This is a genomic window from Prescottella defluvii (assembly GCF_000738775.1).
Lineage (GTDB): Bacteria > Actinomycetota > Actinomycetes > Mycobacteriales > Mycobacteriaceae > Prescottella > Prescottella defluvii.
Map to the genome: position 1 here is coordinate 1 of NZ_JPOC01000064.1, position 56,514 is coordinate 56,514.

Here is a 56,514-nt window from a genome sequence, read left to right on the forward strand (position 1 = left end):
GCTGCTGGACCACGGGGTCCTCGCTCTGCCGGGTCGCCTTGGCCGCCGCGTCCTCGCCCGCCCCGGCACCCGAGCCCGGTTCACCCGAGGCGGCGGCGGCCGAGATCGCGGCGGCCAAGGCGACCCGGCAGAGCGAGGACCCCGTGGTCCAGCAGCAGGCCATGGCGACGCTCGACTGCTCGGCGCCCGACCCGTTGCAGGGCAACGACGATCCGGCGCTGCCGCTCGTCGCCTGCTCGACCGACGGCACCACCGTCTACCTGCTGGCACCCAGCATCATCGACGGTCAGGAGATCTCCGACGCGTCGTCCGGCTTCAACAGCCAGCAGTCGCGCTACGAGGTGAGCCTGAGCTTCAAGTCGAGCGGTAGCACCACGTGGGCGCAGTTCACTTCGGCGAACATCGGCAAGCAGGCCGCCTTCACGCTCGACTCGAAGGTCGTCAGTGCGCCCGTCGTGCAGGGCGCGACCCCGGTCGGCAGTTCGACGTCGATCACCGGCCAGTTCAACCAGACCCAGGCCCAGGAGCTCGCGAACACGCTCAAGTACGGTTCGTTGCCGCTGTCGTTCGAGGCGTCGGAGGCGGAGACCGTCTCGGCGACCCTCGGCCTGCAGTCGCTCGAGGCGGGTCTGATCGCCGGCGCGGTCGGCCTGGTGCTGGTGCTGCTCTACTGCCTCGTCTACTACCGCATGCTCGGAGTGCTCACGGCGCTCTCGCTCGTGCTGTCGGGGCTCATGGTCTACGCGGTGATGGTCCTGTTGGGCCGGTACATCGGTTTCACGCTGGATCTCGCCGGTATCGCCGGTCTGATCATCGGTATCGGCATGACCGCGGACTCGTTCGTGGTGTTCTTCGAACGCATCAAGGACGAGATGCGTGAGGGACGCAGCTTCCGTTCCGCCGTGCCTCGCGGTTGGGCGCGTGCACGTCGGACGATTCTGTCCGGTAACGCCGTCAGCTTCATCGCTGCCGCGGTGCTGTATGCCCTCGCGGTGGGCCAGGTTCGCGGTTTCGCGTTCACGCTCGGCCTGACGACGATCCTCGACGTGGTCGTGGTGTTCCTGGTGACGTGGCCGCTGGTCTACATGGCCTCGAAGTCGCGTTTCTGGTCCAAGCCGAGCGTCAACGGACTCGGAGCGGTCCAGCAGGTCGCCCGCGAACGCAAGAAGGTCGCCACGTCGACCTCCGCATCGTCCGACATGGAGGCATGAAGCAATGAGTGAGTCGAACACCTCCGCCGTCGACGCGGCCGTCACCGACGAGGGCGCGAATCGGGCGCTGCTCCCGCACCACACCTGGTTGCAGCGTCTGTACACCGGCACCGGCGGCTTCGAGGTCATCGGTCGCCGCAAGTTCTACTACCTGCTCACCGGTGCGATCGTGGGCCTGTCGCTGCTGAGCATCCTGGTCCGGGGTTTCACGCTCGGAATCGAGTTCGAGGGCGGCACCCGCATCCAGTTCCCGGCGCCGGGAGGTGTCACGACCGAGCAGGTCGAGACGGTCTACTCGGACAGCCTGGGTATCGAACCGGTGTCCGTCCAGACGGTCGGATCCGGTGCGAGTTCGTCAATCGAGATTCGTTCCGAGGCGCTCGACGCCGGACAGGTGAACGCGCTGCAGAATGCGTTGTACGACACGTTCCAGCCGCAGGACAGTAGCGGGAACCCGTCGAAGAACGCGATCAGCGTCGCGGATGTCAGCGAGACGTGGGGTGGACAGATCACCCAGAAGGCGCTGATCGCGCTGGTGGTGTTCCTGGTCATCGTCAGCGTCTACATCGCGGTCCGGTTCGAGCGGGACATGGCGATCGCCGCGATCGTCTCGCTGTTCTTCGACATGATCGTCACGGCCGGCGTGTACTCGCTCATCGGTTTCGAGGTGACGCCCGCGACGGTGATCGGTTTGCTCACGATCCTCGGCTTCTCGCTCTACGACACCGTGGTGGTGTTCGACAAGGTCGAGGAGAACACCCGGGGGATCCTGCACCTGAACCGGCGCACGTATGCCGAGCAGGCGAACCTGGCCGTCAACCAGACCCTGATGCGTTCGATCAACACGACGGTCATCTCGGTGCTGCCGGTGATCGCGCTGATGGTCGTCGCGGTGTGGCTCCTCGGGGTCGGCACGCTCAAGGACCTGGCGCTGGTGCAGCTCGTCGGCATCATCGTCGGCGCGTACTCGTCGATCTTCACCGCCACCCCGATGCTGGTCAGCATCAAGGAGCGGTGGGGTCCCGTTGCCGCGCACACCAAGAAGGTGCTGGCGAAGCGGGAGGAGGCGTCCGGCACGCAGACCGCCGCGGCGGGCCGGCCGGAGCCGCGGGTGCGTCCCACGGCGGGTCGCGCTCCCAGCCCGGGTGCCACGCCGACCGGAAAGCGCAACAAGAAGAGGCACTGACATGCCGGATGTGAACCCGTCCCGAACGTCTCCCCGTACCCGTCGCCGCGTCGTCAGGTCGCTGGTCGCCCTGGCGGCCGCGGCGGCGGTCGGTGCAACCGCAGCATGCGGCGAGCCCGCCGATCAGGTGCCGTCACTGGGTTTCGCCATCGACAACGTGGTGACGACCTACAACGGCAACACGGTCGAGGGCTCGGCAACGGGTGCGCGGCAGGCGCTCGGTCGGGTGCTCACCGGCATGAGCTACACCGGACCCACCGGCGGACCGGTCGCGGATACCGATTTCGGCACGTCCAGCGTGCTGCCCGGTGACGTGCTGACCGTGCAGTACCGCCTCAACCCGGCATCGGTGTACTCCGATGGTGTTCCCGTCTCCTGCGACGACTTCGTACTGGCGTGGGCGGCGGGCAGCGGACGGTTCACCCGCACCGGCGAGGGCGGCGCCGCGCCGATGTTCGCGGCGGCCACGCGTGCCGGTTACTCCGACATCGAGCGGGTCGACTGCCAACCCGGATCGAAGGACGCCACCGTGGTGTTCAAGCCGGGGCGCGGCTACCTGGACTGGCGTTCGCTGTTCGGGGCCACCGAGCTGATGCCGGCCCACGTGGCCGCGCAGGCTGCCGGTGTGCCCGATCTGGTCGGCGCGGTCCAGTCGGGTGATGCCGACGCGGTCGGTCGCATCGCCGACTTCTGGAACACGGGTTGGACGCTCACTCCCGGAGAGCTGGAGTCCACGAGACTGCCGTCGTCGGGTCCGTACCGGATCGATTCCTACACCGCCGACGGTGGGCTGGTGCTCGTCGAGAACGAGCGCTGGTGGGGCAACAAGCCCGCGACGTCGCGAATCGTGGTGTGGCCCAAGGGGTCGGATGTGCAGTCCCGCATCGACGACGGTGAGATCGAGGTCGTCGACGTCGGCTCGGGATCGATCGGAGGGCTGGATCTCGGCGACGGCTTCGACGTCGTCGACCGGCCGTCGCGCAGCGTCGAGCAGTTGGTGCTGGCCACCGACGGGACCCTCGGCTCAGTCGACGCCCGTCGCGCGTTGGCGCTGTGCCTGCCGCGTCAGCAGCTGTTCGACACGCTCGGGCATCCCGGTTTCGACGTCGCGACCGGGCCGGGGTCGGGTGTCGTCGACTCGCGGATCACGGCACCTGACACGCTGTTCTACTCGTCGGCGGTCGCGGCCGAGGGCGGGATCTACACCGATCCGGACATCCCCGGTGCGATTGCGGCGCGGGAGGAGGCGGGCCAGTCGAACCTCACGGTGCGGGTCGGCTATCTCGGCCCCGACGAGCGGCGGGCGCAGACCGTGCGCGACATCGCCGCGTCGTGTGCGGGCGCGGGGATCACGGTCGAGGACGCGGGATCGCCCGACTTCCTGCCGACGGCGCTGGGTGCCGGTCAGGTCGACGCCGTGCTCGCCGGAACCGGTTCCGCGGCGGGTGCGGCCGGCGTCAGTTCGACGACCGCCGCGGCCTTCGCGTTGCACTCGGGCAACGGCGACAATTTCGGCGGGTTCTCCAACGGGCGCTTCGACCAGATCGCCGATCAGCTCGCGGTCGACGGCTCGCTGTCGGCGCGGATGGCGCTCGCCGGGGAGGCGGAGGCGATCCTGTGGAACGAGATGCCGACGATTCCGCTGTTCGACCAGCCGCGGACCACAGCGCATTCGAAGGGGATGCACGGGGTGGTGCCGAACCCGACGAGGTCCGGTGCGGGTTGGAACATGGACCGGTGGATACTTCTGAGGTGATTTCTCAGATGGATGCGCCCGAAGCTGCCACGCCGCCGAACCTCACGACCGCGCTGGGGAAGGCCGCCGAGGCGGTGTCACGTCTGACCCGGTGGTGTGACGATTTCCCGACCCCCGGCGTCCGGTTCGCTGATCTCACCCCGGTGTTCGCGGACGGGCCCGGCTACCGGGCGGTGATCGACGGTCTCGCGGCGGCCGGCGCCGGCGCCGATCTCGTGGCGGGTGTCGATGCGCGCGGCTTCCTGCTCGGCGGTGGCGTCGCACTCGAATTGGGTTGCGGTGTGCTGGCGGTGCGCAAGGCCGGCAAGCTGCCGCCTCCGGTGCACTCGGAGAGCTACGCGCTCGAGTACGGTGCGGCGACACTGGAGATTCCGTGCGACGCGCCCGACCTGAAGGGCCGCCGGGTCTTCGTGATCGACGACGTCCTCGCCACCGGTGGGACGCTGTTGGCGGCCGCCGAACTGCTGGCCCGAGCCGGTGCGGAGGTGGTCGGTGTCGCGGTGGTGCTCGAGATCGAGGAGCTCGGTGGCCGGGACCGGTTCGGAAGGTACCCGCTGACGTCGCTCGTCCGCGTCTGAGGACTACAGTTGTGCCTGGTGGTGTAGCAGTGCCGCCGGGTCCCGAGGGACCGCCCGCAGCGCGGTGGCAGGAGGTGACGGCATGACCCAGCATCTTGATCGGTCTCAGAACACAGGTGCGCCCGGTACAGGGGCGACCCCGCCCGCCGAGAAGTCCGCACCCGCGTCCGTCCCGACGTCCGCGTCGCGGCGGGTCCGGGCCCGGCTGGCCCGGCGCATCACCGGTGCGCGTAATGCCCCGGTCCGCCCGGTCCTCGAACCGTTGGTCACGCTGCATCGGGAGCTCTACCCCAAGGCCGATTTCTCGCTGCTGCAGCGGGCCTACGACGTCGCCGAGCAGCGGCATGCGACGCAGTTCCGCAAGTCCGGTGACCCGTACATCACCCACCCGCTGGCCGTCGCGAACATCCTCGCCGAACTCGGCATGGACACCACGACGCTGGTGGCGGCGCTGCTCCACGACACCGTCGAGGACACCGGGTATTCGCTCGAGGAACTGACCGCCGAGTTCGGTGACGAGGTGGCGCACCTCGTCGACGGCGTCACCAAGCTCGACAAGGTGGTGCTGGGATCGGCCGCCGAGGGCGAGACGATCCGCAAGATGATCATCGCGATGGCGCGGGATCCGCGGGTGCTGGTGATCAAGGTCGCCGACCGCCTGCACAACATGCGCACGATGCGTTTCCTGCCGCCGGAGAAGCAGGCCCGCAAGGCTCGCGAGACGCTGGAAGTGATTGCGCCGCTGGCACATCGACTCGGCATGGCGACGGTGAAGTGGGAGCTCGAGGACCTGGCGTTCGCGATCCTCCATCCGAAGAAGTACGACGAGATCGTCCGCCTGGTCGCCGATCGTGCGCCGTCGCGCGACACCTACCTGGCGAAGGTGCGGGCCGAGATCAACGCGACGCTGTCGGCGTCACGGATCACCGCCGCCGTCGAGGGTCGTCCCAAGCACTACTGGTCGATCTATCAGAAGATGATCGTCAAGGGCCGCGACTTCGACGACATCCACGACCTGGTGGGTGTGCGGATCCTGTGCGACGAGATCCGGGACTGCTACGCCGCGGTCGGTGTCGTGCACTCGCTGTGGCAGCCGATGGCGGGCCGGTTCAAGGACTACATCGCGCAGCCACGGTACGGGGTGTACCAGTCGTTGCACACCACGGTGATCGGCCCCGAGGGCAAGCCGCTGGAGGTGCAGATCCGAACACGGGACATGCACCGCACGGCGGAGTTCGGTATCGCTGCGCACTGGCGGTACAAGGAGACCAAGGGGCGTCACTCCAGCGATGTCGCCGAGGTCGACGACATGGCGTGGATGCGCCAGCTGCTCGACTGGCAGCGGGAGGCCGCCGATCCCGGCGAGTTCCTCGAGTCGCTCCGATACGACCTCGCGGTCAAGGAGATCTTCGTCTTCACGCCGAAGGGTGACGTGGTGACGTTGCCGGCCGGTTCCACACCGGTCGACTTCGCGTACGCCGTGCACACCGAGGTCGGGCACCGCTGTATCGGCGCCCGCGTCAACGGTCGACTGGTGGCGCTCGAGCGCACGCTCGAGAACGGTGAGGTCGTCGAGGTCTTCACCTCGAAGGCGGCCAACGCCGGGCCGAGTCGGGACTGGCAGTCGTTCGTGGTGTCGCCGCGCGCGAAGACCAAGATCCGGCAGTGGTTCGCGAAGGAACGCCGCGAGGAAGCGCTCGAAGCCGGCAAGGACGCCATCGCGAAGGAGGTTCGCCGCGGCGGACTTCCCTTGCAGCGCCTGATGAATGCCGAATCGATGACGGCGATCGCGCACGAGTTGAGGTACGCCGACGTCTCCGCGCTCTACACGGCGGTCGGCGAGCACAACGTCTCCGCACAGCACGTCGTGCAGCGACTGGTCGCGCACCTGGGCGGCGTCGGTGCCGTCGAGGAGGAGTTGGCGGAACGGTCGACGCCGTCCACCATCCCCACCAGAACCCGCGGAAGCGGCGACGTGGGCGTGCTCGTGCCCGGCGCGCCGGGCACCGTCGCCAAGCTTGCGAAGTGTTGCACCCCGGTGCCCGGCGACGAGATCCTCGGATTCGTGACCCGTGGCGGGGCGGTCAGCGTGCACCGCACCGACTGCACCAACGCAGGCTCGCTGCGTCAGCAGTCCGAGCGGATCATCGACGTCGAGTGGGCGCCGTCGCCGACGTCGCTGTTCCTGGTGGCCATCCAGATCGAGGCGCTCGACCGGCACCGCCTGCTGTCGGACGTGACGAAGGCACTCGCCGACGAGAAGGTGAACATCCTGTCGGCGTCGGTGACGACATCGGGGGACCGGGTCGCGATCAGCAAGTTCACCTTCGAGATGGGTGACCCGAAGCACCTCGGCCACGTGCTGAACGTGGTGCGCAATGTCGAGGGCGTCTACGACGTCTACCGAGTCACATCGGCCGCATAGGCGCTGGAGCCCCGAACCGCCCCTGTACACCCCTCCGGGATACCACCGGAAACAGCTGAAGGGTCCCTTCGTGCGCTGTGAGCGTACGAAGGGACCCTTCAGCTGTTGCGTGGGGCTGGGTCAGCCGACCTTGGCGGTCTCGATGGTGACCGGGGTGGCCGGGGCGCCGTCGCCGGCTCCGGTGGCACCCTTGACGCCGGCTGCGGCGATGGTGTCGAGGGTCGCGAGGCCCTCGTCGGAGATGGTGCCGACCACCGTGTATTTCGGCGGGAGGAGGGAGTCCTCGAAGACCAGGAAGAACTGGCTGCCGTTGGTGTCGAGTCCGGCGTTGGCCATCGCGAGGGTGCCGCGGGGGTAGACGACGGGGCTGTTCAGGGCGGGATCGTCCGCGGCGTACAGGCTGGTCGGGTACTCGTTCGGGTACTGGTATCCGGGGCCGCCGCTGCCGAGCCCGGACGGGTCACCGCACTGCAGCATGCCGAGGCCGGGAACGGTGGAGATGCGGTGACAGGGGGTGCCGTCGAAGTACGCCTGCTCGGTGAGGTTGACGAAGCTGTTGACCGTGCAGGGTGCCTTCGCGCGATCGAGGGTCAGGCCGATCGGTCCCGCATCGGTGGTGAGGGCGACCGCGACGGTGCCCTCGGTGGAGACGCCCGTCGCGTTGGGGGCCGCGACGTTCTTCGAGGGCGGGCCGGCCGGGGCGTAGCTGCAGTCGACGATGGGTGCGACGGGTACCGCGGCGGCGGGCAGGGCCGCGTACCGGGACATGTCGATGGACGGCGCTGCCGGCGTCGTCCAGGCGGCCGAGGCGCTGGTCGAGGAGTCGGTGGAGTTGTCGTTGTCGGAGGAGCACCCGGTCAAGGCGAGTGTCACGCCCAGTCCGGCTGCGACAAATGCTGTGCGCTTCATCAGTCCAGTCTCACACTCGTGATTTCGATGGGCAGGTTCGGCTTGCCGTCGCCGGGCTGGCTGGACGAGTCGTTTCCGGCCGCGGCGATCTTGTCGAGCGTGGCGAGGCCGGTCTCGTCGATCGTGCCGAACACGGTGTAGTCGGGCGGCAGCTGCGAATCGCCGTAGACCATGAAGAACTGGCTGCCGTTGCTGTCGGGCATGCTGCTGTGCGCCATCGCGAGGGTGCCGCGGGGGTACGACGCGGGTGCGCTCAGTGCGGGATCGCCGGCGGCGTACTGGTCGGTGGGGAACTCGTTGGCGAAGCCGTAGCCGGGCCCGCCCGTTCCGGTTCCGGTGGGATCGCCGCACTGGAGCACCTGCAGGCTGTCGCCGGTGGTGAGGCGGTGGCAGCTGGTGCCGTCGAAGTAGCCCTGCGAGGCGAGGCTGATGAAATTGTTGACGGTGCAGGGTGATTCGGCGTTGTTCAGCGTCAGGCCGACGTTCCCCTGGGAGGTCTCCATGCTCGCGCTGACGGTCGCGACGGTGGTGTCGATGCCCTCGGTGCGCGGCGGGGTGTTGGGCTTGGACGCCTCGCTGCCGTCGGGCGTGTAGGTGCAGTTCACGAGATTCGGGAGTGCCTCGGCGCGTGCGGTCGGCAACGCGCCGGCGGTCTGTGTCTGGGAGGCGGCGGTGTTCTCGGTGGACTTGTCCTCGTCCTTGCCGCTCAGCGTCACCACGACGGCCCCGATCGCGACCACGACCACGACGCCGACGACCGATCCGATGATCGTCATCTGCTTGCGCTTTCGTGCGCGTTCGGCGCGCCGTTCGAGCTGGCGTTCCAGCTTTCTCTTCGCTGCTTCCCGGCGCTGCTGATTGCTCGGCACTGCGGTAGTCCTCCCGTACGTCTCGTTCGGTTTGTTCCGGAATGTCTCGTGGCGCCCGCTGCCGCGTGAGGGCTTCGGGCGAGTCTGTCATTGCAACCTGAGAAGATCCTGGCGTGACGACAGCCTAGGCTGTATGCGGTCCGGATTGGACCCCGTAATCGACCCGTACTTTAGGAGTTGCCGCCGTGCTCGTCACCGGATTCCCGGCCGGGATGTTCCAGACCAACTGTTACATCCTCGCGCAGGACGACTCGACGGAGTGCGTTGTCGTCGATCCCGGCCAGGACGCGGCCGAGCCGTTGGCGCAGTTTCTCGCGCAGTCGGAGCTCGAGCCCCGGGCGGTGCTGCTGACGCACGGGCATCTGGATCACACGTGGTCGGTGCAACCGGTGTGCGAGCGGTACGGCATCCCGGCGTACATCCACCCCGAGGACCGTTACATGCTCAGCGATCCCTCGCGCGGCATCGGTGCCACCATGAACGAGTTCATCGCCGGGATGGAGTTCCGTGAGCCTGCCGAGGTGATCGAGCTCGCCGACGGTGACGAGTTGTCCGTTGCGGGTATCGACTTCGTCGTCGATCACACTCCGGGGCACACCCAGGGGTCGGTGGTCCTCCGCACCGAACTGTCGACCGATCAGGGCCCGCTGCAGGTCGCGCTGACCGGGGACACGCTGTTCCAGGGTTCGATCGGCCGCAGTGATCTTCCCGGCGGCAACCACGAGCAGTTGCTGCGCTCGATCGCGCGCAAGTTGCTCGTGCTCGATGACGCCACCGCGATCCTGCCCGGCCACGGGGGATCGAGTTCGATCGGCCAGGAACGGGCCGCGAACCCGTTCCTCGTTGGACTGAGCGCCTCCCAGTAAGGAAAAGTAAGCACCGTGAGTAAGTCCAGCACCTTCTCGGCCCCCAAGGGCATTCCCGATTACGTCCCGCCGCAGTCCGCGGAGTTCGTCGCCGTGCGCGACGGGTTGACCCGTGCGGCGCGGCTGGCCGGCTACGGCCACATCGAGTTGCCGATCTTCGAGGACACGGGCCTGTTCGCCCGCGGCGTCGGTGAGTCCACCGATGTCGTGTCGAAGGAGATGTACACGTTCGCCGACCGCGGCGACCGCTCGGTGACGCTCCGACCGGAGGGCACCGCCGGTGTGATGCGGGCCGTGATCGAGCACGGCCTCGACCGCGGCCAGCTCCCCGTCAAGCTCAGCTACGCGGGTCCGTTCTTCCGGTACGAGCGACCTCAGGCGGGCCGCTACCGTCAGCTGCAGCAGGTCGGCGTCGAGGCGATCGGCGTGGACGATCCGGCGCTCGACGCCGAGGTCATCGCGATCGCCGACGCCGGTTTCCGCAGCCTGGGCCTCGACGGCTTCCGCCTCGAGATCACCTCGCTCGGCGACGACACGTGCCGGCCGCAGTACCGGGAGCGCCTGCAGGAGTTCCTGTTCGCGCTACCGCTCGACGAGGAGACTCGTCGTCGTGCCGAGATCAACCCGCTGCGCGTGCTCGACGACAAGCGCAAGGAGGTCCGCGAGATGACCGCGGACGCCCCGCTCATGCTCGATCACCTCTCGGAGAGCGCGAAGGCGCACTTCGATCAGGTCCTCGCGCATCTCGATGCCCTCGGGGTGCCCTACGTCGTGAACCCGCGAATGGTGCGCGGCCTCGACTACTACACCAAGACCACGTTCGAGTTCGTCCACGACGGTCTCGGCGCGCAGTCCGGCATCGGCGGTGGTGGCCGCTACGACGGACTCATGGAGCAGCTCGGCGGTCAGCCACTGTCCGGTATCGGCTTCGGAATCGGTGTGGACCGGACAGTCCTGGCGCTCGCCGCCGAGGGCAAGACCGCCGGCAACCCCGCGCGCTGCGAGGTGTTCGGGGTGCCGTTCGGTGACGCCGCGAAGTCCCGGATGGTCACGATCGCGCGGGATCTGCGGGCGGCCGGGATCCGCGTCGACATGGTGTACGGCGACCGTGGTCACAAGGGTGCGATGCGTGCCGCGGACCGTTCGGGGGCGACGCTGGCCCTCGTGCTCGGCGACGACGAACTAGCCGCCGGTACCGTCGCGGTGAAGAACCTGAGTACCGGAGACCAGACCTCGGTTCCGTTGGAAGGTGTTGTCGCGCAGATCGGTTCGATTCTTGCCGACGCCTGACCGGGCCGGCGGGAGCGAGTTCTCCCTCGACCTGATCCCGGCGTCGGTGCTGGCGCCGCGGATGCGCCGGATCGCCATGGTCTCGATCGTCATCGGGATCGTGGTGGGCGCCGTGGTCGCGATCTTCGCGGCGCCGCCGGTGGCGGTCGCGGTCGGTGCGGTGATCGGCCTGCCGACCGCACTGTCCGCGATCCTGGCGACTCGACGTCGAATCTGGCTGGACGGCAACACGATCCACGCATCGAACGGACTGCGTCACCGGCGGGTCGACGTGGCTGCGGCGGTCAGCGTCGAGTTCGTCGTCCGGTCCGGGCGGATCAGTCAGGTTGCGGCGCGGATCGGGGACGGTCGATCCGTGCAGAACGTGCCGCTCGCGCTCTACACGGCCGACGGCGGACGGGAACTCGAGGTGCTCGGGTTGCGCAAGCTCGCCGACGCGCTGTCCGCGAGCGAACTGGCACCCGCGGCCGCCGCGGCCTCGCTGCTCATCGAGCAGTTGCGGGCGGAGGCGCGGGGCGCGGGCCTGGAGGAGCGACCGCTGTACCGCGCGGTCACCATGGTCCGCGACGCGGGACGGGTGCCGCAGACGGTGCTCACCGACCAGGAAGTCGCGGCACTGTCGGACTGACGCCCCTGGGCCGGCGGGGACCGGCGCGGACCCGGCGCGGACCGACCGGGCGGTAACTCCCTGGTTGCGGGTTCGGCCGTTCGCTTCGCTGTGCCGTCGGACAGGATTATCGTTCGAAGCATGGTGGGACTCTGGCCGGTCCTCGATCGTGCGGCGTTTCTCGAGGGCACAGAGGAACTGCTCCGTAACGGCACGACGTGCGGAGTGGTGCTGGTCGGTACCGCCGGAGTCGGCAAGACGACGATGGCCCGGGAACTGGTGGGTTCGCTGACCGGCGATGCCCGATGGATCGTCGGCACCGAGTCCACCCAGTCGATTCCCCTCGGCGCGTTCGCGCCGCACCTGGCCCGCACCACGTCGCGTGACCCCGTGGTCGCGCTGCGTGCGGTGCGCGACCTGCTCGCCGAGGACGGCACCGCTCCCGACGGCGGGCTCGGCATCATCGGGGTGGACGACGCGCATCTGCTCGACGAGTTCTCGGCCGGACTGGTACACCAGCTGGCGGTCGGCCGCGACGCGCGCCTCGTCGTCACCGTGCGCAGCGGTGCTCCGGTGCCGGGCGCGATCGAGGCGCTGTGGAAGGACGGTCTGCTCACCCCGTTCGTGGTCCCGCCGTTCACGCGGCAGGAAATGGACGACGAACTCCACGCCGTCCTCGGTGCCCCGGTGGAACGGTTCAGCGCGGACGAGATCTGGGAGGTGTCCGAGGGCAATCCGCTGTTCCTGCGGCATCTGGTGGAGGGAGCCCTCGACGGCGGCACACTCCGCAAGACGGGGGGAGTGTGGCAGCTGCGGGGCCGGCCCGGGGTGTCCGCGGCCCTCGCGTCGCTGCTCGAATCGCGTTTCGCGCGGACACCGCGCGACGCCCGCGACGTCGTCGACTACCTCGCATTCTGCGAACCACTCGAGCTCGAGGTGCTCAGCGAACTCGTGAGCCGGCGGTCGATCGAGGAGGCCGAACGGATGGACCTCGTGCGGATTCTCAGCGTGGGGAACGCCCATGTCGTGCGCCTGGCGCATCCGCTGTTCGGTGAGGTCATCCGCGATCGAGCCGGTGTGCTCGCCGCGCAACGCATCAAACGGCGACTCGTCGAGGTGCTGCGCGCGTCCCCCGACCCGGGGATGGTGACCTCGATGCGCATCGCCGAGTTGGCGATGGAGTCCGGGATGGATCTCGACCCGGACCTGCTGGTGCGCGGCGCCGAGGATGCGATCGCGATGGCCAGCCTCGAACTGGGCGCGCGACTCGCCGGCGCTGCGGTCCGGAGCGGAGCCGGCTTCGACGCGTCGTTCGCGCTGGGCCGAGCCCTGATGTGGCAGGGCCGGGGTGACGAGGCCGAGGACGTGTTCGCTGCCGTCGACCCGGACGTACTGAGCGAGTACGACGTCGCCCGCTGGCTGCTGACCCGGGTCGCGAGCCTGTATCTGGAGGCCGGTCGCCCGCGGGAGGCGGTCGAGTTGTTCGAACGTGAGCGAGGCCGGATCACCGACCCCATGCTTGCGGTGTCGGTGGTGGCCCTCGACGCGGTCCTGCACCTGTACGACCGCCGGACTGAGGAGGCGATCGCGCTGTCCCGCCAGGTGGAGGCGGCGCCGGAGGCGCACCCGTGGGCGCGGGCGAGCGCCGTGTTCGCCGGAGTCGCGGCGCTGACGGTGTCGGGCCGCGGCTTCGAGGTGGGGGCGCTGGCCTCGTCGGCCTGGGAGGCGATCTCACACGGTGACGGCCTGCTGCGTTTCCACATCGGCTACTTCGAGGTCCAGGCGCTCACCCTCGTCGGGCGACTGTCGGCCGCGCAGCAGACCGCGGCCCGGTACCGCGATCTGGCGGCCGGACAACCGAACAGTGCCGCACTGGCCGACGTCGCGTCCGGTGTCGTGGAACTGACGTGCGGCAGGCTCAACGATGCCGCCGAGCACCTGACGGAGGCCCTCGCCGTGCTCGATCGCGAGACCCGATCGGAATGGATGCTGCTCGCCGCGGTGAGCCTGTGTCAGGTGCGGGCCGCGCAGGGCCGTCCCGACGACGCCGCCGAGGCGCTCGCGATCGCCGAACGCCACTCCGGTCCCGAACTGGCATTCTTCGACCCGCTCATCGACGTCGCCCGGGCGTGGGTCGCGGGCGCAGCGGGGGAGGTGTCCGCCGCGGTCCATGCGGCACGACGCGCGGCGGACCTCGCGGCGCAGTCCGGCCAGTTCGCGCTGGAGGCGCTCGCGCTCGACGTCGCCACGACATTCGGCGACTACTCCACGGTTGCGCGGCTCACCGAACTCGGGTCGGTCGTGGACGGGCCGTTCGCAAAGGTGGCGGCCGCCCGGGCGCGGGCCCTGTCGAAGGCGGACGGGCCCGCCCTCGACGCGCTCGCCGCCGAGTTCGAACAGGTCGGGGCACTGATCGCGGCCGCGGACATGTTCGCGCAGGCCGCCACCGCGTACTCGCGTTCCAACGACCGCCGGGGTGAGTTGTCGGCGGCGGCGAAGGCGCACTGGCTGGCATCGCGGTGTGACGGCGCGACCACGCCCGCCCTGGCGAAGGCCGCGCGCCCGCTCCCGCTCACCGATCGGGAACGTGAGATCGCGGTGCTGGTCGGTCGCGGGCTGTCGAACAAGGACATCGCCGGGCGCCTGGTGTTGTCGGTGCGCACCGTCGAGGGACACATCTACCGGGCGTGCGAGAAGCTGGCACTGAGTCACCGCAGCGACCTCGCCAAGCTCGTCCAGGTGTGACGCCGGCGATCAGAACCGGTCGAACTCGTCGACCCCCAGGTCGGCGGGGTCGATGCCGCCGATGACGGCCGGGGCCACCATCGGGAGGTCGCCGACGATGCCGTCGCCCCGCACCGCATCGACGAGGTATCCCGGTGTGTCGCGATCCACGGAGTCGTCGTAGCCGCTGCGCGCCCCCGACGCCCCGGATGTCATTGCGCCGGGTGCAAAACCGCCCGAGGTGGCGGTGCCGGCAGCCGCTGCGGCCGGTCCGACGGGGCCGGCGGTGGGAGCACCGACGACCGGGGATGGTGCGGACGACGGGCCCCGCGCCGCCGAACCGGCGGCCGCCGCACCTCCGCCGCCGATGCCGCCGAGGAACCCTGACGCCGCCGAACCGAAGGCGCCGCCCGCGCCTGCGCTGCCGCCGGCGCCGAAGGCGGTCGTCGGTGGCGTCGCGGCGGGCGCGAAGTCCCCGCTGATCCCCGCGGCCAGGGTGGGTGCCGCGGCGTAGTCGCCGATCTGTCGGGGGACGTTCCCGGCGACAGGTCTTCCGACGGATTCGAGAAGCGAACCGGCGATCGCGATCGGCGACGGACCGCTCCCGGACATGAGGCCGGCAGCGGGCGCGGGCGCCGCCGGCACCGGGACCTCGGCCCCCAGCGCTGCCATCGCCGACTGATGGCCGGCGAGTTCGGCGCGTGTCTCGGCGACCACGGTCAATGCGCGCTGGAGGTGATCGGCGGCGGCCGCGATGAGCATGGTCTGCCCCGGTGGGGTGAGGGCCACCGGCGCGGCGGAGACGGCGGTCGCGACGAACGACTCGACGACTGCGAGGAGCTTCGCGTTGCCGCGGGCCACCGAACCCGCCGCTTCCTGAGTGACGGCGGCGATCTCGTTTCCGCGCACGCTCAGTTGCTCACCGGCGACGTAGGCCTGCCGGCCACGGGACTGGGCAGCGAGTGCGGCCTGCCCCTCCCAGACCTGATCGAGGGTCTTCAGCGCGGACAGGCCCACCGACAGTGCGGTGTCGATGCTCGACGAGGATTGCTGCAGCATCGCCGTCGGATCGAGACCACCGACCGCGCCTGTGCCGAACGCACCGGCGAGTTCGGAAATCGGCTGCAGCAGTTGATCCAGGCCCGGCAGAGGCGGCAGAGGCGGTAGCGCCGGCATCGGCGGCATCGGCGGTAGTGCGCCGGCCGCGATGTCGGTGAACGGTGTCTCCAACAGCGGCCCGATCGGCGACGCGGCGAGTGCCTCCATCGGGGTACGGGGAACCGGCATGTCGAGCACCGGCGCGACCGGCGATGCCTGCAGGAGATCCAGCACCGTCGGCTGGTCGTTCCCCGGTGCCGTGGGATCCGACGGGATCATGCGTTCCCCCCCAGCGTGTCTCGTGCGGCACCGAGGACTGCGCCGGTGGCGCGATCGGTGGTGTCGTACGCCGCGGCGACGGTGTGCGCGACCGAGCTCGTGCCGGCGTACACGTTCGCCAGGGCCGCAACCGATTTCGCGTGCGTCACCCGTGTTGCGGCGAACGTCGCGAGGAAGTCGGCGCCGATGACACCGAATACCGGCGTCAGCGCCGCGACGTCGGCGGCGGCGTCGAACGCACCCGCCGCTCCGATGTGTGCGGCCGTCTGCGCCGCGATGTCCCCGTATGCGCGGATTTCGTCCGGCGCAGCAGTGAATCCGTCCATGTCGACCCCCCAGTCAATGGTTCCGGTGACACTGTAGCGGAGGAGTCGAGGTGCGCACGCCGTGTCGGTGCGGGGCTGTGGACAACTCCGCAACCGCCTCGGGCCGGGCGGGATCGAGGTGTTCCGGCGTGTTCGGAGCAGGGTGGAATCGCCGGCGGGGCCGCCGATCGTGGGAATCGAGTGGGAATCGATTTGCGTCGGCGTGGTGAATGGGTGTTCACTCGGTGGTGAACGACCATTCACCACGCACTATCGGAGATGATCCATTGTCAGCACGTCCCGCGCCCGCGACGCTCTCGGAAGCTCCGTCACCCACCCGCAGATCCAGCGCACTCATCACCGCGGTCCTGTGCCTGTGCGGCACGGTCGTATCGCTCCAGCAGACGCTCGTCATCCCGTTGCTACCCGATCTCCGGGGCATCCTCGGGGTGAGCGCCGACGACGCGTTCTGGCTCGTCACGATCACGCTCCTGACGGCGGCTGTGGCGACCCCCATCGTCTCGCGCCTGGCGGACATGGTCGGAAAGCGGCGGATGATGCTGGTCGCGATGGGAATGATGGTGTGTGGGTCGGTGATCGCCGCCCTCGGGGGAACCTTCGTCGCGGTGCTGATCGGACGCGGCCTGCAGGGATTCGCGTCGTCGCTGATCGCGGTGGGCATCGGGATCATGCGTGACGAACTTCCCCGGGAGAAGGTGCCGGCAGCGACCGCCCTGATGAGTGCGACGCTGGGCATGGGCAGCGCGCTCGGACTCCCGTTGGCGGGGGTCATCTATGCGAACCTCGGCTGGCATGCGGTCTTCTGGATCGCGGCCGGGGCCGGGACGCTGTTGTTCGTCGCCGTGGTCCTGGTCGTTCCCGAATCGAAGGTGCGGACACCGGGACGCTTCGACTTCCTCGGCGCACTCGTCCTGTCCGTCGCGCTGGCGTCCCTCCTGCTCGGCATCTCCAAGGGCGGATCCTGGGGGTGGGGATCGGGCCGGACGATCGGGTGCTTCGTGCTCGCGGCGGCGGTGCTCGCGGTCTGGGTGCCGTACCAGCTGCGGGTGAAGGATCCGATGGTCAACCTGCGGACCTCCGCGCGCCGTCCGGTCCTGCTTACCAACCTGGCGTCGATGATCGTCGGGTTCGCGATGTTCGCGAACATGCTCTCGACCACGCAGCAGTTGCAGATGCCGGAGGGGACCGGTTACGGCTTCGGACTCAGCGTGTTCACGGCCGGACTGTGCATGGTGCCGGCGGGTCTGTCGATGGTGGTCTTCTCGCCGCTGTCCGCGAAGATCACCACACGATTCGGCGCTCGGATCACGCTCATCACCGGTGCGTTGATCCTCGCTGTCGCCTACGTGTTCCGGGTGCTGTTCAACGGGTCGATCGAGGTGATCGTCCTGGGGTCGATGATGGTCAACATCGGTACCGCGATCACGTACTCCGCGATGCCGATCCTCATCATGCAGTCCGTGCCGATCGCGGAAACCGCTGCCTCCAACGGCCTGAACTCGCTGCTCCGCTCGATCGGCACCTCGACCTCGAGCGCGGTGGTCACCGCGCTGCTCACCGCGATGACGATGGAGGTCGCCGGGGTCCAGTTGCCGACACTCGCGGCCTTCCAGACCGTGTTCGCCGTCGCCTGTGGCATGGCGATCCTCGCGGCCGGCGTCGCATGGTTCATTCCGCGGACGGCACGGAAGGTTCGCATGTCCACGGTCGTGACGGCATCCGCCGAGGCGCGGACCTCGACGCCGACATGACTAGGGTTGTGCGGGTGAGCGGAAAGTCCACGCGAGAGAACATCATCGACGCGGCGCGAGCCCTGTTCGCCGATCGCGGCTACACGGCCACCACGATCAAGGACGTCGCCGAACGCGCCGGGTGCTCGCCCGCGATGGTGATGAAGCTGATGGGGAGCAAAGCCGAGTTGTACTCGGCCGCAGCGCCGTCACTGCCGTCGGCCACCGACGATCCACACGTCTGCGAGAACGAGTCGGTGGGATACCGGATGGTGCGCAACATCGTCGAACGCCGCGACGAGGACGCGTCCGAGCCGTGGGTGATGATGCCCCTGCTGATCCACGAGGCGCCCGATCGCGCTGCCGCGCAGGCGGATGCGCGGGAACGCTACATCCGTGGCATCTCGTCCAAGATCGGCGACACCTCCGCGGATCGACTGCCCACCCAGATGGTCGTCGCGGCGCTCCTCGGTCTCGCCACGGGCCTGCGGACCGTGGGTCTCCTGCCACCCGAGATCCTCGGCAGCGACGAGCTCGTCCGCCGCTACGGTGCCGTGGTCCAGGCGATCATCGACGGGATCGATCCGGGGTAGGACGGCGTCGGCGACCTGCACGATCACCGGTTCCCGATCGCCCGGTCCGTCCGGATCCGGCCCCGCCGTCTTCGGACGAGCTGAAACGAATCGGTCGCCGGATCGCCCAGTCATTGCTACCGTCACCGCACACAAGGAAACCGACAGGACTGGTGCGCGGGGTTGCGCCATCCCGGATGAAAGGCGGACCCGCGCAGATGATGTCGACGTCGTGCCCTCGCTCGGTTCGTCGACTGATTCCCGCGACCGTCGGATTCTGTTCCACCCGTGATCTGACGGGCTCGATTTCTTGTGGTTCAACCGGTCCGATTCGGACCTGATTCGACCTTCGAGAAGGGTGCACGCATGGGAAGCGCGAAGTTGCGGTTGGGATTCCGGCGGTTGGTTGCGGGTGCATTGGCAGGTGCTGGTCTGACGACAGCCCTCGTGATCGGGTCCGCATCGACTGCAGCAGCGCAACCAGCGCTTCCACCCTTACCGGGATCGGCCGACATCGCGCAGTTCCTGAACGACGCCGCCGGCGCGATCAACGACGCCGCCGGCGCGATCAACAACGTCGCGGGCGCGCTCCAGAGCTTCGACCTCGGTTCCAGTTCGGGGCTGCCGTTCGGCAGCCTGGGGAGCCTCGGTGGCGTCGCCAAGCCGGCCTCCGGGCCGATCACCACCCGCTTCGGCGGCGGGCACATGGGCATCGACATCGCCGCCAACATGGGCGCGCCGATCTACGCGGTGGCCGACGGCACCGTCATCAATGCCGGTCCCGCATCGGGATTCGGTCTGTGGGTCCGGATCAGGCACAACGACGGCACGGTCACCACCTACGGCCACAACGACGTCAACTTCGTCTCCGTCGGCCAGCGGGTGTTCACCGGCCAGCGCATCGCCAACGTCGGTAACCGGGGCAACTCGACCGGCCCGCACCTGCACTTCGAGGTCGATCTGCCGGGCGGAATCAAGACCGACCCCATCACCTGGCTGGCGACGCGCGGCGTCCTGATGTTCTGACGGACGCTCGACACGGCCGGGACGCATCGGTCCGCTCGGAACGGTTCGGGCCGCACCGTCGAGGAGTCCTCGACGGTGCGGCCCGTTGCGGCGGCTGTGACGCGCTCAGTCGGTGACGACGGCGTCGGCCTCGATCTCGATCAGCAGGTCGGAGTCGATGAGCGCGCTCACCTCGAGAATGGTGGTGGCCGGGCGGATCTCGCCGAAGACCTCACCGTGGGCGAGGGCGGCCTCCTCCCACTTCGACATGTCCCGCAGGTACATGCGGGTGCGGATCACGTCGTCGAGCGAAGCCCCGGCCTCGGTCAGCGATGCCGCGATCGTCGCGAGCGCTCCGCGCGTCTGCTCCTCGAGGGTGGCGCCGGGGGAGGTGGTGCCGGACACCGCGATCTGGTTCCCGATCCGCACTGCGCGGGAGTAGCCGATCTTGGGCTCCCACTCGGACCCGGAGGAGATGTTCATTCTGGTCATGGTCGGAGATTGTGGCAGTCGAATGTTTCGGGCATGTGGCGGGACTTCACACCGCCGGCATCGAACAGTTCTTCGAAGAATCGGTTGACACGAGTTAGCACGCATGTTCGACTGAGGTCATGAGGTGGCAGGGTCAGACGCTCGACGCGGACGACGGCGCGCTTCCAGGTCTCGAGCGTGCCGGCCTGGTCCGGAGCATTCAGACGCCGGAGTTCGAGGGAATCACCTTTCACGAGGTGCTCTGCAAGAGCGCGCTCAACAGGGTGCCGGAGGGTGCGTCGTTGCCGTTCGACTTCACCGTCAACGCCTTTCGGGGGTGCGCTCACGCGTGCCGCTACTGCTTCGCGCGGCCCACCCACGAGTATCTGGATCTGGATTCGGGGCACGACTTCGATTCCCAGGTCGTGGTGAAGATGAACATCGCCGCGGTGCTCCGGCGCGAGCTGTCCCGGCGCTCGTGGAAACGGGATCACGTCGCGCTCGGCACCAACACCGACCCGTATCAGCGCGCCGAGGGACGCTACCGGCTGATGCCGGGCATCATCGGTGCGCTCACCGAATCACGCACGCCCTTCTCGATTCTGACGAAGGGCACCCTGCTGCGGAGGGATCTTCCACTGCTGCGGCACGCGGCCGAACGGGTGTCGGTCGGCGTAGGGGTGTCGCTCGCGATCCACGATCCCGAGTTGCAGAAGGCCGTCGAGCCGGGGACGCCGTCGCCGCGGGCGCGGCTCGAACTCATCCGAGCCGTCACCGACGCCGGGTTGCCGTGCAACGTCATGGTGGCCCCGGTGATCCCGTACCTGACCGATTCGACCGCGCACCTTGACGGGCTGCTGGCCGCCATCGCCGAGGCCGGGGCGACCGGGGTGACGATCTTCCCGATGCACCTGCGGGGCAGCACCCGGGGGTGGTTCCTGGAGTGGCTCGCGTCCGAACATCCCGCGCTGGTCCGGAGGTACCGGCAACTCTACGGTCGCGGTGCCTACGTCACACCCGAGTACAAGGCCTGGCTCCGGTCGCGGGTGGAGCCGATGGTCGAGAAGTACGGCTTGGGAGGGCATGCGGAGCATCGTGCCGTTGCCGTCCCGGACCGCCGCGAACTTGTCGGTGCCGGAGCAGCGCCCGCGCTGACGTTGTTCTGAGGCGCCGGCCCGTCCCTCGGGATTCGGCCGCTGGGCAGGGCTCGAACCCCGCGTCCAGCGGAACCGCAGTGACCGTGACGGTGGCGAGCACTCACGCCGATACGGGTGCCCACCGGCACGTGCCGCGGCCCCCCCGTACCTCTCTCGGTGCGGGGGCCGGCGCTCACGCAGGCCAGGTGTCCCGCTTGCCCGTTCGGCCACGCGGTCGATCGCCCAGGTGTCGAGGGTGTGGCGATTGTCGTAGGTGGTGTTTTCTCGTGGGTGACTGCGAGCCGGACGATGTCCCGGTGGGACTCGACCGAGAAGGTCGCTACGGACATATGTCAACGGGCAGGCTCAGTCCAGTCGTTCGACGATCAGGACGTTCGCGGTTCCTCCGCCCTCGCACATCGTCTGCAGGCCGAACCGCCCGCCCGTGCGCTCGAGCTCGTGCAGCATCGTCGCGAACAGCTTGGTTCCGGTCGCGCCCAGCGGGTGACCGAGCGCGATCCCGCCGCCGTTGACGTTGACGCGGTTCGGGTCGGCCCCCGTTTCGGCGACCCAGGCCAGCACCACGGATGCGAAGGCCTCGTTGACCTCGATGACGTCGAAGTCGTCGATGTGCATCCCGGTGCGGCGCAACGCGTGTTCGGTGGCCGGGATCGGCGCGGTGAGCATGAAGACCGGGTCGTCGCCGCGGGCGCTCAGGTGATGGATCCTCGCGCGCGGCCGCAGGCCGTGTGCCCGGACGGCCGCCTCGGACGCGACGAGCGTCGCGCTCGCGCCGTCGCAGATCTGGCTCGCCAGCGCGGCGGTCACGCGTCCGCCCGGCCGCAGCGTCGGCAGGGCGGCCATCGCCGCGCGGCTCGTGTTCCGCGGGCACTCGTCCGCCGCGAACGCGCCGACGGGGGCGATCTCGGCGTCGAAGCGGCCCAGTGCTGCGGCCGTGCGGGCGCGCTCGTGACTACGCAGAGCCCACCGCTCCATGTCCTCGCGGCTGATGCCCCACTTCTCGGCGATGAGTTCGGCGGCGCGGAACTGGGAGATTTCCTCGTTGCCGTAGCGCCGATGCCATCCGGCGGAACCGGATTGCGGCTCCTCGAACCCGTATCGGCGGCCGGCCGTCATGGCTGCGGAGATGGGGATACGGCTCATGCTCTGGACGCCGCCCGCGACGACCAGATCGGCGGTCCCGCTCAGCACCGCCTGCGCGGCGAAGTGCAGGGCCTGCTGGCTCGACCCGCACTGCCGATCGACGGTCACCCCGGGAACGTGCTCGGGCAGCCCTGCGGCCAGGCCGGCGGTGCGTGCGATGTTGCCGGCCTGGCCGCCGATCGCGTCGACGCAGCCGAAGACGACGTCGTCGATGGCGGCCGGGTCGATCGGGGTGCGGTCGAGGAGTGAACGGATTGCGCTCGCTCCCAGGTCGATCGGGTGGACGGACGCCAAGGCGCCGTTCTTCTTGCCGACCGGGGTACGGATCGCGTCGATGATGTACGCCTCGCCCATGGGACGCTCCTCGGGATTAAGTAGGTAGATAATTAATCTATATACCGTCCCGGGGTGAACGTCCACCCCCGGAGATCGGGGGGACTTCTGCCGGGGAACCTCCCCGCCGAATCCTGCTGGGACGGGTAGGTTCCCGCGGTAGGGCGGCAATCGGGGCGGAGGGTGCGATGAGCGGCGATGACACGCAAGGCGACTCGCAGGGCGGCTCGGACGGACGCACGTCGATCGGCGACCTCGCTCGCATGGTGAATCTGCGCTCGCTACGGGTGGCGATCGTCTACGTCCTGCTCGCGGTTGCGGCGTACCAGATCGCGGGCTGGATGTTCGTTCACATCCGGGACTTCCTCGGCATACTCTTCCTCGCGTGGCTCGCGAGCGTGACCATCGAACCGGTCGTCGACCGACTGGAACGGGCCGGGCTCCGGCGGGGCGCCGGAACCGGGCTGGTGCTGTTCGGGACGATCCTGTTCGCGATCGGGTTCATCGCGATCTTCGGTGCGTTGCTCGCGGAGCAACTCGCGCAGTTGCTCGGCGCACTGCCCGACGCCCTCACTCACGTCACGGAATGGGCGAACAAGCAGTTCGGCACCGATTTCGCCACGGGCAAGGATTTGATCAACATCACGCCCGAGACCATCCAGAGCCTCGCCGAGAGGTTCACCCCCGGGGTCCTCGGTGTCGTGTCGACACTGGTCGGCGCCGTGTTCCAGGCGGCGACGGTGCTGCTGTTCGTCTTCTACATGTCGGCGCAGGCACCGCAACTACGCAAGACCATTTCGGGTTGGTTCCCGGCGCGCCAGCAGAAGGTGATCGCAACCGTGTGGGAGATCTCCGTCGACAAGGCGGGCGGGTATGTCGTGTCCCGCGTCATCCTCGCGGCATGCAGCGCTGTCGCGACGGGGATCTTCTTCCTGGTGATCGGCGTCCCGTACTGGCTTCCGCTCGCGATCTGGACCGGCGTCGTCTCCCAGTTCATCCCCACCATCGGTACCTACCTCGCGATCGGGCTGCCCGCGATCATCGCGGCGGCAGCGCAACCCCTCGACGCGGTATGGGTGGTGCTGTTCGGGACCGCGTACCAGCAGATCGAGAACTATCTCCTCCACCCGCGGATCACGTCCCGGACCGTCGCGATCCATCCCGCGGTCGCCTTCGGGTCGGTCATCGTCGGGGCCTCACTGTTCGGAGCGGTCGGCGCGCTGGTCTCGGTGCCGGTCGTCGCGGTGATCCAGGCGATCGTCGAAACGTACGGCCGCCGATACGAACTGGTCCAGGAAGTGGGCGCGGAGTCCGGGGCGTCGGAGAATGACGATCGGGATCGCGACGACGGCGACTGACGGTGTCAGTGCGCCGTCCAATACGGAGCCCGCAGGGTGCGTTTGGTGAGCTTTCCCATCGTGGTGCGCCCGAGGTCGTCGCGGAACTCGAACACGCGCGGGACCTTGTAGCCCGCGAGCGACGTGCGACAGTGCTCGACGAGATCGGCCGCCGACGGCGCCTGCCCGCGGGGGACCACCAGCGCCAGCAGGGACTCGCCCATATCGGCGTCCGGCACACCGATCACCGCGACGTCGGCGACGCCCGGGTGGGTGGCGAGCACGGTCTCGATCTCGGCGGGATAGATGTTCACGCCGCCGGAGATGATCATGTCGGTTTCACGGTCGGTGATGAACACGAAGCCCTGATCGTCGACATAGCCGACGTCACCGAGGGTGAACAGGCCGGGACGGATCAGCGCATCGGACGTCTTCTGGTCGGCATTGAGGTAGGCGACCGAACGGCCGTCGCGTTCCTCGAACGCGAGACGGCCCTCGTGCCCGGTGGGCAGTTCGCTTCCGTCGGCGCCGACCGCGACGGCCCGGATGAACGGTGGCCGCACCCGGCCGACGCTGCCCGGGCGGATCAGCCACTCGTCGCTCGTGATGCCGCACAGCGGGCCGGATTCGCTGCCCCCGTAGGAATCGAACAGCACCGGGCCGAACCAGTCGATCATCGCGCGCTTGACGTCCCGTGGACACGGGGCACCGGTGTGCGTGACGAGCCGGAGTGAACTGACGTCGTAGCGGGTGCGGACGTCGTCGGGCAGCGACAGCAGCCGGTGGAAATGTGTGGGCACCATCAGCGTGGTCGTGATGCGGTGCTGTTGGATCGTCGCGAGGACGGTCTCGGCGTCGAACCTCTCGAGGACCGTGACCGGACGTCCGGCCGCGACGAGGCGGACGCCACCGAGCGGGCCGGTGTGGTGCAGCGGGCCGACCACGAGATGTCCGGGCCACTGTGCCAGCGGCAATGCACCCATCGACCGGACGTACCGGTCGACGCTCGCGCCCGGATCGGGGCTCCCGGCGAGGCTGTTGACGCCCTTCGGCCGGCCTGTGGTCCCGGACGTGTAGCTCAGGAAGGGCATCGCCGGAACCTCGGTCGGGGGAGCGGCATCCGACGCCGCAGCCAGCCAGGCGTCCCAGTCGACGACTCTCGCGCCGTCGGACCGCCAGCCCACGACCAGCGGCACCCCGGCCGCCCGGGCCGCCTCCGCACCCACCGCCGCCGTCTCCGCGCCGACGAACAGTGCGTCGGCGCGGGAGTCCTCGAGGATGTAGGCCAGCTCCGAGGCGGTCAGGTGAGCGCTCGCCGGCACCGGCGAGCAGCCTGCGTAGATGATGCCGACGTGCGCGAGGATCGTCTCCGCCGAGTTGCGCGCGAACACCGCGACCCGACGGTCGGGGCCGACGACGTGCTCGCGCAGCGCGTTCGCGACCCGGTTCACGACCGACTCGACGTCGGACCACGACAACTCGGCGCGGCCGTCGCGCAGCGCCACCTCGTCGGGTGCGTCGAGCGCACGCTCACGGTGCACGGTCGTCACGGCGGCCTCCTTCGAACGATCTACTGCGAGTGTCGAAGACAGGCTATGCGGCGGCCTCTCATCGCAGTGCCGGGGGATTGTCCAGGCTGCGGGCCGAGTAGGTGTCGCATGCACTCACCTGACCGGTGCCGTATCCGGCCAGGAACCAGGCCTGGCGCTGGTCCGACGACCCGTGGGTCCAGCCCTCGGGGTTCACCCGTGCACCGGCGGACCGTTGGATCCGGTCGTCGCCCACCGCCGACGCGGCCGACAGCGCGTCGCGGATGTCGTTGTCGGTGAGCGGCTTCAGGAACGGCTGGGGGTCGTTCGGCCCGGGCTGGGTGGAGGCGTAGTGCGCCCAGATGCCGGCGTAGCAGTCGGCCTGGAGTTCGGTGCGCACGGCCTGCGACGTCGCGCCGCGCGGATCCTGCTGCGCCCGCCCGATGTCGCCGAGCTGGTTCTGGATGTGGTGCCCGAACTCGTGGGCCACCACGTACTCCTGCGCCAGCGGACCGGCGTTGGCGCCGAACCGGTCGACGAGGAGCTGGAAGAAGCTGGTGTCGAAGTAGGCCGTCGAATCGGCCGGGCAGTAGAATGGCCCCACGTCGCTGGTGGCGTTGCCGCACCCGGTGCTGATCGCACCGGAGAAGAGGATGACCTCCGGTGCGATGTACTTCACGCCGGTCTGTGTGGGGAGTTGGACGCCCCACACCGCGTCGAGGCTCTCCGCGGTACCCGCGACACGGCAGCCGACGTCGCGGTTCGCGTCGACACCGAACTCGCAGTTCTCGAGCGTCGCGCCGCTGACGGCGCTGGTGCCCGCGTCGTAGGGGGTGCCGGTGGCCCCGGACAGCCCGCCCAGGATCGAGCCGGGATCGCCGCCCAGGAGCAGCGCTAGGACGAGGATGATCAGGCCGCCCGCTCCGCCTCCGAGCGCGATCTTGCCGCCCCGCCTGCCGCCCCCGCCTCCGACGGAGACGCGCCCGGCGTTGATGCGGACGTCGTCGTTGAACGTCATCGCGATAGCTCCTGTCCCGAACTTCCTGTGCTGGTCGTAACAGCATTCCAGCAATCCGGGCATGCGTTTCCGAATACCCGAGGGGCCTCCGTAGGATCGCAGCAGAGAAAGACACCGTGCACGACGCACGGATCGACCATTGTGCTGGAAGTTTGTGAAAGGAATCCCGTGCTGCGCACCCACCTGGCCGGCTCGCTTCGACCCGAGCACGCTGAGCAGACCGTCACCCTCACCGGTTGGGTGGCGCGGCGTCGCGACCACGGCGGCGTGATCTTCATCGATCTCCGCGATGCGTCGGGCGTCTCCCAGGTGGTGTTCCGTGCGGGCGACGTGCTCGAGCAGGCGCACCGTCTGCGCGCCGAGTACTGCGTCAAGGTCACCGGCAAGGTCGAGGTCCGCCCCGAGGGCAACCAGAACTTCGAAATCCCCACCGGCGCCATCGAGGTCAACGCCACCGAACTCGAGGTGCTCAACGAGAGCGCCCCGCTGCCGTTCCAGCTCGACGATCAGGCCGGTGAGGAGGCGCGGCTCAAGTACCGCTACCTCGACCTGCGCCGGGAGGGCCCGGGCCACGCGATCCGGTTGCGCTCCAAGGCCAATGCCGCGGCCCGCTCCGTGCTGGCGCACCACGAGTTCGTCGAGGTGGAGACCCCGACGCTGACGCGGTCGACGCCCGAGGGGGCCCGCGACTTCCTGGTGCCCGCCCGCCTGCAGCCCGGCAACTTCTACGCCCTCCCGCAGAGCCCGCAGCTGTTCAAGCAGTTGCTCATGGTCGGCGGCATCGAGCGGTACTACCAGATCGCCCGCTGCTACCGGGACGAGGACTTCCGCGCGGACCGTCAGCCGGAGTTCACGCAGCTCGACATCGAGATGAGCTTCGTGACCCAGGAGGATGTCATCCTGCTGGCCGAGGAGATCCTGCACGCGGTGTGGAAGCTCATCGGACACGAGATCACCACGCCGATCGCACGCATGACGTACGCCGAGGCGATGCGCCGCTTCGGTTCCGACAAGCCCGATCTGCGTTTCGACATCGAGCTCGTCGAGTGCATGGACTTCTTCAAGGACACCACGTTCCGCGTCTTCCAGGCGGAGTACGTCGGCGCGGTCGTCATGCCCGGCGGTGCGAGCCAGCCGCGTAAGCAGCTCGACGCCTGGCAGGAGTGGGCCAAGCAGCGTGGCGCCAAGGGCCTGGCGTATGTGCTGGTCGGCGAGGACGGCACCCTCGGTGGCCCGGTTGCCAAGAACCTCACCGACGCCGAGCGCGAGGGCCTGGCCGCGCACGTCGGCGCGAAGCCCGGTGACTGCATCTTCTTCGCGGCCGGCGCCACCAAGCCGATGCGCGCACTGCTCGGGGCGGCCCGCGGCGAGATCGCCCGCAAGCAGGACCTCATCGACCCGGACGCCTGGGCCTTCGTGTGGATCATGGACGCCCCGATGTTCGAGCCCACCGCCGATGCGACCGCCAGCGGCGACGTCGCCCTCGGCTACAGCGCCTGGACCGCGGTGCACCACGCGTTCACCTCGCCCAAGCCGGAGTCGATCGACACGTTCGATACCGATCCCGGTTCGGCGCTCGCCTACGCCTACGACATCGTCTGCAACGGCAACGAGATCGGCGGCGGCAGCATCCGCATCCACCGCAAGGACATCCAGGAACGCGTCTTCAAGGTGATGGGCATCTCTCACGAGGAGGCGGAGGAGAAGTTCGGCTTCCTGCTCGACGCCTTCGCGTTCGGTGCCCCGCCGCACGGCGGCATCGCGTTCGGCTGGGACCGCATCACCGCGCTCCTCGCCGGCGTCGACTCGATCCGTGAGGTCATTGCGTTCCCGAAGTCCGGTGGCGGCGTGGATCCGCTGACCGACGCTCCGGCGGCGATCACCGAGTTGCAGCGTAAGGAGTCCGGAATCGACTTCAAGCCGGAGCCGGAAGCCTCCGAGGCGAAGTAGTCCCGAACCGGAGCCCCGCGTCACGCATCTCGTCGTGGCGCGGGGCTCCGTCGTCGCACGGCATCTGCCGGCATCCGCGAAGCGGCCGTGACCGACCTGTGACCCGGCATTTGTCCAGGTCGGCGAGATGCGGGCGGCGGGGCGGGCGTCGATTGTCGGGCCGTGAGCGGCCGCGCCGGGTAAGTTGGTGCTCGATGACCGCAATATTGGCGGAACCCCTCTCCGAGGTAGTTGCCGCAGCCGAGAAGTTGCTCGCTCGTCGGACCGGGGCACCGGTCCGGCTCGTCGACCCCGTCGATCTCGGGGGGAGCGGCCGCACCGTCGTCCTGCGTGTCCGGGTCGCCGAGAATCCGTTCTCGCTGCCTCGGACGCTGGTGATCAAGCAGGTCCGTGAGACGTCACGCAAGACGGACTCCCAGCGGATCGAGTTCGAGGGCACCGCCGACACCACCACGGTCGACGTCGCGTTTCTCCGTGAGGCCGTCTCCTACCAGTTCGCGACGGCACTCGCGACCGAGAGTCGACCGGGCGCGGAACTGCTGGCCTACGACTTCGAGACCCGGCTGCTGGTCCTGGGTGATCTCGGTGACTCCACGCCGTTCGCCACGCTGCTCAAGAACGCCGATCCGGACACCGTCACGAACTCGCTGATGGCGATGGCGCAGGCGTTGGGCCGGATGCACGCGGCGACCGTCGGACGCGAGGAGGACTTCACCGCGCTCCTGCGGCGCGCGGAGGTGGCGCACTGCGGCGACGTGGTCGCCGAGCAGGCCGCCGCCTCGCTCGAGGTGGTTCCGGCGTTGCTCGCCGAGCATCTCGACATCGACGTGCCGCCGGAGGTGCTCGCGATCGCCGAGCGCGCCGGCAGGCTCTTCGGCGGTGGACGTTTCCGCGCGTTCAGCCCGTCCGATCTGTGCCCGGACAACATCATCGTCAACGACGAGGGTGTCCGGTTCCTGGACTACGAGTGGGGCGGGTTCCGGGACGCGACGCTCGATCTCGCGTACGCGCTGGTGTCGTTCCCTGCGTGCCTGTGCAGCATCGAGCTGTCGTACGAGCGGGCCAGCGCGATGACCGAGGCGTGGCGCGCCGAGGTCGTCGGGATGTGGCCGGTGCTCGCGGACGACGACTTCCTCACCGAACGTGTGCTCGACGCGCAGCTCGTGTGGGTGTGGCTCAGCACCTTCCTGTTCCTGCCCGAGGACTACACCCGGATCGCTGCGGTGCGCGACCATCAGCTGTCGGCGCCGCGTGTGGAGGCTCTGACGGCGCGGTGGGACGGTCTGGCCCGGTTCGCGGAGCGGTCCGGGCACGGCGTCATCGCCGAACACGCCGGTCTCGTGGCAAGCCGGTTGCACGAGCGAATCTGACTTCTCGGTCGTTTCTCCGCACCGGCGCGATCGCCCGGTGAGGGCCGACCCGGGACGGTGAGGGGGCGGTCGGTTTGGAGCATGCGGTTCCACAGTTCACGTGGGATGAGGTGGCCGGGTGGGGGCCCGCGCTCGTGGTGGTGGCCCACCCGGACGACGAGAGTTTCGGCCTGGGTGCGGTGCTGGCGGCGCTGACCGCGGCCGGGGGCGACGTCCGGGTGCTCTGCCTGACGCACGGTGAGGCGAGCACACTGGGTGCATCGGCCGACCTGGGTGCGGTGCGCCGTGCGGAACTGGCCGCGGCAGCGCGGGAGTTGGGCATCGGCGACGTCGTGCTCCACGACTTTCCCGACGGTGGACTCTCTGGCGAGGATCCGGCCGTGCTCGACGCCGTGGTGTCCGACGCCCTGGGTGCGGCGGTCACGCTGATCGTGTTCGAGGCCGGCGGCGTCACCGGTCATCCGGATCACCGCGCCGCAACCGCGGCGGCCGTTCGTGTCGCCGGGGCGCGGGGGTTGCACGTGCTCGAGTGGGGCGTCGCTCCGGCGGTGGCCGACGCGTTGAACGTAGAGTTCGCGGCGGGTTTCGTCGCATTGGTCGGTGACGGCGCGGTGGACGTCGACGTCGACCGCTCGCGGCAGTTCGCGGCGATCGCCCGCCACGCGAGCCAGTCCACCGACAACCCCGTGCTGATTCGTCGACTCGAGCTTGCCGGACCGGTCGACCGCGTACGTCTGCGCCGCACAGAGCGCTGATCCAGGAGAACCGAGTGTGGGGATCGGCACATTGAACTGAATACCCCAGGGGGTATCGTGGGTGGCACCTTTCAACCACGTTCGAGGAGATCCATCGTGTGCTACGCCGTCACCTGCCAGACCTGCAACAAGACCACCTGGGGAGGCTGTGGCCAGCACGTCGACAGCGTCATGCGCACGGTGTCCGCCTCCCAGCGGTGCAAGTGCGAGAAGCCGGCGAAGCCGGGGTTCTTCAAGTCGCTGTTCGGGCGCTGACCACGGCGGCCGGCGCCGCGGGCGACGGCTAGTAGCGTCGAGGCGTGACTGATTTCTTCGGCGACACCGACATGGCGGGTGACGGGGCGGGCCTGTTCGAGGCTCCGGCGGCCGAACCCGACCCGGAGTCGCAGCCGCTCACGTCGACGTCGCGGCAGGCCGGGCCGTCGCATCCGGGGGCGCCGTTGGCGGTCCGGATGCGTCCGGCCGCACTGTCGGAGGTGGTCGGTCAACAGCACCTGCTCGGTCCCGGAGCGCCCCTGCGGCGTCTCGTGGAGGGCTCCGGCGCCTCGTCGGTCCTGCTGTACGGGCCGCCGGGAACCGGCAAGACCACCCTCGCTTCGCTGATCTCCGGCGCGACCGGACGCAAGTTCGAGGCACTGTCCGCGCTGTCCGCCGGCGTCAAGGAGGTGCGCGGCGTCATCGAACTGGCCCGCCGGCGCCTGCTGCAGGGCGAGCAGACGGTCCTGTTCATCGACGAGGTCCACCGCTTCTCCAAGACGCAGCAGGATGCGTTGCTGGCGGCCGTGGAGAACCGGATCGTGCTCCTCGTGGCCGCGACCACCGAGAATCCGTCGTTCTCGGTGGTGTCGCCGCTGCTGTCGCGCTCGCTGGTACTGCAACTGCAGTCGTTGACCTCCGACGACATCCGCGTCGTCATCGAGCGTGCCCGCGCCGACGAACGCGGGCTCGGCGGGTCCGTCGATCTCACCGACGACGCCCTGGAGCATCTGGTCCGGCTCGCTGCGGGCGACGCGCGCCGGGCGCTGACCGCGCTCGAGGCCGCCGCCGGCACCGCCCTCGACCGGACCGACGACCGTCCCGCGGTCGTGGACCTCGAGACGGTCGAGTCCAGCGTCGACAAGGCCGCGGTGCGCTACGACCGCGACGGCGACCAGCACTACGACGTGATCAGTGCCTTCATCAAGTCGATCCGCGGATCCGATGTCGATGCCGCATTGCACTACCTGGCCCGGATGATCACGGCAGGGGAGGACCCGCGGTTCATCGCGCGGCGGCTCGTGGTCCACGCGAGCGAGGACATCGGGATGGCCGATCCGACCGCCCTGCAGACCGCGACGGCGGCCGCGCAGGCGGTGCAGTTGATCGGGATGCCCGAGGCTCGACTGGCCCTCGCGCAGGCCACCATCCACCTCGCGACCGCGCCGAAGTCGGGCGCGGTCATCGCCGCGCTGGGCGCCGCGATGACCGACGTCGCGGCCGGGAAGTCCGGCCTGGTCCCACCGCACCTGCGGGACGGCCACTACGCCGGTGCGGCGCAGCTCGGCAACGCCGTCGGCTACCGGTACCCGCACGATCACCAGGACGGTGTCCTGCCCCAGCAGTACCCACCGGACGAGCTGGTCGGCGTCGACTACTACGAACCCACCACACACGGCGCGGAGCGGGAGATCGCCGGACGGGTCGGCAAGCTTCGCCGGATCGTGCGCGGACGCTGACGGCCGTCCGGCGCGTGTCTCCCGTCACGGTGGCGGTGGGATCCTGCGGGCCGTCACGTGCGCCGAAGAATCGATTGGCCCGGGGCGTTAAGCTTGCCAATGGCCGATTCGCATCTCGGAGGCGACCACGGCTGCCGAACACAGTGACATTCGACGGACATATGTAAGGACGAATACAGGTGCAGACCCACGAGATCCGTAGGCGCTTCCTCGACCACTTCGTCAAGGCGGGCCACACCGAGGTGCCCAGTGCCTCGCTGATCTTCGACGATCCGAACCTGCTGTTCGTCAACGCCGGCATGGTGCAGTTCAAGCCGTTCTTCCTCGGCCAGCAGACCCCGCCGTACGACACCGCGACCAGCGTGCAGAAGTGCGTGCGCACCGGTGACATCGAGAACGTCGGCGTCACCACCCGGCACAACACGTTCTTCCAGATGGCCGGCAACTTCAGCTTCGGCGACTACTTCAAGGAAGGTGCGATCACCCTCGCCTGGGAGCTGATCACGAAGCCGCAGGAGGAGGGCGGATACGGCTTCGATCCCGAGCGTATCTGGGTGACCGCGTACAACCAGGATCCGGAGGCGGCCGAGATCTGGCGGCGCGTAGCCGGGATGCCCGACGAGCGGATCCAGTTCCGCGACGGCGAGGACAACTACTGGGATATGGGTGTGCCGGGTCCGGGTGGGCCGTGCTCGGAGATCTACTACGACCGTGGACCTGAATACGGCAAAGAGGGCGGGCCCGTCGTCGACGAGGACCGCTACATCGAGATCTGGAACCTGGTCTTCATGCAGGACGTGCGGGGTGAGCTCAGCCCGAAGAAGGGGTACCCCCCGGTCGGTGTGCTGCCGAAGAAGAACATCGACACCGGTATGGGCGTCGAGCGCGTCGCGTTCCTGCTGCAGGGCGTCGACAACGTGTACGAGACGGACCTGGTCCGCCCCGTGATCACCAAGGCTGAGGAACTGTCCGGCCGCGCCTACGGAACCGACCACGAGGCCGACGTCCGCTTCCGCGTCATCGCCGACCACGCGCGTACCGCCGTGATGCTGATCGCGGACGGCGTCAACCCCGGCAACGAGGGCCGGGGCTACGTGCTGCGCCGCCTGCTGCGCCGCATCATCCGCTCGGCGAAGCTGCTCGGTGCGGAGAAGCCGTGCATGCGCGAGTTCGTCACCGTCGTGCGCGACACCATGGTGCCGTCGTACCCGGAGCTGGCCACCGACTTCGATCGCATCGTCGGTGTGGCGGTGGGCGAGGAGACCGCGTTCCTGCGCACCATCGCCGCCGGCTCGAAGATGTTCGAGGCGGAGGCCGACGAGGTCAAGTCCGCCGGCAAGAAGGTCTTCGGCGGCAACGAGGCGTTCGTCCTGCACGACACCTACGGCTTCCCCATCGACCTGACGCTGGAGATGGCGGCCGAGGCGGGCCTGAGCGTCGACGAGGCCGGTTTCCGCTCGCTGATGGCCGAGCAGCGCAAGCGCGCCAAGGAGGACGCGCAGTCGCGCAAGCACGCGCACGCCGACCTGACGGTCTACAAGGAACTCGTCGACCGCGGTCCCACCGAGTTCACCGGCTTCAACGAGTTGGTGTCCGAGGCGCACGTGCTCGCACTCATCTCGAACGGCGTCCGGGTGCCCACAGCGACGGCCGGGCAGGACGTCGAGGTCATTCTGGACCGCAGCCCGCTGTACGCGGAGGCCGGCGGCCAGATCGCCGACATCGGCACGATCAGCGCGACGGGCCTGCGGGTGCAGGTCAACGACGTGCAGAAGATCGCCAAGAAGGTGTGGGTGCACAAGGTCACCGTCAAGGAAGGCCAGATCACCGAGGGTGACGTCGTCCTCGCACAGGTCGACCCCGAGTGGCGCAAGGGCGCGACGCAGGGCCACTCCGGCACCCACATGGTGCACGCGGCGCTGCGACAGGTGCTGGGCCCCAACGCCGTTCAGGCCGGCTCGCTCAACAAGCCGGGCTACCTGCGCTTCGACTTCAACTGGCAGGGCCAGCTGTCGGAGTCGCAGAAGCAGGAGATCGAGGTCGTCACCAACGAGGCCGTCGCCGCCAACCACTCGGTGAACACCTTCGTCACCGATCTGGATCGGGCGAAGCAGATGGGCGCGATGGCGCTGTTCGGCGAGAACTACGGCGACGAGGTCCGGGTCGTGGAGATCGGTGGACCGTTCTCGATGGAACTGTGCGGCGGCACGCACGTTCAGACGTCCGCGCAGATCGGTCCGGTCACGCTGCTCGGCGAGTCCTCCGTCGGCTCCGGTGTCCGCCGTGTCGAGGCGTTCGTCGGACTCGACTCGTACCGCTACCTGGCGAAGGAACGCGCACTGCTCGCCGGTGTCGCGTCGTCGCTGAAGGTGCCGTCCGAGGAGGTCCCGGCCCGCGTCGAGGCCCTCGTCGAGCGTCTCAAGGCCGCCGAGAAGGAACTCGAGGCCACCAAGGCGGCCGCGGTGCTCGCGTCCGCGGGCACGTTCGTCGACAAGGCCCACCGCATCGGTGAGGTGCTGCTCGTCGCCGAGCAGGCGCCCGACGGCGTCTCCGGCAACGACCTGCGCGGTCTCGTCACCGACATCCGTGGCCGTTTCGGCACGCAGCCCGCCGTGGTGGTGCTGCTCGGCAACGCCGACGGCAAGGTGCCGTTCGTCGTCGCCGCCACCAAGGCCGCCCAGGACCTCGGCATCAAGGCCGGCGAACTGGTGTCGAGCTTCGGCCCGCAGATCGGTGGCCGGGGCGGCGGCAAGGCCGACATGGCGCAGGGCTCCGGCTCCGACGTCTCCGGCATCGCCGCGGCGCTCGAGGGCGTGCGGGGCCGGGTCGCCGAGCTGGCAGGAAACTCCTAGCGGTGCCTCCGGCAGAGTCGGGTCCCGACCGTCCCGCACCGTCGGGCCCCGGCCGTCCTGCCCTGTCGGGTCCCGACCACCCCGGGAAGGATGATCCCGGGCGGGGTCGCCGGATCGCCGTCGACGTCGGCAGTGTGCGGATCGGGGTCGCGTCGTGCGATCCGGACTGCATCCTCGCGACACCGGTGGAAACCGTTCCGCGGTCCAAGGAGAAGGGGCCCGACGCGCCGGACATCCGGCGGATTATCGCGCTTGTCGAGGAGTACGAGGCCGTCGAGGTTATCGTCGGTCTGCCGCAGACGCTGCGCGGTGAGCGTGGCAAGGCGGCGGAGATCGCGTCTGCCTTCGCCCGCCGCCTGCAGCGCGGCATCGAACCGATCCCGGTGCGGATGGCCGACGAGCGACTCACCACGGTCACCGCGTCCCGGGCACTGCGCGAGAGCGGTGTCCGGGCGAAGGGACAGCGACCGATGATCGATCAGGCCGCGGCGGTGGCGATCTTGCAGGGATGGTTGGACGAGCGGAGTGCAGCGGTGAACGTAACGGACCCGGACGGTAGCGGCCGACCCACGGAGGACGGATCGTGAACGATCATCGGCAGCCGGGGCGTCCCGAGTTCGAGTCGGCTCCCGGCTACGACGATCACCGCTACACCGACGGGTATCAGGGCGATCCCCGTCAGGACTCCTATTCCGAATCCGGTTACGGCACCGGCGGTGCGTACGGCGACGATGCCGACGGCTACGACCCGCACCGCGGCTACCCGACCGGCCAGAACTACGGGTACGAACCCGAATTCGACCGATACGCGTACGACGACGATTCCCGGCGAGCGCTGCCGACCGCGGTCGGTGCGCCGACTCAGAGCCGCGGCGAGATTCGGCGGGAGCGCGCGGCCGCGCGGCGCAAGCGGCGCGGCCGTGTCATCGGCGTCCTCGCCGGCGCCGTCCTGCTGGGTGGCATGGGCGCCGCAGCCTTCGCCGCCTACGACAAGCTCAGCGGCAGCGACTACGCGGACTACGCCGGACCTGCGGGACCCGAGGTGGTCGTGCAGGTCCACTCCGGCGACACGGCCGGCGAGATCGCAACGGCGATGGCCGACAAGGACGTGGTCGCGAGCACGACCGCGTTCTACCAGGCGGCGCTGCGCAACGACGCCATGAGTTCGGTGCAGCCGGGCTTCTACGCGGTCTCCACGAAGATCTCGGGCGCCGACGCGGTGGCCGCGCTGGTGTCGCCGACCGCGCGCGTCGGGCAGACGGTGATCTCGGAGGGGCGTCAGCTCCATGACACCCGTGACGTGCAGACCGGTGCGATCAAGAAGGGCATCTACACGCTGATCTCGGAGGCCAGCTGTGTCGGGCCGGTCGAGGCACCGACGTGCGTCGGCTACGACGACCTCAACACCGCCGGTGCGGGCTCGGACCTGGCCGCTCTGGGCGTCCCGGACTGGGCACGCAAGCAGGTGTCGAACGTCCCGGACCGTGACCGCCAGCTCGAAGGCCTGATCGCCGCCGGCAGCTGGGACTTCGATCCCACCGCGTCGCCCGTCGAGATTCTCCGGCACCTGGTCGGTTCGAGCGCGGAGATCTACGAATCGACCGGTATCGAGACCGCCGGTGTCAATGTCGGCCTCGACCCGTATCAGATGCTGATCGTGGCGTCCCTGGTCGAACGCGAGGCGCTGCCCGCGGACTTCGACAAGGTCGCCCGTGTCGTGCTCAACCGGCTCGCGGTGAACCAGCCGCTGCAGTTCGATTCCACCGTCAACTACGCGCTCGACGAGACCGAGGTCGCGACGACCGACGCCGACCGTGCTCGCGTGACGCCGTGGAACACCTACGCCAGCCCGGGACTGCCGGCCACACCGATCTCGTCGCCGAGCATCAATGCTCTTCGCGCGGTGGAGAATCCGGCACCCGGCGACTACTTGTACTTCGTGACGATCGACAAGAAGGGCACCACGCTGTTCACCCGGAGCTACGACGAGCACCTCGCGAACATCGGGTTGGCGCTGCAGAGCGGCATCCTCGACAGTGGAAGGTGATCGGCGTGACACCACGTAAGGCAGCCGTTCTCGGCAGCCCGATCTCGCATTCGAAGTCCCCGGACCTGCACCTGGCCGCGTACCGCGCGCTGGGATTGACGGACTGGACGTACGAGCGCATCGAATGCACCGGCGACCAGTTGCCCGGGCTCGTCGCGGACCTGGGCCCCGAATGGGTGGGGCTGTCGGTGACGATGCCCGGCAAGGTCGCCGCCCTCGAATTCGCGACCGAGCGCACCGAGCGAGCGGTCACGATCGGCTCCGCGAACACCCTCGTCCGTCTCGACGACGGCTGGCGCGCCGACTGCACCGACGTCGACGGGGTCCGCGGCGCCCTCGTCGAGGGTGGCATCGGCGATCTGACCGGCTCCTCCGCGGTGGTCGTCGGTGCCGGTGGCACCGCGCGTCCTGCGCTCGTCGCACTCGCCGACCTGGGGGTGCGGTCGGTGACCGTCGTCGCGCGGGACGCCGAGCGCGCCCGCGCCACCCTGTACTGCGCCGAGGCCGTCGGACTCGACGTGCGGCACCTGACGTTCGACGACGGCGAACTGGCGGATGTGTGCGGTGCGTCGGCCGCGTTGGTCAGCACCGTTCCCGCGGCCGCCGCGGCACCGTTCGCCGACGCGATCGGGCGGGCCCCTTTCGTGCTCGACGCCATCTACGATCCGTGGCCCACGCCGCTCGCGGTCGCGGTCGAACGTGCCGGTGGCGTCGTCGTCGGCGGTCTGGCGATGCTGCTCAACCAGGCCTACGGGCAGGTCGAGCAGTTCACCGGGATGCCCGCGCCCCGCGAGGCGATGGCGGCGGCACTGCCGCGCTGAGTCCGGGCCCGGTCGCGGGGTCCGGGTTGTCCACAGCCACCCGCGTATCCACAGGTTTGTTCGTGACCCCCGATTCGCGGGGTATGCAGCCCCCGCCGCACCGCATGCTCTCGGTATGTGGTGGATCGGTGTGGTGGGCGCGTCGGCGGGTGTGATCGCGGGTGTCGGATCCCGGCATGTCGTGGCGCGGTTCGCGCGGGAGTCCCAGATGCCGCCGGGCTGGTGCGAGGGTGCGTGCGCACTCGGCTTCGGCATGCTCGCCGTGCGGTTCGGTCCCACCCCGGCCCTGGCGGCGGCGCTGCTGTTCGCGTGGTGGATGGTCACGGCCGGTGTCGTCGACCTGCGGGTGCATCGCCTGCCCAACCTCCTGACCCTGCCCGGCACGGTGGCGATCGTGGGCTTCGCGGCAGCGACGGGGCAGTGGCGGCCCGCCGTCGTCGGCGGCGCGATGCTGTCGGGGTTGTACCTGCTGCTGCACGTGACCGCGCCCGCGGCGATGGGGGCCGGGGACGTGAAACTGGCGCTCGGTCTGGGTGCCGCGGCGAGCCTGGGTGGAGCCCAGGTGTGGCTCGCGGCCGCCGCGCTCGCCCCCGTCCTCACCGCCGTGGCGGGCGTGGCCCGGGGGCGAGCGGGCGGCGTGATCGCCCACGGCCCGTCGATGTGCGCGGCGACCGCGTTGGCGATGTGGCCGCTGTGACAGGAGCGGCGGACGGCCCACTGTCGTACCGGCCGCCGTGCTCGTGGAAGGATGCTGGGTGTGTTGCGCTGGATAACTGCTGGAGAGTCCCATGGTCCCGCCCTCGTTGCCATGCTCGAGGGGATGGTTGCCGGCGTCGAGGTGACGTCCGACGACATCGCGGCGCAGCTTGCGCGCCGTCGCCTCGGCTACGGCCGTGGCGCCCGCATGAAATTCGAGGCCGACAAGGTCACGATCATCGGAGGCGTGCGGCACGGTCGCACGCTCGGTGGTCCGATCGCGGTCGAGGTCGGGAACACCGAGTGGCCCAAGTGGGAGACCATCATGTCCGCCGACCCGGTGGACGAGGCGGAACTCGCCGGTCAGGCCCGTAACGCGCCGCTGACCCGTCCGCGCCCCGGCCATGCCGACTACTCGGGGATGCTCAAGTACGGCTTCGACGACGCCCGCCCCGTCCTCGAGCGCGCCAGCGCCCGGGAGACCGCGGCCCGCGTCGCGGCCGGCACCGTGGCCCGCCAGTTCCTGCGTCAGCTGTTCGGCGTCGAGGTCGTCTCCCACGTCATCTCGATCGGCGCGTCCGACCCCTACGTCGGCCCCGGTCCCGCCGCCGACGCTCTCGACGCCATCGACGCGAGCCCGGTGCGGGCATTCGGACAAGAAGCAGAGTCTTCCATGATCGCAGAGATCGAAGCCGCCAAGAAGGACGGCGACACCCTCGGCGGTGTCGTCGAGGTGATCGTGCACGGTCTGCCGGTCGGCCTCGGCTCGTTCATCAGCGGCGCGGACCGCCTCGACTCCAAGCTGGCCGCCGCGCTCATGGGCATCCAGGCGATCAAGGGCGTCGAGGTCGGCGACGGCTTCGAGACCGCTCGCCGCCGCGGCAGCGCCGCACACGACGAGATGCGTCCCGGCCCCGACGGCGTCCTGCGCTCGACCAACCGCGCCGGCGGCCTCGAGGGCGGCATGACCAACGGTGAGGCCCTGCGCGTGCGTGCCGCGATGAAGCCGATCTCGACTGTCCCGCGTGCCCTGTCCACCGTCGACATGTCGACGGGCGAGGAGGCCGTGGCCATCCACCAGCGTTCGGATGTGTGCGCGGTCCCGGCCGCCGGTGTGGTGGCCGAGGCGATGGTTGCGCTCGTCGTGGCCCAGGCCGCGCTCGACAAGTTCGGTGGCGACTCCCTCGCGGAGACCCGCTCGAACTACCAGCGCTACGTCGACGGCATCGCGGCCCGTCTGTCGCGGTGATGCGATGACGCCGCGCGCCGTCCTCATCGGGCCGCCCGGCGCGGGGAAATCGACCATCGGTCGACGCCTCGCGCAGGCGCTCGATCTGGAGTTGCTCGACACCGATGCGGAGATCGAGCGCGAGACCGGCCGCACTATCCCGGAGATCTTCGAGACGGACGGGGAGCCGTTCTTCCGGGAGATCGAGGAACGGATCGTGGGGGAGGCCCTCGAGTCGCACGACGGGATCCTGTCCCTCGGCGGCGGCGCGATCCTGTCCGAACTCACCCGATCCCGGTTGGCGGGGCATACCGTGGTGTACCTGGAGATCAGTGTCGCCGAGGGGCTCAAGCGCACCGGGGCGACCACCGGACGCCCGCTGCTCAACGGCGGCGACCCCAAGGCCAAGTACCACGCCCTGATGCGTCGCCGGCGGCCGCTGTACCGGCAGGCGGCGACCATCCGGGTACGCACCGACAGCCGGAGTCCCAGCCGGGTGGTCCAGCAGTTGGTGACCAAGTTGACCGACGAGGCCGCCGCCGGCGACCGGGTTCGGGACGACACAGCAAGAGACGACACAGAAGCGGAGCAGTAGAGAAGTGACCGAACCGGTACGCGTCGAGGTGGCCACGGCCGATCCCTACCCGGTGATCATCGGGCGAGGTCTGCTCGGTGAGCTCGTCGAGGAGCTCGAGGGCACCCGCACGGTGGCCATCTTCCATCAGCCGCCGCTCGCGGAGACCGCGGAGGCCGTGCGGGCTGCGATGGCGGAGAAGGGAATCGACGCCCACCGCATCGAGATTCCCGACGCCGAGGACGGCAAGGAACTCGCGGTCGCGGGCTTCTGCTGGGAGGTGCTCGGCCGGATCGGCCTGACACGCAGCGACGCGATCGTCAGCCTCGGTGGCGGTGCCGCCACCGATCTCGCCGGGTTCGTCGCCGCGACGTGGATGCGGGGCGTGCGGATCGTGCACGTGCCCACGACCCTGCTGGCGATGGTCGATGCCGCCGTCGGCGGCAAGACCGGCATCAACACCGAGGCGGGCAAGAACCTCGTCGGTGCGTTCCACGAGCCGTCGGCGGTCCTGGTCGACCTGGCGACCCTCGAGACGGTGCCGCGCAACGAGATCGTCGCGGGCATGGCCGAGATCATCAAGACGGGGTTCATCGCCGACCCGGTGATCCTCGACCTCATCGAAGCCGATCCGGAGGCCGCGCTGGATCCCACCGGCACCGTGCTGCCCGAACTGATCCGCCGCTCCGTCGAGGTCAAGGCGTCCGTCGTGGCCGCCGACCTCAAGGAGTCGAGCCTGCGGGAGATCCTCAACTACGGGCACACCCTCGGTCACGCCGTCGAGCGTCGTGAGCGCTACCGCTGGCGTCACGGTGCCGCGGTGGCCGTCGGACTCGTCTACGCCGCGGAACTGGGTCGTCTGGCGGGCCGCCTCGACGACGCCACCGCCGACCGGCACAAGGCGATCCTCGAACTCGTCGGCCTGCCCACCACGTACGACGGGGACGCGTTCGCGGACCTGATGAAGGGCATGCAGACCGACAAGAAGAACCGCAACGGCATGCTGCGGTTCGTGGTGCTCGACGGCCTCGCCAAGCCGGGCCGGCTCGAGGGGCCGGACCCGTCGCTGCTCGTCGCCGCCTACGGCGCGATCGCGCGGGACGCGAGCCCCAGCGGCGGGGCGGTATTGCTGTGAGGGTCCAGGTCGTCAACGGACCCAACCTGGGGCGCCTGGGCAAGCGTCAGCCCGAGGTCTACGGATCGACCACGCACGCCGACCTCGTCGCGCTGTGCGAGCAGACCGCGAAGGAACTCGGGATCGAGGTCGTCGTCCGGCAGAGCGACAGCGAAGGTGAGCTGCTGGGCTGGATCCACGACGCGGCCGACGCGGGCGAGCCGGTGATCCTCAACGCGGGCGGGCTCACTCACACGTCGGTGGTGTTGCGCGACGCGTGCGCGGAGCTGACCGCCGGACTGGTGGAACTGCACATCTCCAACGTCCACGCGCGCGAGCAGTTCCGTCATCACTCGTATCTCAGCGGTGTCGCGACGGGGTCGATCGTCGGTCTGGGTGTCGCCGGATACGCGTTGGCGCTGCGGTTCCTGGCCGAACGGGACTGACACCGACCAGTCGTCGAGTGTCCCTGGGACCGGACACGACAGACCGGGCACGACAGAACGGGCCGGGGCGGATGATCCGCCCCGGCCCGTTCGTCTGTCCGTGCGACTGCGCCGTGCCCTACGTGTCGGCTCGGTGTGCCCCACCGGCGCGACCGTCCGGGTCGATGGGCGCGAACACCTCGGTGTCGGTGTTGTCGGCCGGGACGGAGCCGTGGCCGTGGCCGTCGTCGGTGTAGCCGTAGCCGGTTTCCGTGCCGTGCTCGTACGACCACTCGCTACCCGCGTAGTTTTCCGCTGCCGACTCCTCGACGTCGACATCGGCGTCGTGCGCGTAGGCCACGTCGTCCGCGGCGGCAGATCGGGACTCGCGTCCGACGAGGAACCGGCCGAGGCCGACACCGATGGTCGCGGGGATGAACACCAGCAGGATCGTGAATGCGGCGCCGGACGTCACCTCGAAGAAGAGCGAACCGTTGGTGATGGCGATGTCGAAGATCAGTCCGACGATCCACGCCGCGGCCCCCGAGAGGACGCCGGCGACGGCGGCCGCCTTGAGCCACATCATCGTCAGGTCCGCGGACTCGTCCGGATCGGCATGGGCTCGACGGTCACGGATGCCGTCGAGCACGCCCCACAGGAACGCCGCGAGGATGACGAGAATCAACGAGAACCACCTCAGGACGCTGCCCTGCTGGGGCCACTGCGTCACCGCGGCTCCCAGGAAAGTGCGCACCACGACGTGTACCAATGCCAGCCCGAGACCGCGTACGACCCACCCATTCATGGGGCATAGCGTAACCAGCAGGGTTCGGCACTTGTGTCCTAACCCACACAAACGCCCCGAAGAGGCGCCGGACACGTTCGCGGCACCCGGGGCCGTGGGTGGTCGGGAGGGTATTTTCGGGGGCATGTCGATCCACCAGGTGACAGCCACCACCGCCGCCGCGCGCCGCGACCGCCTCCGTGCTCTTCTTCGTGAGCGTGGCCTCGACGCTCTGTTGGTGACGGACCTGCTCAACATCCGCTACCTGACGGGTTTCACCGGCTCGAACGCGGCGTTGCTGGTGACTTCCGCCGACGAGCCGGACGCGGAGGATCGGACGGTCATCTGCACCGACGGTCGCTACCTGATGCAGGTGGCCGAGCAGGTGCCGGACCTGCGGGCCGAGATCGCCCGCGCGAGTGCGCCGCGACTGCTCGAACTCGCTGCCGCGTGGGGTGCCGGGGCGCTCGGATTCGAGAGTCACGTCGTGACGTTCGATCAGTACGGAGCCTGGACCGAGGCGGCCCCAGGGATTGCCTTCACGCGTGCCCCGCGGCTGGTGGAAGCGCTCCGAACCGTCAAGGACGAGGGTGAGATCGAACTCCTGCGGCGGGCGTGCCGGGCGGCCGACGACGCGCTCGCGGCGTTGATCGAGGGTGGGGGACTGCGCCCGGGCCGCACCGAGCGCGCGGTGGGACGCGAACTCGAGTCGCTCATGCTCGACCACGGCGCGGACGGCATCTCCTTCGAGACGATCGTTGCCGCCGGCCCGAACTCGGCCGTCCCGCACCATCGACCGACCGATGCCGTCCTGCGGTCCGGTGACCTGGTCAAGCTGGACTTCGGGGCGCAGATCGGCGGCTACCACTCCGACATGACCAGGACGTACGTGCTGGAGAAGGTCTCGCAGTGGCAGCGGGACCTCTACGACCTGGTCCGGGAGGCGCAGGCGGCCGGTCGGGCGGCACTGACACCGGGCGCCGAGGTCGGCGCCGTGGATGCGGCGGCCCGCTCGGTGATCGAGAGCGCAGGCTACGGCGAGTTGTTCCTGCACGGACTCGGTCACGGTGTCGGTCTCGAGATCCACGAAGCGCCCGGAATCGGCAAGCTCGGCACCGGTACACTGCTACGCGGTGCGGTGGTGACCGTCGAGCCGGGTGTGTACTTCTCCGGGCGCGGTGGCGTCAGGATCGAGGACACGCTCGTGGTTCGCGAGCAGGGGCCGGAACTCCTCACTCTCACCAGCAAAGATCTCGCAATCGTCTGAAGGAGACGCGAAACCAAGTGGCAGATACCAGTGATTTCAAGAACGGACTCGTGCTGAAGATCGAGGGCCAGCTGTGGCAGATCCTCGAATTCCAGCACGTCAAGCCCGGTAAGGGTCCGGCCTTCGTTCGCACGAAGATCAAGAACGTGCTCTCCGGTAAGACCGTCGACAAGACCTGGAACGCCGGCGTCAAGGTCGAGACCGCCACGGTCGACCGTCGCGACATGACCTTCCTCTACCACGACGGTAGCGACTACATCTTCATGGACGGCGACACCTACGACCAGATCCCGATCCCCGAGGCCACGGTCGGCGAGGGCGCGCGCTTCCTGCTCGAGAACATGCACGTCCAGGTCGCGACCCACGAGGACGCGCCGCTGTTCGTCGAGCTCCCGGTCACGGTCGAGCTCGAGGTCAAGCACACCGATCCCGGCCTGCAGGGTGACCGTTCGACCGGTGGCACCAAGCCCGCCACCCTCGAGACCGGTGCCGAGATCCAGGTCCCGCTGTTCATCAACATCGGCGACAAGCTCAAGGTCGACTCGCGTGACGGCAACTACCTCGGGCGCGTGAATTCCTGAGTGTCGGGCACGCATAAGAAACTCGGAGCACGTCACAAGGCTCGCAAGCGGGCCGTCGATTTCCTGTTCGAGGCGGAGGCGCGCGACGTCGACCCGGTCGATCTCGCGGACGAGCGGGCGCAGCTCGCGACCCGTGACGATTCCGTCGCCCCGGTCGCCCCGTACACGGTGACCGTGGTGCAGGGCGTCGCGGAGAATCTGGACCGGTTGGACCAGGTGATCGAGTCGCATCTGCAGGACTGGCGGCTCGAGCGGCTGCCCGCGGTCGATCGGGCAATCCTGCGGATCGCCGTGTGGGAGCTGTTCCATGCGACGGACGTTCCGCCTGTCGTGGCCGTCGACGAGGCTGTCGAGCTCGCCAAGGAACTGTCCACCGACGAATCGCCCAGCTTCGTCAACGGCGTGCTGGGCCAGGTCGTGTTGGTCGCCCCGCAGGTGCGGGCCGCCGCTGCCGCGACCTCGCAGCGCGCGAAGGCCGATACGGCCGACGACGCTGACGCCACCACCGGCTCTGCCGGTGGCGAAGACTCCGAGTCCTGAAGTGGACCCAGCTGCCGCCCACCCCGGTTCCGGGGTGGGCGGCAGTGTGTTCTGAATCCTTCGAGGACTCGGCCTACCCGGAATCTGGCGCCGGGGACGCCGCTGATAGGCTGACCCGCGTCAGACATCCTTTAACGATCCGTCCAGAGAGGCGGAGAAGGAGGTCGCTAGATGCGTATGCCCGAAGGGCCCTCATCCGGTCTTCCCCCCGCGAACGCGCGCGAACTGCTGTCCCCGGCTGATGTCGGACGGACCGTCGCCCGCATCGCGCATCAGATCATCGAGAAGACCGCTCTCGACGCCACCGACGGCTCGGCGCCGCGCGTCGTCCTGATCGGTATTCCCACCCGCGGCACGACGCTCGCCGTTCGGCTCGCCGACAAGATCGAGGAGTTCGCGGGTGTCCGCCCGCCCGTCGGTTCCCTCGACATCACGCTCTACCGCGACGATCTGCGGACCAAGCCGCATCGCCCGCTCGAGCGGACGTCGGTTCCCGAGGGCGGTGTCGACAATGCCCTCGTCGTGCTCGTCGACGACGTGCTGTTCTCCGGTCGCACGGTCCGCTCCGCGCTCGACGCGCTGCGTGACCTCGGCCGGCCCCGTGCGGTCCAGTTGGCGGTCCTCGTCGATCGCGGTCACCGCGAACTGCCGCTGCGCGCCGACTATGTAGGTAAGAACGTGCCCACCGCACGCACCGAGGACGTTGCCGTGCTCCTCGCCGAGCACGACGGCAAGGACTGCGTCGTGCTGTCGAGCGGGCACGCAGAGGAGAACGAGAAGTGAAGCACCTGCTCTCCATCGCGGAGCTGACCCGGGATTCCGCGACCGAACTGCTCGACGAGGCCGAACGTTTCGAGCAGGCGCTGCTCGGTCGCGAGGTCAAGAAGCTCCCGACGCTGCGTGGCCGGACCGTGATGACAGTCTTCTTCGAGAACTCCACCCGTACCCGGGTGTCGTTCGAGGTGGCCGGCAAGTGGATGAGCGCCGACGTGATCAACGTCAGCGCGTCCAGTTCCTCGGTGTCGAAGGGTGAGTCGCTGCGCGACACCGCGATGACACTGCGTGCCGCCGGTGCCGATGCGCTGATCGTCCGGCACCCGGCTTCCGGTGCGGCGCACCAGATCGCGGCCTGGACCGGTGCAGCCGACGACGGTGGCCCGTCGATCATCAACGCCGGTGACGGCACGCACGAACACCCGACTCAGGCCCTGCTCGATGCGCTGACGCTGCGTCAGCGACTCGGTGGGATCGAGGGCCGCCGCATCGCGATCGTCGGCGACATCCTGCACAGCCGGGTGGCGCGCTCGAATGCGCTGCTGCTGTCGATGCTCGGTGCGGAGGTGGTCCTGGTGGCGCCGCGCACGCTGCTGCCGGCCGGCGTCGAGACGTGGCCGGTGCGGGTGTCGCACTCGATCGACGCCGAACTGCCCGGACTCGACGCGGTCCTGATGCTGCGGGTGCAGGCCGAGCGGATGAACGGCGGGTTCTTCCCGTCGCCGCGGGAGTACTCGATCACGTACGGACTGAACGAGAAGCGTCTGGGTCTGCTCGCCGACCACGCGGTGGTGCTGCACCCCGGTCCGATGCTGCGCGGCATGGAGATCGCGTCGTCGGTTGCCGACTCGCCGAAAACGGCTGTGCTGCAGCAGGTTACCAATGGTGTCCACGTCCGGATGGCGGTGCTGTTCCGGTTGCTGGTGGGAACGGAAGAAGTCGCGTGAGCGACCTGAAGACGACAAGTATCGAAAAGACGAGAAACGAGAAGGTGGCGCCGCAGATGTCCGCGAGCGGGAACGTGTTGATCAAGAACGTTCTGGTGTACGGGGAGGGCGAGCCGACCGACCTGCTGCTGGGCGACGGGCAGATCCTCGAGATCGGCGCCGGTCTGAGCGCGGGCGACGACGTCGAGGTCATCGACGGTCAGGGCCAGATCGTGCTGCCCGGTTTCGTCGACATGCACACGCACCTGCGTGAGCCGGGTCGTGAGGACACCGAGACCATCGACTCCGGTTCGGCGGCAGCCGCACTGGGCGGCTACACCGCGGTGTTCGCGATGGCGAACACCAGCCCGGTCGCCGACTCGGCGGTCATCACCGACCACGTGTGGCGGCGCGGCCAGGAGGTCGGACTCGTCGACGTGCACCCGGTCGGTGCGGTCACGGTCGGACTCGCCGGCAAGCAACTCGCCGAGATGGCGACGATGGCGGCGGGTGTCGGTCAGGTGAAGGTGTTCTCCGACGACGGCCACTGTGTCTCCGATCCGCTGATCATGCGCCGGGCGCTGGAGTACTCGGCGTCGCTGGGTGTGCTGATCGCGCAGCACGCGGAGGAGCCGCGGCTGACCGAGGGTGCGGTGGCGCACGAGGGCCCGACGGCGGCCCGGCTCGGTCTGGCGGGTTGGCCGCGTGCGGCCGAGGAGTCGATCGTCGCCCGTGACGCGCTCCTGGCCCGGGACGCCGGCGCCCGTGTGCACATCTGCCACGCCTCGACGGCGGGCTCGGTCGAGCTCGTGAAGTGGGCGCGCGGCCAGGGCATCTCCATCACCGCCGAGGTCACCCCGCATCACCTCCTGCTCGACGACTCGCGCCTCGAGACGTACGACGCGGTCAACAAGGTCAACCCGCCGCTGCGCGAGGCGTCCGACGTCGCGGCGCTGCGCAAGGGGCTGGCCGAGGGAATCATCGACTGTGTGGCCACCGATCACGCTCCGCACGCCGAGCAGGACAAGTGCTGCGAGTTCTCGCAGGCGCGCCCCGGCATGCTCGGGCTCGAGACGGCGCTGTCCATCGTCGTGGAGACGATGGTCCGACCCGGTCTCCTGGACTGGCGCGGTGTGGCCCGGGTGATGAGCGAGCGTCCCGCCGAGATCGTCGGACTCGACGACCAGGGTCGCCCGATCGAGGTCGGCGAGCCGGCCAATCTGGTGCTCGTCGATCCGGACACGGAGTGGACGGTGCACGGGCCCGACCTGGCGTCCGTCGCGAACAACACGCCGTACGAGTCGATGACGTTGCCGGCGAAGGTGACGGCCACGGTGTTGCGCGGCCGCATCACCGCGCGCGACGGCGAGGTCCGGCCGATTGGTGAGGAGATCTGATGGAACGCCTTCTGTGGGTCGTCGGCTGCATCGCGGTCTGGGCCCTTGCGGTCTTCCTGATGTACCGCGGCTGGAAGGGCCGGGCGGCGCGCCAGACCGACAAGGTCGGTGAGCTGCCCGCGGTCCCCGCGGACCTCGGCAAGCAGCTGATCGCCCCGAGCACGGGCCTGTACGTCGGCAGCACGCTCGCCCCGAGCTGGCAGGACCGCGTCGCGGTCGGCGATCTCGGATTCCGGGCGACCGGCGAGATCAGCCGGTGGTCGCGAGGGATCCTGCTCGAGCGCAACGGCGCATCGGCGATCTGGATCCCCGAGGCGTCGATCCGGGCGATCCGTACCGAGCGTGGCCTGGCCGGAAAAGTGATGACGAAGGACGGGGTCCTGGTGATCCGGTGGGAGTTGCCCACCGGAACCGAGATCGATACGGGCTTCCGTGGCGACGACAAGACGGTGTACCCCGAGTGGGTGCGCGAGACAGACAGCACTGACAAGACAGACACAGCGAATGCGGCGGGCTCTGGTGAGGTCGAGCAGAACGGAGAAGACGCATGAGCGGCTTTGACACCAATACGGCGGTCCTGGTTCTCGAGGACGGTCGGGTCTTTCGCGGCACCACGTTCGGTGCCGTGGGACAGACCCTGGGCGAGGCGGTCTTCAGCACCGGCATGACCGGTTACCAGGAGACCCTGACCGACCCGAGCTACCACCGTCAGATTGTGGTGTCGACGGCACCGCAGATCGGCAACACCGGCTGGAACGATGAGGACAACGAGTCCGTCGGACGCGACGGCGACCCGGCCGGGTCGCGGATCTGGGTGGCCGGCTACGTCGTCCGCGACCCCTCCCGTGTGACCTCCAGCTGGCGGGCGACCGGCTCGCTGCAGGACGAACTGGTCCGGCAGGATGTCGTCGGTATCGCCGGCATCGACACCCGCGCGCTGGTCCGGCACCTGCGCACCCGCGGCTCGATGCGCGCCGGCATCTTTTCCGGTGACGCGCTTGCCGACGTCGACGTCTTGCTCGAGCGGGTCAAGGGCCAGCCGTCGATGCTCGGCCTGAACCTCACGGCCGAGGTCACCACGCCCGGCGGCTACGTCATCGAGCCCAAGGGCGAGGCCCTCTACACCGTCGCCGCGATCGACCTGGGCATCAAGTCGAGCACCCCGCAGATGTTCGCCGAGCGCGGCATGCGGGTCCACGTGCTGCCGGCATCGACGACGCTGCACGACCTGCTCGACCTCAAGGCCGACGGCGTCTTCCTGTCCAACGGTCCCGGCGACCCGGCGACCGCGGACGACGCGGTCCACCTGACCAAGGAGATCCTCGGCCAGGGCATCCCGCTGTTCGGCATCTGCTTCGGTAACCAGATCCTGGGCCGCGCACTGGGGCTGAACACCTACAAGATGAAGTTCGGACACCGGGGCATCAACATCCCCGTCATCGAGCACGCCACCGGCCGCATCGCGATCACCGCCCAGAACCACGGCTTCGCTCTGGAGGGGGAGGCCGGGCAGGAGTTCGACACCCCGTTCGGTCGCGCCGTGGTCAGCCACACCTGCGCCAACGACGGTGCCGTCGAGGGCGTGCGCCTGCTCGACGACCGCGCGTTCTCCGTGCAGTACCACCCCGAGGCCGCGTCCGGCCCGCACGACGCGTCCTACCTGTTCGATCGTTTCGCAAGCCTGCTCGAGGGAGACAAGAACTAATGCCACGTCGTACCGATCTCTCCCACATCCTGGTCATCGGCTCCGGCCCGATCGTCATCGGCCAGGCCTGCGAGTTCGACTACTCGGGCACGCAGGCGTGTCGCGTCCTCCGTGAGGAGGGGCTGCGCGTCTCCCTGGTCAACTCCAACCCGGCCACGATCATGACCGACCCCGAGTTCGCCGACTCCACGTACGTCGAGCCGATCACGGCCGAGTTCGTCGAGAAGGTCATCGCCCGCGAGGCGGAGAAGGGCCACAAGATCGACGCCGTGCTGGCGACGCTCGGTGGCCAGACCGCACTCAACACCGCGGTCGCGCTCCACGAGCAGGGCATCCTGGAGAAGTACGACGTCGAGCTGATCGGCGCCGACTTCGACGCCATCCAGCGCGGCGAGGATCGCCAGAAGTTCAAGGACATCGTCGAGAAGGTCGGCGGCGAGTCGGCGCGCTCGCGGGTCTGCTACTCGATGGAGGAGGCCCTGGCGACTGTCGCCGAGCTCGGCTACCCCGTCGTGGTCCGCCCGTCCTTCACGATGGGTGGCCTGGGCTCCGGCATGGCGTACGACGAGGCGGACCTCCAGCGCATCGCCGGCGGCGGCCTGGCGGCGTCGCCCACCGCGAACGTCCTGATCGAGGAGTCCATCCTCGGCTGGAAGGAGTACGAGCTCGAACTGATGCGCGACGGTCGCGACAACGTCGTGATCGTGTGCTCCATCGAGAACGTCGACCCGGTCGGTGTCCACACCGGCGATTCGGTGACGGTGGCCCCGGCCATGACGCTCACCGACCGCGAATACCAGGCCATGCGCGACCTGTCGATCGACATCCTGCGCGAGGTGGGCGTCGACACCGGTGGCTGCAACATCCAGTTCGCGATGGACCCGAAGGACGGCCGCCTGGTCGTCATCGAGATGAACCCGCGCGTGTCCCGCTCGTCGGCGCTGGCATCGAAGGCGACCGGCTACCCGATCGCGAAGATGGCCGCCAAGCTGGCCATCGGCTACACGCTCGACGAGATCGTCAACGACATCACCGGCGAGACCCCGGCTTGCTTCGAACCGACGCTCGACTACGTCGTCGTCAAGGCTCCGCGCTTCGCGTTCGAGAAGTTCCCCGGCGCCGACGGCACGCTGACCACGACGATGAAGTCGGTCGGCGAGGCCATGTCGATCGGCCGCAACTTCACCGAGGCCTTCGGCAAGGTCATGCGTTCGCTCGAGACCAAGCGGGCCGGCTACTGGACGGGCCCCGAGGTGGAGGCCACCGACCTGGAGTCGCTGCTCGAGGAGCTGAAGGTTCCGCACGACGGCCGCATGTACGGCATCGAGAAGGCGTTCGCGCTGGGTGCCACCATCGAGCAGCTGTTCGACGCGACCGCGATCGACCCGTGGTTCCTGGACCAGATGCAGCAGATCTGCGAGCTGGGCGAGCAGATCCGTGCCGCGAAGACGTTCGACGAGCAGATGCTGCGTCAGGCCAAGTACCACGGCCTGTCGGATCGCCAGATCGCATCGCTGCGCCCCGAGCTCGGTGGCGACAGCCCCGAGGGTGAGGACGCGGTCCGCGCGCTGCGCGACGAGCTGAAGGTGCACCCGGTCTACAAGACCGTCGACACCTGCGCCGCCGAGTTCGAGGCGAAGACGCCGTACCACTACTCGACGTACGAGCTCGATCCCGAGGCCGAGACCGAGGTCGCACCGCAGACCGAGCGTCCCAAGGTCCTGATCCTGGGCTCGGGCCCGAACCGTATCGGTCAGGGCATCGAGTTCGACTACTCGTGCGTGCACGCCGCGCAGACGCTGTCCGAGGCCGGCTACGAGACCGTCATGGTCAACTGCAACCCGGAGACCGTCTCGACGGACTACGACACCGCCGACCGCCTGTACTTCGAACCGCTCACGTTCGAGGACGTGCTCGAGGTGTACCGGGCCGAGTGCCAGTCCGGCACCGTCGCCGGTGTCATCGTCCAGCTCGGTGGCCAGACGCCGCTGGGTCTGGCGAAGCGCCTCAAGGCGGCCGGTGTGCCGATCGTGGGCACCAGCCCCGAGGCCATCGACCTCGCCGAGGACCGCGGCGAGTTCGGCCGTGTGCTGACCGAGGCCGGGCTGCCCGCGCCGAAGTTCGGCACCGCCACCACGTTCGAGGGTGCGCGCGACATCGCGTCCGGCATCGGCTACCCGGTGCTGGTGCGCCCGTCGTACGTCCTGGGCGGCCGCGGCATGGAGATCGTGTACGACGAGCAGGCGCTCGAGAGCTACATCTCCCGCGCCACCGAGATCTCCGACGACCGCCCCGTGCTGGTCGACCGCTTCCTGGAGGACGCGGTGGAGATCGACGTCGACGCGCTGTGCGACGGCACCGAGGTGTACCTCGGCGGCGTCATGGAGCACATCGAGGAGGCCGGTATCCACTCCGGCGACTCGGCGTGTGCGCTGCCCCCGATCACCCTCGGCCGGGCCGACCTAGAGAACGTCCGACGCTCCACGGAGGCACTCGCGAAGGGCATCGGCGTCAAGGGCCTGCTCAACGTGCAGTACGCACTCAAGGACGACATCCTGTATGTCCTCGAGGCCAACCCGCGCGCATCGCGGACGGTGCCGTTCGTCTCGAAGGCCACCGCGGTGCAGTTGGCGAAGGCCTGCGCCCGGGTGATGCTCGGCGAGTCGATCGCCGAACTGCGCACCCAGGGACTGCTGCCCGCCGAGGGCGACGGTGGCACGGTCGCGATGGACGCGCCCGTCGCCGTCAAGGAAGCGGTCCTGCCGTTCAACCGGTTCCGTCGTGCCGACGGCACCGGCGTCGACACGCTGCTCAGCCCCGAGATGAAGTCGACGGGCGAGGTCATGGGCATCGACGCCGACTTCGGTACCGCGTTCGCCAAGAGCCAGACCGCCGCGTACGGCTCGCTGCCCACCAGCGGTTCGGTGTTCGTCTCGGTCGCCAACAAGGACAAGCGTTCGCTGATCTTCCCGGTCAAGCGTCTCGCCGACCTCGGCTTCCGGATCCTGGCCACCGAGGGCACCGCCGACGTCCTGCGCCGCAACGGCATCACCTGCGAGGTCGTGCACAAGCAGTCCGGTGAGGAGCTGCCCGAGGGCGCCCGCACGATCGTCGACCAGATCAAGGACGGCGAGGTCGACATGGTGATCAACACCCCGTACGGCAACTCCGGCCCCCGCGTCGACGGATACGAGATCCGTGCGGCGGCGGTGAGCAAGAGCGTCCCGTGCATCACCACCGTGCAGGGCGCGTCGGCGGCCGTGCAGGGCATCGAGGCCGCCATCCGTGGCGACATCGGCGTCCAGTCGCTGCAAGAACTGCACTCGCGCCTGAGCGGGTCGGCTCAGCAGTGATGTCGGAGCAGGCGGCGCTCTCGTTCGGGGCGCGACTCCACGCGGCGACGGGCCGGCACGGCTCGCTGTGCGTCGGCGTCGACCCGCACCCCGAGTTGCTGCAGGCGTGGGGCCTGCCGGACACCGTCGAGGGCCTCGAGCAGTTCAGTGAGATCTGCGTCGAGGCGTTCGTCGGGCGGGTCGCCCTCGTCAAGCCGCAGGTGGCGTTCTTCGAGGCGTACGGCTCCGGTGGCATCGCGGTCCTGGAGCGGACCGTCACGGTGCTCCGGGAGGCCGGGACGCTCGTGGTGGCCGACGCCAAGCGCGGTGACATCGGTTCGACGATGAGTGCGTACGCCCGGGCCTGGCTGGGGGAGGGCTCGCCCCTCGCGTCCGACGCGGTGACGGTGTCGCCGTATCTCGGCTTCGGGTCGCTCGCGCCGGTGCTCGACCTCGCCGAACGCAACCACGGTGGACTGTTCGTGCTGGCCGCGACGTCCAACCCGGAGGGCGCCCAGGTGCAGCTGTCGACGGCAGCGGACGGGCGCAGGGTCAGCCAGGTGATGGTCGACGAGGCCGCCGCCCGCAACGCCGGTGCGGACGTCCTCGGCTCGGTCGGTGTCGTCGTGGGAGCCACACTGACCGACGCACCCGACCTGAGCGCGTTGCACGGGCCGATCCTGATGCCCGGTGTCGGGCACCAGGGCGGCACGGCGGACGACGTGCGCCGGCTCGCGGGCGACAGCCTGCGGGCGGTCGTTCCGAACGTCTCTCGTGAGGTGCTGCGGGCCGGTCCGTCGGTGTCGGCGCTCCAGGAGGCCGTGGCACGCTCGGTCGACGCGTTCGCGTTCCTGCAGGACTAGGCGCCCGCGGGGCACGACGATCTCCGGTGGAGGCCGGGTTCGGGTATCACCCGAACCCGGCCTTCGTCGTCGTGGCGCCCGGTCACGACCCTTCGCGGGTCTCCCGACACGCGCTGCGGGACGGAAGTTTCCGCAATCTTTTCCGATTTTTTCGGGCACGGACGCCTTCCGTCGGACGAACTGTGGGACATGCCACGTCGAGGGCCCCGTCAGGCCGACCCTCCGATCGGCGCAAATGCCCGACGACCAGGGGAAATGTCGAGATCGCGGGGTGGGTGAGCCCACCGGCCGGGCGACGCGGCCGTTCGGGTGCGGTCCCTTCGAACGCACCGTCGAATGGACACATAACCCACCCGAATCGGGCGCTGACGTCGGGGGGTGGGTTAGCAATCGACGCCCGGCGTGAGTACGGTCGCTATCGCCCCTGGTTATCCGGGGGTTGTAGACCATTTGCACACGACGAGACGGAGGAACCGTGGCCCTTCCCCAGTTGACCGACGAGCAGCGCGCTGCTGCTTTGGAGAAGGCGGCTGCCGCCCGCAAGGCCCGGGCTGAGCTCAAGGAGCGCCTCAAGCGCGGCGGCACCGACCTGAAGCAGGTCCTGAAGGACGCCGAAGAGGACGAGATCCTCGGCAAGATGAAGGTCTCCGCTCTGCTCGAGGCTCTGCCGAAGGTTGGCAAGGTCAAGGCGCAGGAGATCATGACCGAGCTGGAGATCGCTCCGACCCGTCGCCTGCGTGGCCTCGGTGATCGGCAGCGCAAGGCTCTGCTCGCTCGCTTCGATTTCGAGGCCTGAGCGAAACAAGTGATTGCTGACGCACAACGAGTGTCAGGCAGCACCGTCGTCCCGGCTGCGGCCGAGGGTGACAGCGCAGTGCGGAGGGGCCGGCTGGTAGTTCTGGCCGGCCCCTCGGCCGTGGGTAAGTCCAGCGTTGTCCGGCTGCTGCGTGAACGTATGCCCGAGGTCGTCTTCAGTGTCTCGGTGACCACCCGGGACCCGCGGCCGGGCGAAGTGGACGGGCAGGACTACCACTTCATCTCGCGGGACGAGTTCGATCGCATGATCGCCGCCGGCGACCTGCTCGAGTGGGCCGAGATCCACGGCGGCCTGCAGCGGTCCGGCACGCCGGCCGAGCCGGTCCGTCGGGCGCTCGCAGAGGGCAAGCCGGTTCTGCTCGAGGTCGATCTGGTGGGCGCGCGCTCGGTGCGGGCGTCGATGCCGGAAGCGGTCCTGGCGTTCATGGCCCCGCCCAGCTGGGATGTTCTGGTGTCGCGGTTGACCGGTCGCGGAACCGAACCGGCCGATGTCGTCGAGCGTCGCCTGCAGACCGCGAAGGTCGAATTGGCGGCCCAGGGCGAGTTCGACACCGTCATCGTGAACGAGGACGTCGGCCAGGCCTGCGATGAGTTGGTATCCTTGTTGGCTGGACGACAGATCTAGGCTTTTTCCGGTCCCGATCAGGTCCCGTTGCCCCCAAATTCGACATCCAATCAGGCAGCTTCCAGTTGGCAGTTTCCAGTCAAGTTCAGGAGAACCGAGTGAGCAGCACCGAAGCAGTAGTGTCCGACACCGCAGGTCGCGCCCTGCCTGCCTACGACACCCCGCTCGGCATCACCAACCCGCCGATCGACGAGCTCCTCGAGCGCACGTCGTCCAAGTACGCGCTGGTCATCTACTCGGCGAAGCGTGCCCGGCAGATCAACGACTACTACAACCAGCTCGGTGACGGCATCCTCGAGTACGTCGGCCCGCTCGTCGAGCCGGGTCTGCAGGAGAAGCCGCTGTCCATCGCGCTGCGTGAGATCCACGCCGACCTGCTCGAGCACACCGAAGGCGAGTGAGCGGAGCAACGCCCGTGCCCGAGTCCGGAACCGGCACGGCCTCCGGTGGTCCCAAGCGGATCGTCGTCGGTGTCGCGGGCGGCATCGCCGCCTACAAGAGTTGCGCGATCGTGCGGAGCTTCACGGAGAGCGGTCATCAGGTTCGGGTGATTCCGACCGAGTCGGCGCTGCAGTTCGTCGGGCGTGCCACGTTCGAGGCGTTGTCCGGCAATCCGGTGCACACCGGTGTGTTCGCCGACGTGCCCGAGGTGCCGCACGTGCGGCTGGGCCAGGAGGCCGACCTGGTCGTCATCGCGCCGGCCACCGCGGACCTCATGGCCCGCGCCGTCGCCGGTCGTGCCGATGACCTGCTGACCGCCACGCTGCTCACGGCGCGTTGCCCGGTGGTGTTCGCCCCGGCGATGCACACGGAGATGTGGGAGCACCCCGCGACAGTGGCGAACGTGGCTACCTTGCGTGAGCGGGGCAACGTCGTCATCGAACCGGCGTCCGGCCGGCTCACGGGCAAGGACACCGGCGCGGGCCGGCTGCCCGATC

General features: G+C 69.1%; 51 protein-coding genes. 42 read left to right on the forward strand and 9 right to left on the reverse strand.

Annotation, left to right across the window (positions count from 1 at the left end; all coding sequences use genetic code 11):
• The 5 genes from secD to IJ15_RS0120450 form a co-directional block, all read left to right on the forward strand.
• A partial coding sequence (gene secD, locus IJ15_RS24935) for a protein translocase subunit SecD (RefSeq protein ID WP_051919313.1) occupies window positions 1-1,211 on the forward strand: 1,211 nt, incomplete at its 5' end.
• 4 nt (window positions 1,212-1,215) lie between these two features.
• Window positions 1,216-2,397: a protein translocase subunit SecF gene (secF, locus tag IJ15_RS0120435; protein ID WP_031940198.1), complete on the forward strand. Its 1,182-nt coding sequence runs from the start codon at window positions 1,216-1,218 to the stop codon at window positions 2,395-2,397.
• A 1-nt stretch (window position 2,398) separates the two neighbouring features.
• Window positions 2,399-4,153, forward strand: coding sequence for an ABC transporter substrate-binding protein (locus IJ15_RS0120440; protein WP_031940199.1), 1,755 nt, complete (start codon window positions 2,399-2,401; stop codon window positions 4,151-4,153).
• Between the two features lie 8 nt (window positions 4,154-4,161).
• Entirely contained in the window at window positions 4,162-4,731 is a 570-nt protein-coding gene (locus IJ15_RS0120445; protein ID WP_031940200.1) for an adenine phosphoribosyltransferase, read from the forward strand.
• Between the two features lie 82 nt (window positions 4,732-4,813).
• Complete coding sequence (locus tag IJ15_RS0120450; protein WP_031940201.1) at window positions 4,814-7,156, forward strand: RelA/SpoT family protein; 2,343 nt, start codon at window positions 4,814-4,816, stop codon at window positions 7,154-7,156.
• Between the two features lie 120 nt (window positions 7,157-7,276).
• Here the strand turns inward: IJ15_RS0120450 and IJ15_RS0120455 are convergent, their stop codons facing one another.
• Together IJ15_RS0120455 and IJ15_RS0120460 are read right to left on the reverse strand one after the other, a co-directional pair.
• Window positions 7,277-8,065, reverse strand: a complete 789-nt coding sequence (locus IJ15_RS0120455; RefSeq protein ID WP_031940202.1) for a peptidylprolyl isomerase — start codon at window positions 8,063-8,065, stop codon at window positions 7,277-7,279.
• The gene (locus tag IJ15_RS0120460; RefSeq protein ID WP_031940203.1) at window positions 8,065-8,934 is read right to left on the reverse strand and encodes a peptidylprolyl isomerase; all 870 of its coding nucleotides are present in this window, start codon (window positions 8,932-8,934) and stop codon (window positions 8,065-8,067) included. The genes IJ15_RS0120455 and IJ15_RS0120460 overlap by 1 nt, the downstream gene beginning before the upstream one ends.
• Before the next feature lie 185 nt (window positions 8,935-9,119).
• On the opposite strand from IJ15_RS0120460, the gene IJ15_RS0120465 reads away from it, so the two are divergent.
• The 4 genes from IJ15_RS0120465 (at window position 9,120) to IJ15_RS0120480 (ending at window position 14,442) form a co-directional block, all read left to right on the forward strand.
• Complete coding sequence (locus IJ15_RS0120465; protein ID WP_031940204.1) at window positions 9,120-9,800, forward strand: MBL fold metallo-hydrolase; 681 nt, start codon at window positions 9,120-9,122, stop codon at window positions 9,798-9,800.
• A gap of 15 nt (window positions 9,801-9,815) precedes the next feature.
• Window positions 9,816-11,090, forward strand: a complete 1,275-nt coding sequence (gene hisS / locus IJ15_RS0120470) for a histidine--tRNA ligase (RefSeq protein WP_031940205.1) — start codon at window positions 9,816-9,818, stop codon at window positions 11,088-11,090.
• Window positions 11,077-11,718: a hypothetical protein gene (locus tag IJ15_RS0120475; protein ID WP_051919304.1), complete on the forward strand. Its 642-nt coding sequence runs from the start codon at window positions 11,077-11,079 to the stop codon at window positions 11,716-11,718. The genes hisS and IJ15_RS0120475 overlap by 14 nt, the downstream gene beginning before the upstream one ends.
• A gap of 120 nt (window positions 11,719-11,838) precedes the next feature.
• Entirely contained in the window at window positions 11,839-14,442 is a 2,604-nt protein-coding gene (locus tag IJ15_RS0120480; protein ID WP_031940207.1) for a helix-turn-helix transcriptional regulator, read from the forward strand.
• Window positions 14,443-14,451: 9 nt separating this feature from the next.
• On the opposite strand, the gene IJ15_RS0120485 is transcribed toward IJ15_RS0120480, so the two are convergent.
• Both IJ15_RS0120485 and IJ15_RS0120490 read right to left on the reverse strand, forming a co-directional pair.
• Window positions 14,452-15,798, reverse strand: a complete 1,347-nt coding sequence (locus tag IJ15_RS0120485) for a hypothetical protein (protein ID WP_031940208.1) — start codon at window positions 15,796-15,798, stop codon at window positions 14,452-14,454.
• Entirely contained in the window at window positions 15,795-16,124 is a 330-nt protein-coding gene (locus tag IJ15_RS0120490; RefSeq protein WP_031940209.1) for a type VII secretion target, read from the reverse strand. The genes IJ15_RS0120485 and IJ15_RS0120490 overlap by 4 nt, the downstream gene beginning before the upstream one ends.
• Window positions 16,125-16,390: 266 nt before the next feature.
• On the opposite strand from IJ15_RS0120490, the gene IJ15_RS0120495 reads away from it, so the two are divergent.
• From IJ15_RS0120495 to IJ15_RS27085, 3 genes are all read left to right on the forward strand, one after another.
• The gene (locus IJ15_RS0120495; RefSeq protein WP_231569614.1) at window positions 16,391-17,875 is read left to right on the forward strand and encodes an MFS transporter; all 1,485 of its coding nucleotides are present in this window, start codon (window positions 16,391-16,393) and stop codon (window positions 17,873-17,875) included.
• Between the two features lie 14 nt (window positions 17,876-17,889).
• Window positions 17,890-18,447 carry a TetR/AcrR family transcriptional regulator gene (locus IJ15_RS0120500; protein ID WP_231569615.1) on the forward strand — a complete coding sequence of 186 codons (558 nt, stop codon included), beginning with the start codon at window positions 17,890-17,892 and terminating at the stop codon, window positions 18,445-18,447.
• Window positions 18,448-18,792: 345 nt separating this feature from the next.
• Window positions 18,793-19,452: a M23 family metallopeptidase gene (locus IJ15_RS27085; protein ID WP_051919317.1), complete on the forward strand. Its 660-nt coding sequence runs from the start codon at window positions 18,793-18,795 to the stop codon at window positions 19,450-19,452.
• 105 nt (window positions 19,453-19,557) lie between these two features.
• On the opposite strand, the gene IJ15_RS0120510 is transcribed toward IJ15_RS27085, so the two are convergent.
• Complete coding sequence (locus IJ15_RS0120510; RefSeq protein WP_031940213.1) at window positions 19,558-19,923, reverse strand: RidA family protein; 366 nt, start codon at window positions 19,921-19,923, stop codon at window positions 19,558-19,560.
• A gap of 119 nt (window positions 19,924-20,042) precedes the next feature.
• Here IJ15_RS0120510 and IJ15_RS0120515 point away from each other — a divergent pair, with 119 nt between their 5' ends.
• Entirely contained in the window at window positions 20,043-21,068 is a 1,026-nt protein-coding gene (locus IJ15_RS0120515; RefSeq protein ID WP_031940214.1) for an Rv2578c family radical SAM protein, read from the forward strand.
• Window positions 21,069-21,404: 336 nt separating this feature from the next.
• Here IJ15_RS0120515 and IJ15_RS0120520 read toward each other — a convergent pair whose 3' ends face one another.
• Window positions 21,405-22,556 (reverse strand): acetyl-CoA C-acetyltransferase, encoded by a 1,152-nt coding sequence (locus IJ15_RS0120520; protein WP_031940215.1) that lies wholly within the window; start codon window positions 22,554-22,556, stop codon window positions 21,405-21,407.
• 167 nt (window positions 22,557-22,723) lie between these two features.
• Between IJ15_RS0120520 and IJ15_RS0120525 the strand changes: the two genes are divergently transcribed.
• Window positions 22,724-23,893: an AI-2E family transporter gene (locus IJ15_RS0120525; RefSeq protein ID WP_031940216.1), complete on the forward strand. Its 1,170-nt coding sequence runs from the start codon at window positions 22,724-22,726 to the stop codon at window positions 23,891-23,893.
• A gap of 5 nt (window positions 23,894-23,898) precedes the next feature.
• Here IJ15_RS0120525 and IJ15_RS0120530 read toward each other — a convergent pair whose 3' ends face one another.
• Both IJ15_RS0120530 and ypfJ read right to left on the reverse strand, forming a co-directional pair.
• Window positions 23,899-25,422 carry an AMP-binding protein gene (locus tag IJ15_RS0120530; RefSeq protein ID WP_051919307.1) on the reverse strand — a complete coding sequence of 508 codons (1,524 nt, stop codon included), beginning with the start codon at window positions 25,420-25,422 and terminating at the stop codon, window positions 23,899-23,901.
• A gap of 58 nt (window positions 25,423-25,480) precedes the next feature.
• Window positions 25,481-26,419, reverse strand: coding sequence for a KPN_02809 family neutral zinc metallopeptidase (gene ypfJ / locus IJ15_RS0120535; protein WP_031940218.1), 939 nt, complete (start codon window positions 26,417-26,419; stop codon window positions 25,481-25,483).
• 168 nt (window positions 26,420-26,587) lie between these two features.
• On the opposite strand from ypfJ, the gene aspS reads away from it, so the two are divergent.
• The 14 genes from aspS (at window position 26,588) to aroQ (ending at window position 41,987) form a co-directional block, all read left to right on the forward strand.
• Window positions 26,588-28,369, forward strand: a complete 1,782-nt coding sequence (gene aspS, locus IJ15_RS0120540) for an aspartate--tRNA ligase (RefSeq protein ID WP_031940219.1) — start codon at window positions 26,588-26,590, stop codon at window positions 28,367-28,369.
• Window positions 28,370-28,563: 194 nt separating this feature from the next.
• Window positions 28,564-29,739, forward strand: a complete 1,176-nt coding sequence (locus tag IJ15_RS0120545) for a phosphotransferase family protein (protein WP_031940220.1) — start codon at window positions 28,564-28,566, stop codon at window positions 29,737-29,739.
• Window positions 29,740-29,813: 74 nt separating this feature from the next.
• Window positions 29,814-30,494, forward strand: a complete 681-nt coding sequence (locus IJ15_RS0120550) for a PIG-L deacetylase family protein (RefSeq protein ID WP_156112172.1) — start codon at window positions 29,814-29,816, stop codon at window positions 30,492-30,494.
• A 96-nt stretch (window positions 30,495-30,590) separates the two neighbouring features.
• Window positions 30,591-30,749 (forward strand): hypothetical protein, encoded by a 159-nt coding sequence (locus IJ15_RS26490; protein ID WP_197059876.1) that lies wholly within the window; start codon window positions 30,591-30,593, stop codon window positions 30,747-30,749.
• Window positions 30,750-30,793: 44 nt separating this feature from the next.
• Window positions 30,794-32,209, forward strand: a complete 1,416-nt coding sequence (locus tag IJ15_RS0120560) for a replication-associated recombination protein A (RefSeq protein ID WP_031940222.1) — start codon at window positions 30,794-30,796, stop codon at window positions 32,207-32,209.
• A gap of 179 nt (window positions 32,210-32,388) precedes the next feature.
• Window positions 32,389-35,061 carry an alanine--tRNA ligase gene (alaS, locus tag IJ15_RS0120565; RefSeq protein WP_031940223.1) on the forward strand — a complete coding sequence of 891 codons (2,673 nt, stop codon included), beginning with the start codon at window positions 32,389-32,391 and terminating at the stop codon, window positions 35,059-35,061.
• Window positions 35,062-35,123: 62 nt separating this feature from the next.
• Window positions 35,124-35,648: a Holliday junction resolvase RuvX gene (ruvX, locus tag IJ15_RS0120570; protein ID WP_031940224.1), complete on the forward strand. Its 525-nt coding sequence runs from the start codon at window positions 35,124-35,126 to the stop codon at window positions 35,646-35,648.
• Window positions 35,645-37,108: an endolytic transglycosylase MltG gene (gene mltG, locus IJ15_RS0120575; protein ID WP_031940225.1), complete on the forward strand. Its 1,464-nt coding sequence runs from the start codon at window positions 35,645-35,647 to the stop codon at window positions 37,106-37,108. The genes ruvX and mltG overlap by 4 nt, the downstream gene beginning before the upstream one ends.
• 5 nt (window positions 37,109-37,113) lie before the next feature.
• Complete coding sequence (locus IJ15_RS0120580; RefSeq protein ID WP_197059877.1) at window positions 37,114-37,929, forward strand: shikimate dehydrogenase; 816 nt, start codon at window positions 37,114-37,116, stop codon at window positions 37,927-37,929.
• Between the two features lie 115 nt (window positions 37,930-38,044).
• Complete coding sequence (locus IJ15_RS0120585) at window positions 38,045-38,626, forward strand: prepilin peptidase (RefSeq protein WP_031940227.1); 582 nt, start codon at window positions 38,045-38,047, stop codon at window positions 38,624-38,626.
• Window positions 38,627-38,686: 60 nt separating this feature from the next.
• Window positions 38,687-39,874 carry a chorismate synthase gene (gene aroC, locus IJ15_RS0120590; RefSeq protein ID WP_031940228.1) on the forward strand — a complete coding sequence of 396 codons (1,188 nt, stop codon included), beginning with the start codon at window positions 38,687-38,689 and terminating at the stop codon, window positions 39,872-39,874.
• 4 nt (window positions 39,875-39,878) lie between these two features.
• Window positions 39,879-40,448 (forward strand): shikimate kinase, encoded by a 570-nt coding sequence (locus tag IJ15_RS0120595; protein ID WP_031940229.1) that lies wholly within the window; start codon window positions 39,879-39,881, stop codon window positions 40,446-40,448.
• A gap of 4 nt (window positions 40,449-40,452) precedes the next feature.
• Window positions 40,453-41,562: a 3-dehydroquinate synthase gene (aroB, locus tag IJ15_RS0120600; RefSeq protein ID WP_031940230.1), complete on the forward strand. Its 1,110-nt coding sequence runs from the start codon at window positions 40,453-40,455 to the stop codon at window positions 41,560-41,562.
• The gene (gene aroQ / locus IJ15_RS0120605) at window positions 41,559-41,987 is read left to right on the forward strand and encodes a type II 3-dehydroquinate dehydratase (RefSeq protein WP_031940231.1); all 429 of its coding nucleotides are present in this window, start codon (window positions 41,559-41,561) and stop codon (window positions 41,985-41,987) included. Before aroB ends, aroQ begins: the two co-directional genes overlap by 4 nt.
• A 118-nt stretch (window positions 41,988-42,105) precedes the next feature.
• On the opposite strand, the gene IJ15_RS0120610 is transcribed toward aroQ, so the two are convergent.
• Complete coding sequence (locus tag IJ15_RS0120610; protein ID WP_031940232.1) at window positions 42,106-42,771, reverse strand: B-4DMT family transporter; 666 nt, start codon at window positions 42,769-42,771, stop codon at window positions 42,106-42,108.
• 124 nt (window positions 42,772-42,895) lie between these two features.
• Between IJ15_RS0120610 and IJ15_RS0120615 the strand changes: the two genes are divergently transcribed.
• The 14 genes from IJ15_RS0120615 to IJ15_RS0120680 all read left to right on the forward strand — a co-directional run.
• Window positions 42,896-44,017: a M24 family metallopeptidase gene (locus IJ15_RS0120615; protein WP_031940233.1), complete on the forward strand. Its 1,122-nt coding sequence runs from the start codon at window positions 42,896-42,898 to the stop codon at window positions 44,015-44,017.
• 17 nt (window positions 44,018-44,034) lie between these two features.
• A complete protein-coding gene (efp, locus tag IJ15_RS0120620) occupies window positions 44,035-44,598 on the forward strand; it encodes an elongation factor P (protein WP_031940234.1) in 564 nt (187 codons plus the stop codon).
• Window positions 44,599-45,138 (forward strand): transcription antitermination factor NusB, encoded by a 540-nt coding sequence (gene nusB / locus IJ15_RS0120625; RefSeq protein ID WP_051919310.1) that lies wholly within the window; start codon window positions 44,599-44,601, stop codon window positions 45,136-45,138.
• 171 nt (window positions 45,139-45,309) lie between these two features.
• Window positions 45,310-45,921, forward strand: a complete 612-nt coding sequence (gene pyrR, locus IJ15_RS0120630) for a bifunctional pyr operon transcriptional regulator/uracil phosphoribosyltransferase PyrR (RefSeq protein ID WP_031940236.1) — start codon at window positions 45,310-45,312, stop codon at window positions 45,919-45,921.
• The gene (locus tag IJ15_RS0120635) at window positions 45,918-46,859 is read left to right on the forward strand and encodes an aspartate carbamoyltransferase catalytic subunit (protein WP_031940237.1); all 942 of its coding nucleotides are present in this window, start codon (window positions 45,918-45,920) and stop codon (window positions 46,857-46,859) included. The genes pyrR and IJ15_RS0120635 overlap by 4 nt, the downstream gene beginning before the upstream one ends.
• 56 nt (window positions 46,860-46,915) lie before the next feature.
• The gene (locus IJ15_RS0120640; RefSeq protein WP_031940238.1) at window positions 46,916-48,235 is read left to right on the forward strand and encodes a dihydroorotase; all 1,320 of its coding nucleotides are present in this window, start codon (window positions 46,916-46,918) and stop codon (window positions 48,233-48,235) included.
• On the forward strand, window positions 48,235-48,786 hold the full coding sequence (locus IJ15_RS0120645) for a PH-like domain-containing protein (protein ID WP_031940239.1): 552 nt from the start codon (window positions 48,235-48,237) through the stop codon (window positions 48,784-48,786). The genes IJ15_RS0120640 and IJ15_RS0120645 overlap by 1 nt, the downstream gene beginning before the upstream one ends.
• Window positions 48,783-49,940 carry a glutamine-hydrolyzing carbamoyl-phosphate synthase small subunit gene (gene carA / locus IJ15_RS0120650; RefSeq protein WP_031940240.1) on the forward strand — a complete coding sequence of 386 codons (1,158 nt, stop codon included), beginning with the start codon at window positions 48,783-48,785 and terminating at the stop codon, window positions 49,938-49,940. The genes IJ15_RS0120645 and carA overlap by 4 nt, the downstream gene beginning before the upstream one ends.
• Window positions 49,940-53,293: a carbamoyl-phosphate synthase large subunit gene (gene carB / locus IJ15_RS0120655; protein ID WP_031940241.1), complete on the forward strand. Its 3,354-nt coding sequence runs from the start codon at window positions 49,940-49,942 to the stop codon at window positions 53,291-53,293. Before carA ends, carB begins: the two co-directional genes overlap by 1 nt.
• Window positions 53,293-54,135 carry an orotidine-5'-phosphate decarboxylase gene (gene pyrF / locus IJ15_RS0120660; protein WP_031940242.1) on the forward strand — a complete coding sequence of 281 codons (843 nt, stop codon included), beginning with the start codon at window positions 53,293-53,295 and terminating at the stop codon, window positions 54,133-54,135. Before carB ends, pyrF begins: the two co-directional genes overlap by 1 nt.
• Before the next feature lie 475 nt (window positions 54,136-54,610).
• The gene (mihF, locus tag IJ15_RS0120665; RefSeq protein WP_007535578.1) at window positions 54,611-54,931 is read left to right on the forward strand and encodes an integration host factor, actinobacterial type; all 321 of its coding nucleotides are present in this window, start codon (window positions 54,611-54,613) and stop codon (window positions 54,929-54,931) included.
• 78 nt (window positions 54,932-55,009) lie between these two features.
• Complete coding sequence (gene gmk / locus IJ15_RS0120670) at window positions 55,010-55,576, forward strand: guanylate kinase (protein ID WP_081880846.1); 567 nt, start codon at window positions 55,010-55,012, stop codon at window positions 55,574-55,576.
• 119 nt (window positions 55,577-55,695) lie between these two features.
• A complete protein-coding gene (gene rpoZ / locus IJ15_RS0120675) occupies window positions 55,696-55,977 on the forward strand; it encodes a DNA-directed RNA polymerase subunit omega (RefSeq protein WP_114722678.1) in 282 nt (93 codons plus the stop codon).
• Window positions 55,978-55,991: 14 nt separating this feature from the next.
• Window positions 55,992-56,514 (forward strand): flavoprotein (locus tag IJ15_RS0120680; protein WP_037135801.1); only part of this gene is annotated, 523 nt, incomplete at its 3' end.

Coding starts and splice junctions, on each gene's coding strand:
- secF (WP_031940198.1), top strand. CDS start 1,216: ATGAGTGAGTCGAACACCTCCGCCGTCGACGCGGCCGTCACCGACGAG.
- IJ15_RS0120440 (WP_031940199.1), top strand. CDS start 2,399: ATGCCGGATGTGAACCCGTCCCGAACGTCTCCCCGTACCCGTCGCCGC.
- IJ15_RS0120445 (WP_031940200.1), top strand. CDS start 4,162: ATGGATGCGCCCGAAGCTGCCACGCCGCCGAACCTCACGACCGCGCTG.
- IJ15_RS0120450 (WP_031940201.1), top strand. CDS start 4,814: ATGACCCAGCATCTTGATCGGTCTCAGAACACAGGTGCGCCCGGTACA.
- IJ15_RS0120455 (WP_031940202.1), bottom strand. CDS start 8,065: ATGAAGCGCACAGCATTTGTCGCAGCCGGACTGGGCGTGACACTCGCC.
- IJ15_RS0120480 (WP_031940207.1), top strand. CDS start 11,839: ATGGTGGGACTCTGGCCGGTCCTCGATCGTGCGGCGTTTCTCGAGGGC.
- IJ15_RS0120485 (WP_031940208.1), bottom strand. CDS start 15,798: ATGATCCCGTCGGATCCCACGGCACCGGGGAACGACCAGCCGACGGTG.
- IJ15_RS0120490 (WP_031940209.1), bottom strand. CDS start 16,124: ATGGACGGATTCACTGCTGCGCCGGACGAAATCCGCGCATACGGGGAC.
- IJ15_RS27085 (WP_051919317.1), top strand. CDS start 18,793: ATGGGAAGCGCGAAGTTGCGGTTGGGATTCCGGCGGTTGGTTGCGGGT.
- IJ15_RS0120510 (WP_031940213.1), bottom strand. CDS start 19,923: ATGACCAGAATGAACATCTCCTCCGGGTCCGAGTGGGAGCCCAAGATC.
- IJ15_RS0120515 (WP_031940214.1), top strand. CDS start 20,043: ATGAGGTGGCAGGGTCAGACGCTCGACGCGGACGACGGCGCGCTTCCA.
- IJ15_RS0120520 (WP_031940215.1), bottom strand. CDS start 22,556: ATGGGCGAGGCGTACATCATCGACGCGATCCGTACCCCGGTCGGCAAG.
- IJ15_RS0120525 (WP_031940216.1), top strand. CDS start 22,724: ATGAGCGGCGATGACACGCAAGGCGACTCGCAGGGCGGCTCGGACGGA.
- ypfJ (WP_031940218.1), bottom strand. CDS start 26,419: ATGACGTTCAACGACGACGTCCGCATCAACGCCGGGCGCGTCTCCGTC.
- IJ15_RS0120545 (WP_031940220.1), top strand. CDS start 28,564: ATGACCGCAATATTGGCGGAACCCCTCTCCGAGGTAGTTGCCGCAGCC.
- IJ15_RS0120585 (WP_031940227.1), top strand. CDS start 38,045: ATGTGGTGGATCGGTGTGGTGGGCGCGTCGGCGGGTGTGATCGCGGGT.
- IJ15_RS0120595 (WP_031940229.1), top strand. CDS start 39,879: ATGACGCCGCGCGCCGTCCTCATCGGGCCGCCCGGCGCGGGGAAATCG.
- IJ15_RS0120610 (WP_031940232.1), bottom strand. CDS start 42,771: ATGAATGGGTGGGTCGTACGCGGTCTCGGGCTGGCATTGGTACACGTC.
- IJ15_RS0120615 (WP_031940233.1), top strand. CDS start 42,896: ATGTCGATCCACCAGGTGACAGCCACCACCGCCGCCGCGCGCCGCGAC.
- pyrR (WP_031940236.1), top strand. CDS start 45,310: ATGCGTATGCCCGAAGGGCCCTCATCCGGTCTTCCCCCCGCGAACGCG.
- IJ15_RS0120640 (WP_031940238.1), top strand. CDS start 46,916: ATGTCCGCGAGCGGGAACGTGTTGATCAAGAACGTTCTGGTGTACGGG.
- IJ15_RS0120645 (WP_031940239.1), top strand. CDS start 48,235: ATGGAACGCCTTCTGTGGGTCGTCGGCTGCATCGCGGTCTGGGCCCTT.
- carA (WP_031940240.1), top strand. CDS start 48,783: ATGAGCGGCTTTGACACCAATACGGCGGTCCTGGTTCTCGAGGACGGT.
- carB (WP_031940241.1), top strand. CDS start 49,940: ATGCCACGTCGTACCGATCTCTCCCACATCCTGGTCATCGGCTCCGGC.
- pyrF (WP_031940242.1), top strand. CDS start 53,293: ATGTCGGAGCAGGCGGCGCTCTCGTTCGGGGCGCGACTCCACGCGGCG.